Below are 57,671 nucleotides of genomic sequence, written 5' to 3'. Positions count from 1 at the left end.
ATAAGGGGCATGATGGTGACGTCTAGACGCAGGCTTTTTCTACTCACGTTTCTTTCCCTACTGCTTCCGGTTGCTCATCTCCTTGTCTCCGCCCTTCCTGCCGCCGCTGTAGCCGAACCTGGAAGCCGGACCCTCGGAGTCTATTCGCAGGCGGGCGGCGAGGCTGCCCCGCCTCCCATCGCGGTGCAGTTACAGCAGCTGGCGGAGGACAACTACGGCAGCTGCGGCATCTACCTCAACGTGCTGGAGACGGGGGAACAGGCGGGCTACGCGGAGAACGAGACCTTCTACGCGGCCAGTTGCTACAAGCTCTTCCTGGTCATGTTCATCTACGAGCAGGCCGCCCGGGGCGAGGTGGACCTGAGCCGCACCATCGCCATGCAGGGCGGCGACCTGGAGGGAGAGGAGGGGGTGATCCAGAGCGCGCCCGTGGGCACCGCCTTCACCACGCGCGACCTCTGCAGGTACGCCATCGTCAACAGCGACAACGTGGCTGCGAGGATGCTGAAGCGCACCTACGGATACCGCACCTTCCGCGACTACGCCGCCTCTATCGGCTGCCCCGTGGCCGGGACCTATAATATCAACTCCACCACCGCCCGCGAGATGGGCATCCTGCTCATGCGCGTGCTGCAATTCGCCGCGACCGACCCCCTGGGACAGGAGGTAGTAGCCTTCCTCAAGGAGAGCACCACGAAGGGCCGCATACCGGCCGGGCTACCCGCGGGAGTGGAGGTGGGCAACAAGACCGGCGACTACCAGGGCACCTTGAACGACGCCGCCATCGTTTTCCTGGACGACCTCACCTACGTGCTCTGCGTGCTCTCGAAGGGCGGCTCGGACAGCGTGCACCGGGAGGCTTCGCGCCTGGTCTACGAGGACATCTACCGCAGGCACTACGGGGGAGGGGCCAGCGCCACCCGCGTCTATCAGCCCGCGACACAGTGGTACTTCGCGCATGCGAACACGGCGGAGGGTCTCGAGACATGGCTCTGTATGACCAACGGGGGGACGGGTGAGGCGGCTGCAACCGTCAGAAACCTGGCGGGCCAGGCGGCCTCCACGGAGAGGGTGGTGAACGTCCCGCCGGGAAGCACCGTGTCGCTGCGGTTAAACCAGCTGTTCGGCGCTGGCCAGGACCTGGCCTTGTCGGTGCTGTCGAGCGGACCTCTCCTGTACGAGAGGGCCACGTATCAAGACGGCCGGCGGGGCTGGACGCTGGTGGGCACCACGGCGGGGCTGAACCAGCCCGCCGCGGAATGGTTCTTTTCCAGTGGCGTCAACGGCCAGGTGCTCGATACACGCCTGTACCTCTGCAACCCGGGGACCGCCGACGCCGGCTGCACGGTCTGCGTCATGACCGGCGGGGCCCGATCTCAGCGGTTGCCCGTGGCCGTTCCCGCGCAAGGACATCTGTCTCTGCCGGTCAGCGATCTCGTGGGCGGCAGCGGGGAGGTCGCCCTGTGCGTGCTGGCGAGCGCACCCGTCCTGGCGGAGGAAGCCGCCTATCCAAGGCAGCAAGACGGCGCCGCGGTTGTTGAGGGGGAGCAATAAGCAGGGCGCCTCCAGTGACGTCCCCGCTTGATCTCGAAACGGTTTTCAAGCCGCGGCCGGTCAGCGCCCACCGTGCCAGCGGTGTCCGCCGCGGGCGTCACTGCAGGAAGGCTGCCGCAACTTCGCGGAACGGTTGCCGCCGCGCAGCGAGACGCGCCCCGCCAGCCTGAAGAGGAGCTTCGACAGCACTGGTAGCAGGACAGCCGCAGCGGCTATCTTCTGTTGTCTTGCCAGGGGCGCACTCCTCTCCGCGGCGGTCAGCGGCGAGTGCGGGGCGCCGGCGCGTACGGCCTCACGTTTCTGCCCCTGCAGCACGGGCAACTCCTCGTATTCGTATATGGCGTCTTGCGGGCAGACCTCGGCGCAAGAGCCGCAGGCCGTGCATAGACCTTCAGAGATCTCCACCGCCCGCCCCAGCGCCTTGATGGCGCCGCTCGGGCATTCCTCCACGCAAAGACCACAACCGGTGCACAAGTCCTCGTCGACTGCATACATCTAGGTCACACCTCCAGCCCGGTCATCGTGTCAGTGGTCGCAGGCGTTCTCCCCTACTTCGAGGGTCCCGTCCACGTATTGCTTCACGACCAGCAGCGGGCCCAGGGGAGGCGCGCCGCAGACCACCTTAACGCCGCTCTCGGCGAATATCTCCTGGGCCCTGGCGCCCATTCCTCCGGCGATCACCGTCTTTACGCCCTTGTCCGCCAGCCAGCGCGGCAGCAGACCGGGCTCATGGGGCGGGGCTTCGCAGACTTCCTTCACGGCCGGGTCTCCCCCGTCTCCCGCTTCCACCAGCGTGAATTTCTCACAGCGGCCGAAGTGGGCGCAGAGAACGCCGTCCTGCGTGGGAACAGCATAGACCTCCATTCCTTCCTCCTTCTTTCTTCCTGCTTCACCGGGTACCCCGTCAGCTTCCCGTGCGCCAGCGGCCTTCCCCCCGGAACCCGCCCGCGTGTCCACGGAAGAGGTCACGGTCACGACCCTATCCACCATACCGTCAAGGATCCCCGCAACACCCGGCACATCCTGGTAGTGGCCTTTTTTTGCCCCGCCGCGGTCCGCCCACGACGCGAATTCTCCGTCCAGGGATAGGGAGGCCAGGAGTTCCACCTGCATCTTCTCGGTCATGGAGCGAGCTCCACCCTTGCCGAAGATATCGATGCTCTCTCCGCAGTGAGGGCAGACCAGGCCGCTCATGTTCTCCACTACCCCCAGAATGCGCATGCCGATACGGCGGCAGAAAACGATGGACTTGCGCACGTCCGCCATGGCCAGTTCCTGCGGGGTGGCCACGATCAGCCCCCAGGCGTCCGGTATCAGCTGCGCGACGCTTAAGGGCTCGTCGCCCGTACCCGGAGGAGAGTCTATCACCAGGTAATCCAGGTCCCCCCAGTAGATGTCCTCCATGAACTGCCTGATGGCGGTCATCTTCAGAGGCCCTCTCCAGATGACAGCGCTGTCGTTTTCGTCCGTGAACAACCCTATGGAGATGACTTTCAGGTTCCCGGCGACGGTTATGGGGAAGATGCCTTTCTCGTCGCCGGTCACCCTTTCGTCCACCAGGCCGAAAATCACCGGGATGCTGGGTCCGTGGAAATCCACGTCCATGACCCCGACCTTGTAGCCGCGCTCGGCCAGGCCCCCGCCTGGGTCTCGTCCGCGTTCCTGGTACAGTCCCCGCGGTTTACGCGTAACTCCTCCTCCAGGATCTTGCCTTTCTTGACCGTAAATACCACGAACAACGGCGCCGAACCGAAATGCGATGCCAGGATCTTGCCGTCGATCGTCGCCACCGCTACCTTATGCTCCTGCTGTAAAGAAGCCACCGCTACCTTGTTCTCCTTGGGAGATGTCATGCTCTATCCACGACCCCTCTCCTCCATTTGCGCCATTTCGGTTCCAGCCACAGATAGATCCCGATGGCGCCCGATAAAAGGCCCGAGTATATGTGCATTTTTCTCAGGGTCTTCCTTCTCGGCATATGCATCCTTCGGCCTCCATTCTTCAACCCAGCCGGATAGACTATCACAAAGCTGATTATAACCTATTTATGGCATATGTCTAGTAACTAAAACATCGTTTCCAAGCTTCTTTTAAAATGCCTCCAAGACATTACTTTACATATGCTAAATATTATTTTATTATATTTATGGGCATATGCCTAGTTATAGAAACGGCATGCAGGCCGCATCATAAAACCAGGAGGTGAGCCTGATGGCAGGATTCGGGAGAGGACGGAGAGGCGGCAGGCCCGTAGGAGGGCGCGGCACCGCCGGAAGCACGGTATGCAGCTGTCCGAAGTGCGGGCACAGCGAACCGCATACGCGCGGCATCCCCTGTTTTACCAAGAGCTGCCCCAAGTGCGGTACCCGCATGGTGGGGGCGAATTGCGGTTGATGGAATGTGCCGTGAGGCGCACCGAGCGAACAGAAAGGAGAGAAGACCATGGGATACGGACACAGGAACATGTATAACCTCACCGGGCAGCCGGGTTGGATGAGGCTGGGTTACAGCCCGGGCTGGGCGGGCCGGAGCAGCAGCGGCCTGGGACCGTGCGCGGAGTACATGCTGACAGGCAGGTGGCCGGCTGCGACGGGCCGGTTTACGCCGCCGCAGAACTGGCCCGCGGCAAGCGGGGAACTCGAGCTGCTGAAGGCCCAGGCGGAGAGGATGGAGGAGACGCTGGTCCAGCTGCGCGAGCGCATCAGCAAGCTGGAGAAAGAGGGAGAATAGAACATGAAGGTTGCGATATCATCGACGGGGCCTGACCTGAAAGGGAGCGTGGACCCACGCTTCGGCCGCTGCGCGTTCTTTATCTTCTACGACACGGATACGGAAGATTGGGAAGCGGTGCCCAACGGCAACCGGGAGGCAGCAGGAGGGGCCGGCATCCGCACCGCCCAGTCCGTGGTGGACAGAGGGGTGGAAGCGGTCGTCACCGGCAACATCGGGCCCAACGCCATGCAGGTGCTATCAGGGCAGGTAAAAGTGTACACGGGCTTCTTCGGCACCATCGAGGAAGCGCTGCAGGCGCTCAAGGCGGGCGGCCTCTCCGACACCACCTCTGCCACGGTCAAGGACTATGCCGGCATGAGCAGCGGAAGCGGCCCGGCAGGCAGCCCGGGAACAGGCGCTTCCGGAGCTACGGGCACAGGCGGTTTCTCCGGTCCAGCCAGCTTCCAGGGCCCGGGCATGATGGGCATGGGCGGAGGCATGGGTATGGGCGGAGGCATGGGTATGGGCGGCGGCCGCGGGGGCGGTATGGGCAGAGGACGTGGCTGCGGAAGAGGAGGAGGGCGTTGGTAATAGCCGTGGCCGCCGGCAAGGGCGGGACCGGCAAGACCCTGGTGGCCGTGAACCTGGCCCTTGCGCTGCACCGGGCGGGGTTGGAAACGGCGCTCACCGACGCCGACGTCGAGGAGCCGAACGGCCATCTCTTCGTCAAGCCCGCCATCTCGGAACGGGAGGACGTGACCATCTCCATCCCCCGCATCGATGAAGAACTGTGCGACCGATGCGGCGAGTGCTCTTCCTTCTGCGCGTACGGGGCGCTGGCCACGACGCCCGCGCGCGTGCTGCTCTTCGATGAGCTGTGCCACGGGTGTGGGGGATGCACGATGATATGCCCTCTCAAAGCCATCAGCGAGGAAGAACGCGTTATAGGTACTATTGAGCGGGGCCGGACCCCCGAGGGCATGGGTTTCACGCATGGAGTCCTGGAGATAGGAGAGCCCAAAGCCAGCCCGATCATCGCGGCGATGAAGGAACGCCTCGATCCCGGGGTCGTGAACGTGGTCGACTGCGGGCCGGGGACCGGCTGCGCGGCCATGACCACGGTGCAAGGTTCAGACGTCTGCCTGATGGTGACCGAGCCTACCCCCTTCGGCCTGCATGACCTGCTCATGGCGGTGAAGATGGCGGAGGAGCTGGGCGTGCCCTCGCTGGTGGTGGCGAACAAGGACATACCGGGCGACACCGAGGTCAAGAGGTTCTGCGCGGAGCACGGGCTGGAGATAGCCCTCTCCATACCCTTCTCCATGGAAACGGCACGCCTCACCTCGAGCGGGATCAACCTTGTGGATACCGGTGAGGAGTGGCAGCGCACCTTCTATTCCCTGTACGAGCGGATCACACCCATGGTCGGAAGGGGGAGCGTGTGAGATGAAACAGCTTGTAGTGTTGAGCGGTAAGGGGGGAACGGGAAAGACCACGGTCACGGCGTCCCTGGCGCAGCTGCTGAAACCCGTCGTGCTGGCAGACTGCGACGTGGAAGCGCCCAACCTCCACCTCCTGCTATCACCACAAACGGATGACTCTTTCCCGCTCAAGGTATCCCGCAAAGCACGGATAGACCCCGATCTGTGCACCGCCTGCGGGGCTTGCGCCGAGAGCTGCCGATTCGGCGCCATTACGACCGGTGACCCCTACCGGGTTGATGCCTTTCGCTGTGAGGGCTGCGGGGTATGCGGTTTTGTATGCCCGGAGGAAGCCGTCGACTTCTTCGAAACGGACGGGGCGCAGGTTTACAGGGGCATGACCCCTTATGGTCCCATGGTGGGAGCCGAACTCGCGGTGGGAGAGGAAGCCTCGGGGAAGGTGGTTACCAGGGTGAGGATGGAAGCCCAGTTGACCGCCCACGAAGCGGGGCTCCCACTGGTCATCGTGGACGGTTCGCCCGGCACGGGATGCCCCGTGATCGCCTCCCTGAGCGGCGCCGACCTGACCCTTATCATCACCGAGCCATCACTATCGGGCCTGCACGACCTGGAGAGGATCCTGCAGGTGGCAGAGCACTTCGGCATCCCCACCATCGCGGGCATAAACAAGTGCGACATCGTGCCCGAGCTGGCTGACCGCATAAGAAAAAGGTGCGGAGAACTCGGCATCGAGGTGGCGGCCGAGATTCCTTTCTCGGGGGAAGTGGTGGAAGCCTTGCGTGGTAGACGGCCCCCGGTGGGGAACGTGCCGCCCGAGGTAGAGGAGCCTTTAAGGCGCCTCGCCCTGGTAATAGAAGAACGCACGGCGGTCGCGACGGGTTGAACCGTGAGGCTGCCGGCAAGGTGATAAAACCCAGCCGGGAGCCTTGAAGGCTTAGACGAGGTGCTGGCCTGGACGGGAAGGAGCACGGGGATCGCCGACGCGGAGAGGGCCGTAACCGTGGTGTGCGAAGGCGGAGGCACACAGACAATGGGCAAGTCGCTGCGCAGGTGGGCGGCCCGCGTCCGCGACGTCTGATAGAACACGCCCTCCGAAAATGCTAAGCTGTCCCTTGAGATGTATGAGTCGAACGAGACCGGCATCAGCTTCACCGCGGGCCGCTGGCCGATGGACCCGGACCTGCCCACCATCGTGTTCATCCACGGGTCGGGCGGTACGAGCGTCCTCTGGCGCGCGCAGGTGGAGGCCCTCACGGACCACTCCAACACCATCGCCGTCGATCTGCCGGGGCACGGCGCGAGCGGCGGCGGGGGCATGGACCGCGTCGAGGACTACGCGGCGTCCCTCGAGGACTTCATCGCATCCATCGCCGCCCCTAGGGTCATCCCCTGCGGCCTGAGCATCGGAGGCGCCATCGTGCTGCAGCTCCTCCTGGACTCGCCCGGAAAGTACGAGGCCGGCATCTTGGTGAACTCGGGGGCCAGGCTGCGGGTGATGCCGCTCATCTTCGAGACCCTGGAGAAGGACTTCGAGGGTTTTATAAACGCGTCCTACGCCTTCAGCGCCTCCGAGCAGACGGACCCGTCCCTGGTGAAGCCCATCGTGGACGCCATGGCCGCGTGCCCCCCCGCCGTCACCAGGGGGGATTTCACGGCCTGCGATACTTTCGATGTCATGGAGCGCCTCGGCGAGATCGCGGTGCCCGTCCTCGTCCTGACCGGGTCCGACGATAAGATGACCCCGGTGAAGTACGGCGCGTTCCTGGCCGAGCACATAGCGGGCGCCGTCCACGTGGACATCGCCGACGCCGGACACCTCTCCCCCATGGAGAAGCCCGAGGAAGTGAGCAGGGCCATCCTGGATTTCGTGCGGTCTCTGTGACGGGGTGCCGATCTTACTCTCCCGCCGTTGTTCCATGATGCAGTGGGACGGCCCCGGAAAGCCTGCCTTAGGGTCGAGTAGGCAGGCTGTCTCTCGTAAGGACCATGTCCACAAGCCAGGTCATAATACGCATGACCAAGTGGTACAGCGGCGGGAACGTTCTCTTCAGGAGATACAGCAGCTTGATGTCCGGGGACGTGATGACCATGTACCTGTTCTTCTCGATGGCGCCGACGATCAGGCCGGCGACCTTCTCGGGGCTTATGGCGTGCCGGCTGAACAGCCTGCGCCCCCTCTCGCAGGCGTCCGCGTCCGCGTTGATGACCACCGTCTGGACCAGGCCAGTGTTGACGGCGCCGGGCAGGATGACGCTGACGCCGATGCCGTGCTTTCTCAGGTCATAGCGCAGCACCTCCGCGCTCCCCACCAGTGCGTGCTTGGTGCCGGCATACGCGACATGCCAGGGAAGCCCTATTATCCCCGCGGTAGAGGAGACGAGCAGCAGGTGGCCGCCCTTACCGGCGCGGACCATCTCGGGGACGAAGCACTCGATGGCATGGTACGGCCCCCAGAGGTTCACGTTCACTATGCGCTCCCACTGCGCGTGGGTCATGTCTTCCACCTGGGAGAACAGCGCCACCCCGGCGATGTTGGCCAGGATGTCCAGCGGGCCGAACCCGGCATGGACCTCATCCGCCATCTTCCTGACCGCGGCGTGATCCGAGATGTCCAGGGGCATTGAAAAGCACACCTCTCCGCCCCGGTCCTCGATCTGGCGCCGCGTCTCCTCGAGCCCCCGCGCGTTGATGTCGGTGATAAACAGCCTGGCGCCGCGTTCCGCCATGGCGAGGGCCGTCGCCTTGCCGATGCCGCTCGCCGCGCCGGTGATCAAGGCCTTCCTGCCCGGGATCTCCATCCGCCTCACCTTTCCTCCTCAAACGTCAGGCCAGAGACAGGGCCTTTGCCTGTGGCTTCCCCCGCCCGATATAGCCGTGTTCCCTCAAGAGCCCGTACCAGGCCTCTCCCCGGGCCCGCTTGTCCAGGTAGAGAAAATGGCCGCCCGTCACCTCCGCGTAGTCCTCGATCCCCCATCTCTTTATCCAGCGCCTCGTGTCCCGCACGTCGCAGACCCGGTCGCCCGCGTGGGCCACCACCCTGATGCGCCCCACGTCGAAACGGGGCTCGAGGTACAGCGGCGAGCACAGCTCCTGGGCGCGGCCCGTAGAGCGGGCGAGCGCATCGTCGACCGGGAACCCGAAGCGGCGCTGCCTGGGTCTCAGGTAGTTGGTGACCGCGACGGCCGGAACGGCCATGAACATGAAGTCGGGCCCGCCGCTGACCTGTGCCGCGTAGAGCGCCGCCGAGAAACCGCCCATGCTCGCCCCGATGATCCCGATGTTCCCGTAGCCCGTGTGCCTCAGGAGGATCAGGGCGGAGTGGAGGTCGTGGATGTTCTGGGCCAGGCGCTCCACCGTGAGGGGCACGTCGGCGGGGCTCAGCAGCCGCTGGAACCAGGGGTGGTTACTCCGCCGCCAGTGGCCGGGCAGGGTGTGGAGGGCCACGTCCAGGCCGAGCTGGAAGAGCGTGTCTATCCTGAACATGCGCCGCGCCTTAGCCGGCCCTCCCATCATCAGCCCGTGGATGACCAGGACGAGCGGCCGGTCCGCGGAACCGTCGTGGCGCCAGAGGTGGAGATAGCCCGAGAGGTCCTCCAGCCGGGAGTTGAAGCGGTCCCTCAACTCGGGGTTGCGGGGGGAGTAACGGCTCGGGTAGCGGAAGAGGTCGCGCCGCCCCGTGAGGAACGGCGTGGACTCGACGACCTCGCTGGCGGGAGGCCCGTCGGGCAGGCGGAAGAACGGCTTCCGCTCTGGGTCCCAGGAGTCGGGGTCGTAAAAGGCGAGCCGCCGGAGATACGTCTCGCGCTCCACCGAGGTCTTCCCGACGGTCACGTCGGGGATGCCCAGGAGCATTCGGTCCGGGATCCCTCCGATGGCGTTGAGCGCCCTTGCCTTCGCGCTCACCCGCGGCTCTCCCCGCTCGCCATGTCGACCGTGTCTTCCGTCACGCCCAGAGATTCCAGCTCTTTCTTGATGACGCGGTGCGTCTCAGTTTTCGGAAGCCCGGAAACGACCCGGTAGTACCTGGGGATGGCGAACTTCGCCAGTCTATCGGCGAGGAACTCCGCCAGGCGCCCGGGGTCGATGGTCTTTCCCTCCAGGGGCACCAGCGTAACCATGATCTCGTCCTCGGCCAGCTCGGAAGGAACGGCGTATACCGCGCATTCCAGCACGTCGGGGTGCTTCAATATCGCCTGCTCGACCTCGTATGCGGAGACGTTCTCGCCCCTGCAGCGCATCGACTCGGTGTTGCGCCCCAGAAAGTAGATGTAGCCCCCGTCGTCCCTGTAGACGAGGTCGCCGGTGTGCAGCCAGCCGCCCCGCACCTTGTCGCTCGACGCCTCCGCGTTGCGGTAATACTCGACGGCGCTGGGGCGGTTGCCCACGTAACTGATTAGCTCGCCCGGGGCCCCCGCCGGGACGTCGTTGCCCTCTCCGTCCACGATGCGACACTTGGAGCCGAGCGGTTTGCCCATGGAGCCCACCGGCCCGGTCCCCAGGTTGATGAGGACCACCCCCGCGCCGTCCACCGCGCCGTAAGCCTCGTAGATGCGGACGCCGAAACGGGACTCGAACGCCTCCCACATGCCCGCCGGGCAGCCGGCCGAGAGCACCGCGCGGACGCTGTTTTCGCCGTCGTCGGGCCTGGCGGGCTGCTTCATCAGGATGGGCATCACCGCGCCCAGCCCGTTGAAGATGGTCACGCGGTGGCGCCGCATCTCGTCCCAGAACCTGCTCGCGCTGAACCTCTCGCCCAGCGCGACCCTGCACCCGGCGTGCAGGCAGGGCGTGACGGTGAGGAAGAGGGCGTTGGCGTGGAAGAGGGGGTAGCAGGTGTAGTAGACATCGTTGCGGTCAAGGAAGAACCGGCTCATGATCGAGACCATCTTCACGCCGGAGTTACCGTAGCGGTAGACAACCCCCTTGGGAAGCCCCGTGGTGCCGGAGGTATACATGATGATCATCAAGTCGTCCGGGTCATAGCCCACGGGCGGTTTCGACGCGTCGCTTCCCGGCCCGTAAGCATCTTCCAGGTCCGCCATGCCGGCGGGCAGCGAGGGTCCCGGGGGCGCGCCCCGCGCGTTCACGATGACCCTCTCGACCTTTCCGAGCCTGTCCGCGACCGCCAGGTAGTGCGGCAGCAGGTCGTGGTCGATGACGACGAAACGGGCGTCGGAGTTGTCGATTATATACGCGAGCTGGTCGTCCCGCAGGGCCACGTTCACCGGCACGGCGTACATCCCGAGCTTCTCCAAACCGAAGAAGACGTCCAGCCAGCGGGGAGAGTTCTTCATGATCACCGCCAGCCCGTCGCCGGGGCCTCCTCCCATCCCGCGCAGGAAGTTGGCGACGCGGTTGGCGTTGCGGTCCATATCGGAATAGGTGAAGGACCAGTCCTTGAACTCGAGGAACGTCCTCTCCCCGATCTTCTCCGCCCTCTCCTCCAGGAGCTCGGCATGGGACATGTCGGCCGCTATGGAGAGGCCCCGTGCCCTTAGGATGGAGAGCAGGTTCTCGGGCAGCGTCCCCCGGCGCATCTCATCCGCGAGGAACAGCGCCCCGCTGCGCAGGCCTCGCCAGGCGATGAACAGCACCTGGCGGTATTTTCGCAGCTTCTCCCGGTTCATCTGTACTCCTGCCGCCATGCAATCGAGTATAGTCTTCACTATATTTTGCTAATTTAACAAAATATCGCTATTGTGGTCAAGTATGAAGCGTAATTGCCTGAATACCCGCTTAAATAACACATAAATGAATATTTACAACGCCTTGTGGATGTGCTATTCCTAATATAAGTAATCACTTACTTATTTATATCTGGAGGTGTGTGATGGCCGAAAAGGCGAAAAGGCCCGGAGCTGAAATCCGCCGCAAGCAGATACTCGATGCCGCCGCCGAGGTGATCGGAGGGAAATGTTACCACTGGGCCACGACCAAGGAGATCGCCCAGGCGGCGGGGGTCTCCGAGCGCACTCTCTTCCTCTACTTCGAGAACAAGAAGGAACTCTACCGCGAGGCCGTAACGCAGGCACACCACGAGCTGTTCGAGGCCCTGGGCCGGTCCGCTCCTCCCATGGATGACATCCGGACCTTCCTGAAGATGAGCGAGAGGAACTTCCTCACCTACCTCGAAGAGCACCCGCTGAAGGTCAAACTCATCTTCCAGGCCCTCGATGTCATGGGTGACGAAGACCTCCGCGAGGACATCCGGGACACCTTCCAGTCAATCTACGAACTATTTTCGGCCATCATCGAGAAGGCCAAGCAGCGTGGAGAGATAAACGAGGACGTGAGCACCCTTTCGGCGGTCGCCTGCATCCTAGGGTTTCATTTCATCCTGGCATATGTCGAGTTCCTCAAGCTTGACTGGTTCGCCGGGGAGGACGACATCTACTCGGTCGTCGACGTCTTCGCCGACTTCGTCACCGACCGCAGGCCGTGACACGTCCGATACCGCCGCCGGCTGGTCGGTGCGTTAGACGGCCGTCGGCAGGGAACTTCACCTCCGGGCCGCGCTGCGCCCACGCTTCAAGGTATTAGGCGAGCCAGTACCCCGGGATCTTTTCGTACACCTTCTCCCCGGGCCTCCGCCGGCCTTCAGGGCTTGGCGCCGAAGATCTTGTGGATGAACCCCTTCTTCCACAGGAAGCGGAAGAGGCGGTAGTAGAGCGAGGGCGAGATGCGGAAGAGGATGAACTGAGGAAGGGAATGGGAGGGGGGCGCCAGGATGATGCCCTTGTCCTTCTCCAGCCCGCGCAGGGCTGCCGCGGCCACGATGGAGGGGTCCACCCCCTGTTTCTTGTAGAACGCCACTATCTCTTCCTTGGAACTCTTCCCGCTGCTGTTGTAGAGGTATATCCTGCCGTCGCTTATGATCCTGGTATCGATGAACCCCGGGCAGAGCACGCTGACCTTGATGTTGTGGGTGATAAGCTCCATGCGCAGCGTCTCGCCCAGGCCGAAGACCGCGTGCTTACTGGTGTTGTAGGGAGACATGCAGGGGATGGAATAGAGGCCGGCGTCGCTGGCGGTGAGCAATATGGAGCCCTGCCCGCGCTCGATCATCCTGGGGACGAAGCTGTGGAGCATGTAGATGGCGCCGAAGAGGTTCACCCCCAGGACCCAGTCCCAGTCCTCGAGGGGGGTCTCCTCGAACCTGCCCCCGTGGCCGACCCCGGCATTGCTGCACAGGATGTCCACGTGGTCCCACGCGGAGAAGAAGGCGCCGGCGAAGCTCGCGACCTCCTCGCGCCGCGAGTGGTCGACGCGGTAGCCGCCGCAGTCGGCGCCCCTGGCCTTGAGTTCCTCCAGGACCGCATCGATACGCTCCTGGACGATGTCCGTTATCACCACCCTGCAGCCGGCGTCAGCTAGCGCCAGGGCCAGCGCCCTGCCGATGCCGGAACCCGCCCCGGTCACGATAGCCGTCTTCCCCTGAAAAAAACCCATGCCGCACACCTCCTGACCTTTCGTGCCGCCACCATGCTATTCGGATTCTCTCACATACGCTCCTCTTGCTGACATTATATCGGCAAGCAAGGTATCCACATTACCCACCGTTTCAGGGAACAGCACGACGAGCATGGGATGATCCTCGAGGAGTCGGTCCGGACAAAGGTCCTCGATGTGGGCCGCGCCCCGGCAGCAGGCGCGCTGACCACGGCGGGGGTATACGGGATATTGGGTCTCTCCAACGTGGTCTTTCCGAGGCATCTCGGCTGGATGACCGCGGTTGGCCTTCTTGCCGCGCCGATAGGCTCCATCTTAGTGCTTCCCAGTCTGCTGATCATACGGCAGAAGATATCCGGCAGGAAAAGGGCCGGGGAGGTCTGTGAGGTCGAGGCTAAGTAAAGGTATCATCGGCCGTAGGGGCTGACTTTCGTCAGCCCCTACGGCCGATGATCGGACCGGAATTATAAGACCTGTCTCTTGGTCCCGGTAGAATACTTCAAGAACCGGCTTGGTACCGTGAAGGGGAGAGGAAGCAATGGCGGCGAGGACCGCGTTCGGGCGCACCTGGTGGGGCGAGGCCTGGGTGGAGGCGATGGAAAGGATCGACTACGATACCAATCGCCTGCCACGGGGGAGGCGCTATGCGCGCAACGGCAGCGTGCTGGAGATCCATCTCGAAGGGGACGGGACGTTGCGAGCGCGGGTGCAGGGCACTCGGCGGCAACCCTATAAGGTGAGCATCAAGCTGAAGGACTTCACACGGGCGCAGGCGTCCAAGGTGAAGCTCCTGGTGGCCTCCAGTTCCGCCATCGCCTCGGAGCTGAGCCTGGGGAAGCTACCCGAGCGCATGCTGGGCCTGCTGGAGAACACGGGCGTCTCCCTCTTTCCCCGGTCCTGGAGGGATATCGAGGCCTCCTGCTCCTGCCCCGACTGGGCGAATCCCTGTAAGCACTTGGCGGCCGTCTACTACATAGTGGCCAACGAAATCGATAAGGATCCCTTCATCGCCTTCAACCTGCGGGGCGTATCCACCGTGTCGCTCCGGGATGCGGCGGGGATGGCGCCGGAGGATGAGGGGGAGGAAGGTTGGGGCGGGACAGAGGCCTGGCCGTTCATCGCCTACCGGGAGGCGGAGGCGGCGGATCGCGCCGAGGCAACTTCGCAACCACCGGACCTGGACCTCTCGTTTCCCGGCCTGGACCTGAACGGCGTGTTCTCCCTGCTGCAGGACGCCCCCCTCTTTTAGGAGGGGGGCGACTTCAAGAAGGTGTTGTTCGAGGCCTGCGGGAGGGTGTCCGCCGCGGCGAGAGCCCCCGAGATAATCGAGGACTTCCCTTCCCTGCGCGGCGCGGATTTCTACCTCGTCCACGACGAACCCGGGCCCTTCTTCTTCGTCGCACTCGATCGCGACGATTCCCCGCCTCCCCGCGTGCTTATGGAGGCGATAAGGGCCGCGGAAACAGGGGAGGACGAACCGCCGCGCGAGAAAGCACGGGCGTCCAGCCGGCGTGGGCGGCCCGTCCGGGACGGCGCGACCCATGAAGGCGTGGCCACCACCACCTCGCCTTCCAACGCCCCGCCCCACCCCGGGGATGGCCCCGCCCCGGGGGATCGCCGGGCGCACGCCCCGAGGCCTTCGCGCCGGAAGCTGCCGGTGATCGACGGCGGCGGGCTGCGACAGGCCTCCCGCGAGGGAATCAGGCTCGAGTGCGCCCCGGTGCTCGACTTCTTCCTGGCCCTGCCACTGGAGACGGACCTGGCCCGCCATTCCGTGTCCTCACGCGCCCTGTGCGCGGCGGGTGCGATCGCCCTCTCCCTGGCGATGACCTCGTCCTTCATCCCCGAGGTCGTCCCGGGCTGGGATGGCGCGTTCACCGTGCGGTACCTCCCCCTCGCCCAGGGGGAGAAGGTCTGGCGGGCACTGGCTTGGCTCGAGGAGGTGTTGCCCGCCAACCTCGGGTACCGCCGCCGGGGGCAGGCGGTCTACGCCCCGGGCGCGGCGTCCCGCCTGGTGGCACTCTTCCTGGACCGCATCGTGGCCCGCTTCGCCCACGCCCCCGCGGACCTCGTAAGGGACAAGCTCACAAACGCCTTCTTCGCGGGCGGGACCTACGAGCCCACCAGGTTCGAGGAGAGGCGCACGGTGGCGAGCATCTCCAACTGGCTGGAAAGGCTTGCCATGCGGGGTAAGGCCGTCTCCCCGGTGGTCAGGATAGAGACCCCCGCAAAGGACCTCTTCGGCCTGCACCTGGACGTGGAGGACCGCGACGACCCGCTGGCGCCGATACTCTCCCTCTCCGAGGTCTTCGCCTCCGAGGACGAGGTGTTCTCCCGCCCCGCCCGGCGCGTGCGGCACGACCTGGCGCGGCAGATAGCCGTCGCCGGGGAATACCTGCCCCAGCTTCTGGATATCCTCGACTCGCGCGGGGTGATGAGCGCCGCCGTGAGCCCGGTCGAGATGGCCGACCTGCTCACCCGGCACGCCACCGTCCTGGGCATCCTGGGCATCAGAATGGTCCTCCCCAGGGAGCTGGCTAAGCTCCTCTCCCCCAAGCTGGCGCTGCGGGCGTCTCTGTCCGGAAGCGCCAGGACCAAGAACTACCTGTCCCTCGCGGAGATGCTCGAGTTCGACTGGGAGATCTCCCTGGGCGAAACGGTGATGACCAGGGAGGAGTTCCTGGAGCTCGTCCGCTCGGCGCAGGGCGTGGTGAGGTTCCGGGATGGCTACGTCATGCTGAGCCCCGACGAGGCCGAGAGGATGCTGCGGCAGATGTCCAAGCCCCCGCCGACCCCGTCCTCCATGGAGCTGCTGCGCTGGGCTCTGGCGGGCGAGGAGCGAGGCATGGAGCTTCACACCGACGCCGCCCTCGCGCGCTGGCTGAAGCGGATGGCCAAGCCGGAGAGGATAGATGTCCCGGCCACCCTGACAGGGAGCCTCCGCCCCTACCAGGAGCGCGGCCTGGGGTGGCTCTACACCAATGCAGCGCGGGGCATCGGGTCGTGCCTCGCCGACGACATGGGCCTGGGAAAGACCATCCAGGCCATCGCGCTCGTCCTGGCGCTGAAGGAAAGGAAGGCAGGCAAGCACCCGGCCCTGGTGGTGTGCCCAACGACGGTGGTGGGCAACTGGCGGAAGGAGGTAGAACGCTTCACGCCCTCCCTGCGCGTGTCCATCTACCACGGAGCGGAGAGGCGCCTGGCCACCAAGGACCGGGACCTTGTGATCACCTCCTACGGCATTCTCCGGCGGGACCTGGACAAGTTCAAGGCCCGCGCCTGGGGGCCACTGATCATAGACGAGGCCCAGAACATCAAGAATCCGCGCACCGACCAAGCCCGAGCGGTGAAGGAGGTCAAGGCCGACTTCCGGGTCGCCCTGAGTGGGACCCCGGTGGAGAACCACCTCGGTGAGTTGTGGAGCATCTTCGACTTCCTCAATCCGGGATACCTCGGGTCGCTGGAATCGTTCCGCCAGGACTACGCGGCGCCTATCGAGAAGTTCCGGGACGCGGCAAGCATCGACCGGCTGCGCCGTATAACCGCCCCCTTCATCATGCGCCGCCTCAAGTCGGATAGGAGGATTATATCGGCGATACGCCGGACAGCGCGCCGCAGGGATTCCGGGAACTGGCAAGAACCGCCGGCGAGTGCGATGATCTGCTGCGGGCCCGCAACTACGTCGAGAAGTGTGAGGATCACCTGTTGGACCATGTGCTGGCCGAGGAGATCCTGAGAAGCTGCTTGGAAATAGAGGAGGAAGTGCTCACGCTCGCGCTGGAGAGGGGCGAGCGGCTGATACCCATCGCCATCGCCATGTGCGCGGACCTGCTGGCGGAGATAGAACCGGACTTACTCCCGGACGGGTTCGTCTTCCTGCTGCGCCTCATCGGCTGCCACAAGCCGCGTCAGGCGCTCCCCGTCCTCATGCTGGCGCTGGAGGGTTGTTGCGGCGAGGAACTGCACGAAACGGTGCTGGCCCTGGCCAAGCTGGGCTCACTCTACCCCGACGAGGTCTCGGCCGGGCTGCGCCGCGTGGCGGGAGATCCCGCATACGGCGAGGCCAGGTTGGCGGCCGTCGAAGCTCTCGGCCTGTTGGGCAGGGAGGCGGGCAATGGCGGGTTCCTGCGGGAGATGCTGCTGGGGCTGGACCCGGAAGACCCCTTCTACAACGATATGTTCATCTTCATCGTGCAGGCCCTGGTGTCGTCCGGTGGCGAGGAGGTGGGGGAGGTTATCGGCGCCGCGCTGTCGGAACACCACTCCTTCCTAGACGAGGCCGCCGCGGCTTTCGCGCGCGAATCCCTCGCGGGCCGCGACAGCACGGGCCTGGGTTGCCGGCTCGAGGGCTTCGTGGATGAGGATATGGCCGACCTCAGGGAGTTCGAACTCGATTTTGAGATCGACCGACTGCGTTCCACCATGACGCGGGAGAGGGAGGAAGATCTTGAGCTCATCCCGGAGGAGGACGAAGAGTGGCTGCCGGACCTCGGCTGGGTCGAGGAGCAGCTGAGGACGGGAAGAAACGATCCCTGTCCCTGCGGCAGCGGCAGCAAGTTCAAGAAGTGCTGCCTGCCGCGGCTGGAGGAGCTGCGCGATATCCTGCTGTACGGGGGGTTCGATGAAGGTGAACCCTGGCTGGGAGCATTGCTCATGTCTTCGCTGGCGGATTTCGCGCGCGAGCATTCCAAGGCGGCGGAAAGGAAAGCGGCCAGGGACGAATACCTGGGGTCGCTCGGCCGCACCCGCTTCGGGGAAGGCGGCACGGAGGGAGTGGAGATACTCGAGGAGGCACTCTTCAATGACTGGTTCCTCATAAGATGGCCCCTTGGTGAAAGCGGAAGAACCGTGGCCGAGGAATTCGCGGCGGCGCACGGCTCGGACCTGAAGGATGAGCAGGCCCGGCTGCTGCGCGGATTGGTGTCCGCCCGTTTCTCCGTCTACGAGATCGAGAGCATGGACGACGGCGGGACATCGCTGCGCGACGTATTCCGGAACGAACGGTACCGCGTGTCCGGCGACTTTCTCGGGCCGGACACAGCGGAGGGCGATCTCGTCGGAGGGTTCCTGGGCGATACGGGAGGACGGCACGAACTCTTGAGCAACGTCATCTATGCACCCGGGGATTTCCTGGGGGAGCTGGAGAGGTTCGTCAGCGTGGAGAGCGGAAAGGCCATCGAGAGGGGAGAAGCCGGAGACCTGGACGAATTCCTCCAACGCTCGGGATACCGTGTTCTCTACGAGATGATGCGCCTCTACGGGATCCATTCCTTATAACGGGGTAGTCAGGCAGAGAGAGCCTGAGCCGCTTCTCGCTGATAAGTTCAAGGTAACAGAGATGTATGGGAGCACCATCGCAGTGGTGCCTCTATCCATAAATGCAATAAAGGAGTCGGCCGGCATGTTGAAAGGGGCTGTAGACAGGCGCCTAGCTCTCGCCGCCGCTCACCTCAAGGCTCAATACCCTATCGCATACGCTGATTGTTTCTCTGCCGCACTCGCTTAAATCAAGGACGCCGCTCTCGTCACCGGTGATCCCGAGTTCAAGAATGCTGGGGTTGGTGCAGTGATTCCAATCGTCTGGCTCGCCATGTAGATCCGACACCGACACTTTATCCCGGTCCGAGCTTGCGGCTCAGATGCTTGGCGACGAAACGATCCGACGACTTCTCTCCAGCAACGATCTCGCAGATACGCCTGTGGACTTCTTCCGCGCATCCTGCGCTGTTGGCGGCTTGCATGGCGTAGTCGAAGGCGCTGATCACATCCATTCCGGTTATCTCGTACCCATAACCCTCCACCAGCCAATGTATGGCCGCTATGCCCGCCTCGACGGCGAAACGCGGCTGGGTTTGCGCCATGTCCCTCGCGGCTCTAGTAAGGGTTTTCGGGTCGCAGGGGCTGGTATTGGCCAGCTCGATAGCCCGGTCGTAAAGTCCCGCCCACTTCGCCGCGGCGAACCACTTGCCTTCGTTCCCGGGAGTTGATGCCACGAGATCCTCGAGTATCCGCGACTTGTCGATGTCGGGGAACTTCCTCGCCACCTCGCGGAAGGTGGCGAGATAGGTCGTTTTCCAGTTGGCATCAAGCGCGTAGCGATCATAGGCTTCCTCGGAAAGACCGCTCGACAGGAGGATCTCCTGGCATTGCCTGGAGATATAGGAAGAGCTGGTATATCCATCACGCGATTCCTCCGCGTACCGCAGGGCACGAGCCTTCTTCCCCGTGGCCAGGAGCGCCTTCACGCCCCATTCGCGATAGAACCGGAAGCTCTTTGGCCCTCTATCGATAAGCTCGAGTATCTCTTCATTTCTCCCGGCTTTGAGCAGGGAGCTGAAGCAGGCTACCTCCGCCGGAACGCGTACATCGGTGAAGATGACCTCGGCGTTCTGCAGGGCACGCTGGCCCATCTTATCCTCTACCCTGCCAACCACCGCTCTGTTAATCCTATCGCCTCATCTCGAAGATCAGCTCGCATACGTCGTCCCCTCCGGAGAGATAGCTGGTATGGATGTGCTCGAGGTCGGGGTTTATGGCCTCGCACAGACCCCGGAAAGCGGGCCCGCTGAGGATATCCCGGCAGAACCCCTTATTCAGGAACCCGGCCGCAGGACAGTGGCTTTCCCTGCGTACGCATCTGTGGGTGGTCATCTCGACGATCTCCCCTTTGGTGGTTAGATTATGCATATAGGTAAGGGCTTTCATGGCGGCGGTAGCGTCCCTCTCCACGACCCCCAGCCTTTCCAGGATCATCTCCGCCTCGTAGTCCCGGATGTATTTGCGCATTATATCCCCGGGTTCACGCATGTCCGTTGGTATGAGGCCTCTCAGCCAGTAGCGCAGGATGAGATAGGGGATGGTGACCAGGCGCCTGGCGAGGATTGTCACCTTCTCCTGTGTGGATATAAGGTAGGCCTGATTGTCGTTCAGCCGTCTCTCCTTTCCACCGGCTGCCCTTGCGCTACGCCCGATGTTTCCCTCCGCCATCCCGGATGCCAGGGCGTGGATGCGTCCCACCTGTTCCTCGGAAAGGCCGAACGGCGGATAGAACCTTCCCAGCAGCCGATACAGAGGCGGCTCCTTCAGGGCCAGACGGGCGGTGATGGCCAGGAATCTCAGGGGCTCCCGGCCCTGATGTTCCAGGGCCAGATAACCGGCGACCTTCAGCCCCGAGCGCGCCAGGTACTCCCTCAATATCTTGAGGTGCCTGCGCCAGTAAGAGCGGCAGGTTATCACAACCGCCGTCTTTACCGTAGGAGATAAACGTATACCAGGCAGTACCTCCCTGGCGAAATAAGCCATGGGAGGGGCGGGATGGAAGCCCCAGGAAGGACCCACCAGGACCACCATGTCGTAGTCACCCTCGTATACGGACTGCGGCAGCGGTTTCAACTTGCGTCCCATTCCCATCCCGCCGTAGGCGGTCAGTATCAGCGTCTCCAGGAACTTGACCGGCAGTTCGAAGGGTGGGTCGGGCTCCAGGGCGGTCACCGTCACCTCTATGCCGGCCTCCTTCAAATCTTCCTCCAGGATCCCGGCTACGTCCTTCCCTCTTCCGGTCAACGAGTAGTAGACCACGAGGGCCTTGTCTGTCCTGTCCTTCTCTTCCACGTTTTCCCTCCTACTGCCATAAGCACGTCACCACTTGCAGATCACAGGATATGCATCCGAGCCAGCAGGCGCCCAGGCCTGGCCACCACCCAGTTCAGGGCTCCGGGGGACAACTTGAAGACGCTCTTCAACCTCACGAACTCCACCACGTTTCCCTCCGGATCACCTATATAAACCAGGGTGCCACGAGGGCCGAAGCCCCAATCAAAGTCGGTGGGCGGAACCACTTCCCTGCCACCTGCACCTGTGGCCCTTTCCGACGCCGCGGCTGCGTCGTCGACGTCGAGGCCGATCTCCACCAGGCCCGGATCGCCGAAACGTCTTCCCTCGAACACCCGCTCACCGCTACGTCCCCCGCAATGGAAAAGCTTGACCATGCCGCCGGTAAAGGAGACCAGCCGCGCCGTGGAGCCGGCGCTCCGGCCTAGGTAAACGACTTCCAACCCGTCCGGGCCGGGCATGACCGGCTCCAGTTCCCCGGCAACATCCTGTCCATGGCATAGCTCCTCATCGAAGCCCAGGACACCGTAGAAAGCCTGGGCCCTCTCCAGGTCCGAAACGCCCAGGCCGACGTGGACGATGCCGCATACGAGGCCAGGCCCCTGGTCCGACCTTGCGTCGTCGAGGTCGATCAACTGTATGGGCAGACCGTCCGGGTCCTTGAGGTAGGCGTAACGCCAGGTGGCCCCGGTCGCGGTTTTCAGCTCATGGATGTCGGTCAGCATGTCTACTCCCGCCTTTTCCATGACTCCAAACACCTTCTCGAGACCTTTCACCTCGACGCCCAGTTCCAGGTAGCCGGTATCGCCCCAGCTGGGCGGAGACGGCTTTGTCCTGGGAGGTGTATCGACATGCTGAAAAAGCTCGAGCGTCGCTCCTCCGTAAGCGTTCAGGGCGTTCAAGATACGCATGCGCGGCCTGCGCCCGAACATGGGTACCAGTTCCTCGATATCGTCCTCCAGTTCGCTCAGTTTCATCTTGAAGCGCAGATGGCGGTGGTAGAACTCATACGAGCGGTCGACATCCGTCACGCCAACCCCTACGTGCTGTAGAGAGTTAATCATCCAGGTTCCTTCCCGCCGTCCTCCGGGAGATGTTAGAGGCTATGACGACTCCGCGACCATCCCCGATTTGAGGACGCTCTCTTGATGTTTGGGCTGTTGCTCTCACTTCCCGGAGTAGTTCACGCGGCCGACATAGAACTCCTCATCGGGCTCCCTTGGGGTGATGCCGATCTTGCGCAGCCCTTCCTTGTACCTCTCCTTCTCGTGCTCGTAGATGCGGGGCGTGGAGAGATACATAGGGCCGCCGTTCATACCCGTCAGCCAGCCCACGTATTTCCAGTGCATGAAATTGTAGCTTCCCTCCGCCACCTGGGGCATCTGGAACTCTTCCCAGACATCCCGCGCGGGCTTGAGTTCCCAGAATATCTCCATGGCCTCGTCCATCTTTCCGTCCAGCAAGAGGTTGAAATGTTCCACCAGGCGCGGATTTTCCGGGGTCTGCAGGTACTCGTAAGGGGCCGACCCCGCCCACTTGAGCCCCAGCTCCATCACGCACACGGGCCACCACGAGATCATGGGCTGATTGAGCATGACCACGTCGCCGAAGCGGCGGACGCACTCCATGGTATGGGCCATGTCCACTACCCCCAGCTTCATGGCCACCACGTTTTCTATATGGGCGATCCTCTCGATCGTCCTGGGGTTGAAGCCACTGGGATGGAACCTCTCGAAGTTGTACTTGTGGGAGGGGTAGGCCACCACAGCCAGGTTGGTGGAATCGCATATGGTCTTGAAATACTCGTAGATATCGTCCTCGCTCTTGGGATAGAAGCTGGGAGGAAAGGCTACCATGACACAGTCAATGCCCGTCTCCTCGGCGATCTTCACGTTGTTGATCTGCTCCTCGATGGTGTTGTTGCAGATATACGCATCGAGGATCACCCTCCCTTTGTTCTCGTCGACAACCCACTCGTAATAAGGCCTCAAGATCATCTCCTGCAGCATGAAATGGATGCCCTCGCATGCTACGGTAGTCATAAAGAACCCGTGCCTGGCTACCATGTTGACGTCGTACCTGATGCCCGCCTCGTCCATGAGCAGCATCTTTCCCTCCCCCATCTCCGTGGGTTTGAGGGAGGGTATGAGTACGTTCTCGATTCCGCGGAACTTCTCCCGCGCCCAGTCCTTGGCCTCTGACTTGGTGTATTCCGGCACACCGACCACCTCCTAAATAGTCCCTGAAGATATCTATAGATAGCAGGATATATCCAGCCGGTTGATGTCGTTGGTCCCTTCGTAAATCTGGGTGAGCTTGACGTCCCGCATGAACTTCTCCACCGGGTAGTCCTTCATATAGCCGTAGCCGCCGAAGATCTGCACCGCGTCGATGGTCACGCGCATGGCCATATCCGTGCAGAAGACCTTGGCCATACAGGAGAGCTCGGGGCTCGCACCAAAGGTGGTTATGTTGGCCCAGGCGGATTTCCAGGCCAGGGCCCTGCCCGCCTCTATATTGGTCAGCATGTCCACCAGTTTGAACGCCACCGCCTGATGCTCGATTATCCGCTTCCCGCCCTGCTTCCTCTCCCGTGCGTAAGCCAGGGCTTCATCGTACGCCGCCTGCGCAATGCCTACGGAAAGGGCCCCGACGGCTCCCCGGGAGATGGGGAAGAGACAGTTCTCTACGTACCATACGCCCTTGCCCGGTTCCCCGAAGACGTTCTCCTGCGGTACGCGCACGTCGCTGAGGACCACATCCGCCGTGGGAGACGTGCGCTGGCCCATCTTGTCCTCGACCTTTCCTATGGACAGCCCGGGTGCGTCTCCGGGCACGTAGAAGAAGGCGGTGCTGTCACGCCCCTCGTAGCCCTCCAGCGATGCCAGGATGAGGTATAGATCCGCCACGCCTGCGTTGGTGATGAAGGTCTTGGTGCCATTGAGCACGTAATCGCTGCCGTCCTTCCTGGCCATCGTCTTGTGGGTGCCTGGGATATAACGCGAGTAGGTGGCGCAATCCGATCCTCCCGAGGCCTCCGTGCAGGCGTTGCAGCTCAACATGCCTTCCCGAGAGGCCAACAAGGGGAGGTACTTGCTATAATTTTCCGGCTTTCCCTCAATGAGGATGAGGGCAATATTGGCCCAGTTTATCCCTATGGTTGTAGCGATGCCCGCGTCACCGTAGGCGATCTCCTCTATGGCCAGCACCAGTGAGAAGAGCGGCATTCCAGCCCCGCCATATGCCTCCGGTATGGGCATGCCGAGTATGTCAAGCTCAGCGGCCTTCCTGATGATCTCCCAGTCGAACTTATGTTCAGGATCCTTGTCAACCTCTATCGCCCTGGGCCTGATCTCGTTCAACGCGAACTCCCTGAGCATGCGCCTCGTGTCCTGTTCCTCCTCGGTGAGCGCGAAATCTACCATCCGTTACCCCTTTCCTCAAACCAAATATATCTGGCAAGATGGTCTTATTCATACATTCCTTATATGATAATCGAATGATGGTTCATTCATACTAGAACGAGGCAACCCGGCTTGTCAAGCTCCAGATAATCCATTATCCTGGTTATCCAAAGAATCGCATAGCCATCTATCTCATATCTTCAGCAGCATCATAGAATGGGGTTTAATGGATGGTGAACCATATTCATCGAATCCCACTCCTTTAGATGGAGGCATCGAGGTGATGAGGGGTGATCTGTATTAGTTTTACAATATGTTATATAATATACTATATAAGAACAGCTGGCATTCCGAGTGGTCGTTATGCAGGCGGAGTCACGAAGTTAAAGAGCTGGCATAGGTGGTGATGTTTAATTGATAGAATACCAGATGGGATATCGTATATCTCTTGGAGGATAAGCGAATGAAGCTGAAGGAAATCTGCAGGTCTGTAGAGGAGAGGACCGGGGAGCGCTGTACGCCGGCGATGATAAACAACTACGAGCGGATCGGGCTTATACCCCCGCCACCCCGGACCAAGGGAGGCACACGCATTTTTTCCGAGGACTACACGCGCCTCATATCCCGTATTGTGGAACTCAAGTCGAGGTACTTGAGGCTGGAGGCGGTAAAAGAAATCCTGGAAAAGGAAGGTCCGTTGGCATCTGGAACGCAAGGTGTTCCCGATGTTAAAGCCCCCGTTAACACGGAGGGAAAGCCAGAAGGCCGGCGCGCGGAGATAGTCGATGCGGCGATTCTGTCCTTCTCCCACAAGGGATACCACGAGACCAAGATCAGCGATATCGCGGAGAGGATCGGCTGCGGAGTCGGCACGATCTACAACTACTTCCCAGGTAAAAAGAACCTGCTCCTTGCCGCCGTGGACGGCATCATAGACATCGTACTGGAGAAGATGGACCGCATCAACGAGACCGAGGATAACCCCATCGCAAGGATAAGAAAAAAGGGCCTGGCTTTCCTCGGCAACTACAACCAGATCAAGGACATCATGTTCATCCTGGAGGGAGAGGCTGTGGGTGAGGATGCCGACTTCTCCAGCAAGGCCGCGACCCTGATCGCCAAATACACCGGCGCAATGATCGAGGACCTTGATGATGCCGTAAGCATGGGCCTTATCAGGGATATAGACCCCAAGGCCGCTTCCTACGAGCTCTTCGGGATGGTCCTCATGATGGGTTACCTGATATCCCAGGACGACAGTTATTCGCCGGAGACCCTGATCGACAATTTCGCCGACGCGCTGTTGAACGGCATACTGATCAGGGAATGACCCCTCCGCCGGAATCCAATCTCCGCATCTATTAATATCGCATATTATATATTATATATTGATATTCGTCCATGGATTTTCGCCGGAGACCCCGTTAAAAACAACTGATCCTTATGAGGCGCATTATTCCTGTATTTATGGCTTTTTTCCGAGATGTTCCGCTGTCTTGACAGTACGGACATCTGATTATAAAATGAATGAATTATCATTCCACAATCGATGTACGGCGAGGGAGTCATCGTCATGTTACTTAGGGATGTAAACCCAGCTTTAAGTGTAAAGGTTTTAGGCGGAACGGCCTGCCCGCCGCCGGGGTACAGCAGAAGCCCGATCCCCCTGGCCGAGTGCCTGCAAGCCCCCTATCCCCCTCCCTACATCTTCAGGTCCAGGGCGGCGGCAGCGGCGCTCTACCTCGTGCCACCCCAACGGCTGGAGGTGCACCTCCCTCCGGATTACAAGCCGTTGAAGATCCTGGGGCGTTCGGTGGTAGGAGTGATCGCCATGCATTTTCACTACGTCGGCCGCGCCGACGGCTTTAAGCCGGTGGTGGACAAGCCCTTCAACGAGATATGTTATTTCTCGCCGGTCAACGTCAACGGCCTGGTGGGAATGCACGCCTACCGCATGGAACTCAACCATCCCGAAGCCACGCGCCTGGGGATCGAACAGGCGGGCTGGCCCAAGCTGCTGCAGAACCCGACTACGGAGATCGGCGTGGGCTACCTGAAGGTGGAGAACCAGAGCGATCACCCGCTGCGGATCGAGTTCGAGGCCATGTCGGCCATGAGAGGTTCCCCCCGAGCTCTCCTGGGTCGGCTGCTGATAAAGCCGGCCCTGTTCAACGCCGCGCCTTTCCTCTTTCCGTGGCCGCGGGAGGGGGTGCTTACCATGCCCGACCAGCGGTTCAAGGTGATCAGACCGCTTCCCGCTCGGGCCAAGGTCGGCCGCATAGATTACCTCACGGACCTGGGGATAATGATGCCGGAAGAGATCTCGCGACCTGCCTTGAGTTTCCTCTTCCGGAAGATAGAATTCGTCATCGATGACTCCATCTTCTTCGTGAAAAGCTAGGCGGTGATCATCATCAGCGGATTATGGAAAAGATACACCACCCTCGATGACCAGACCATATCAAGGAAGATAGAGGCACCGGCATCGAACGTGTTCGGGCTTTTCGGTAACCACGCCGACCTGTTCGCCCTCTTCGGGGAGCTGGGGTTGAAGGTGTCCTGCAACCGGCCTCGACTGGAGTGGGGAAACCTCTATGACTTCTCCCCCGGGCGCGGCGTGCATATAAAGGTCTATGCCCGGGAGGTCGTCGAGGACCGCGGCGCCGATCTCCTCTTCCTTACCGGGCCGGTCAGGGGGAGCTGGCAGATATCCATCGATCCTTTGGAGCCCGATAGCTGCCGTTTGAGCATAGGGTTCGACATGAAGACCTATAACCCGCTGTTTCGCCTTGTTTGGTGGCTCTACCTTTACAAACGGCATGCAGATTCGGGCCACAGGATCCTTCAGTGGGCGGGCGAAAACGCGCGTAAAAAGGCGCTATTACCTGGCGGTTGAACGGACAGCTGCAGTAGCAACGGCGGGAATGCAGCGTGAAGAGACAAGGGGGTTGTAAATGCTCGGCGAGGAACTGATGGAGGCCATCATCGAGGGCCGGATAGACGATACCCCGGACATCACCCAGGCCCTTCTGGATGACAGTATCTCCCCCAAAGAGATCATGGACAAATACATGATCCCGGCCATGCAGGCGGTAGGGGAGAAATTCGAGGAGCAGGAGTACTTCGTCCCGGAGGTGCTGGTGGCGGCCCACGCCATGCAGGCCTCCCTGGCTTTGCTCGAACCCGTGTTAGCCCAGAGCGATGAGAGGCCGGCCGCCAAGGTGGTCATCGGGACGGTCAAGGGGGACCTGCACGAGATCGGAAAGAACATCGTGGCCATGATGCTGCAGGGTGCCGGTTTCCAGGTGAACAACCTGGGAGTGGATGTGAGTTCCGAGGACTTCGTCGCGGCGGTGGAGGAGATGGACGCCGATATCCTGGGCATGTCCTCCCTTCTCACCACGGCCATGCGCAGCATGCAGGACACCATGGATATGCTCGTGGAGGCGGGGATCAGGGAGCACACCAAGGTGATGGTGGGGGGAGCCGCCATCACCCCCGAGTTCGCCCGGCGTATCGGGGCAGATGTCTACTGCGAGGATGCCAACGAGGCGGTAAAAGCCGCGAGGGAGCTGTGTCCATGAGGTTGCCGGACTGGGCCGCCTCCCTGGGCAGGGTGCCCGTCGTGCCCCTGATGGGGTATCCGGGAGTGCGGTTGAACGGGTTTTCGGTAAGGGAGGCCCTCAGCGATGCCGCGGCCCACGTGAGCACGATAGAGGCGCTGGCTGAGAAGTTTATGCCCGATGCGGTCTTCGCCCTCATGGACTTGACGGTGGAGGCGGAGGCCGCAGGCATCCCCGTGACCATGCCCGAGGACGGGCCCCCCAGCACCTCGTTGCATCCCATCAAGTCCATCGCATCCTTCAGCTCCCTGAAGAGGCCCGACCCATCACGAGACGGCAGGATGCCGTCGTTTACGGCTGCCGTATCGATGCTGAAGGCAAGGCTGGACATCCCGGTGGGCGCCTATGTCATCGGGCCTTTCACCCTGGCGGGAGAGCTGGCCGGGGCCGAACACCTGGCCACCTCCACCATCCGGGACAGGGCATTTGTGGAAGGCCTGCTCTCATTCACAACCGTGGTGATCAAGGACTATGCTTATGCTCTGTGTGAAGCAGGTGCGGACCTCGTGATCATTCTGGAGCCCACCCCGGTGATCCTTTCTCCCGCATCATTCGAGCGATACTCTTTTCCTTATATATGTGAAATCGCCGAGTTGATACGCAGGGGCGGTGCCTCCCCCATCCTGCATATCTGTGGAGAATCGACCCATCTCATCCCGGAAATGATCAGGACGGGTGTAGAAGGTCTTTCCCTGGACAGCCCGATAGACATGGCCGCGGTGGCCGAAGCCGTTCCTCCCGACCTCTTCCTCATAGGCAACATCGCCCCCGTCGAGGTGATGCTGGAGAAGGGCCCGGAGGCGGTTAGAGCGGGGGTAGACGCCCTGCGTTCGGCCATGGGCTGCTGGGACAACTTTATATTCAGTTCGGGCTGCGACCTGCCTCTGGACACACCCTTCGAGAACATCGAGGCACTGGTTGAAGGGGGCAGTGGAACAAGCTGAGATGTTGACTTCATCAATGGAGGGAATCCCGTGAACATAAGACCCCTGGACCTGGAGGTTTTCTTCAACCGCGAGGCTTGCGACCTCTGCGGCATCTGCTTTTCGGAGTGCCCGGAGATGGGTCTTCCACTGCGTATAGCCAGAGAGGAGATCGACCTGGCCATCAAGGGGAGGCCCAGGTACGTCCTGGGCCGGTGTACCTCCTGCCGGGTGTGCAACGCCCTCTGCCCCAACGGATGCAACCCCTGGGGGCTGGTCAGCGCCTTGCGCAATTATCGCTGCGAGGGCCGGGGGATAAGCAGCATATTCGGGCTGCTCGCACCCCACTTCCCTCCTAACGTCTTCACGGCGTTGAGGGGGAAGCTCACCGAACGGGAGCGCGAGGTGATGAAAAGATGGGACTCCCCGCAGAAGGGCGAAGAGGTCTTCCTGCCAGGAAACAACTCTTTGCTTGTCCCCTATCTCTATGACTCACCCCTGCTGGGGGATATGGCCGTACTCTGCGGCGAGAGACTGGACGCCGGGGCTTTCTACGCCGTGCCGGGGTACATGGACCCCGCTAGCCAGGCCCTTGGCTTCATCATCAAGACCCTCGCGAAGCTGGGGGTGAAGAGGGTGGTCTGCGAGACCGACGGTTACGATATGCTCATGAAGCATGACCTCTTCGGGTTCAGGATGGATCTTGAGGTTACCCACATCTCCGAGTGGCTGCGGCAGCGTATAGCCGACGGGAAGATCTTAGCGACCAAGCATCTGGGAAAGAGACTTACCGTACACGACAACTGTATGTCACGTGACTTCCGACCAATGATGGATAGAGTGAGGGAGATCGTCTCCCTTCTGGGTGGCGGACTTGTGGAAATGGAGCGCACCCGGGAGAGGGCGGCCTGTTGTGGCCTGGGTGGAGGTTCGCGCGCCTTCAGCCTCACCGACATGCTTACCCAGATGGTGGCCAGGTTGAGGGAAGCGGAGGCCACGGGGGCCGAGGGCCTGGTGGTCTACTGCACCGGCTGCCTGTGGGCTCTCTGCGTGGCCCGGGTGCTGAGCGGCTCGAGTCTGCCCATCCATCACGTCTTCGAGCTGGTGCGCATGGCAGCGGGGGAAGAACCCCTGCAGGACATACACGACGAGAGGGCCTGGCAGATCATGGGGGTAATGGCCGACGGGGTCATCGACCACCTGAAGTCCGGGGAGAAGAGGATGTTCATAGATGAGATCCCCTCCGGGGAGAAGACGGAGCTTGCCCTCGGCTCCCTGCCATTCCCGCCCACTTTCCTCTCCAGCTTGCTGGCCAAGCCGGCCGCGCGCGAAGTGGCGTCGCGGGCCGCGGCCTTGCTGACTCCGACCCTCACCTCTGCATACCTGGGCGGAAAGAGGCTCCTGTTCGACGCCCGCATACGGGCGGAAGCGGCGGCGCGGGCCGTGGTCTCGTCTCCGCCAGTCCAGGCCCTAAAAGGTGCGCTTCCCGCACCGACCGACATCTCTTACTGGGCCGGAACCAGGGAGAACAGCCGTATCATGTGTACCATCAAGAGATCACTCCTGCGCAGGATGCCGCTGAGATACGTCGTAAGGCTGGGGGGGAGGCCTATCGTTAGCGTGCCCTGCGCCGCCCCGGTAAACAAGCACCTGGGGAGGACTTTCGAGCAGGCCACCAAGGACGCCATGGTGAATTTCGACACCGTCAACGAAATGGTCAGGATGTTCAAATCGGATATGCTGTTGGGGATCGTCGACGGTTCCATCGAGCCCCAGGCCTGCGGCTGCGAAGTCGCATATCCCGAGATCGGGGTCCCCTGCGTAATCACCCATCCCGCGCCTACTCTCGAGGAGCTGGAGAAACTCGTGATCCCCGACCCCCACCGGGACGGCCGCCTGCCCCAGATGATGGAGGCCATCCGACTCATCAGCGCCAGGTACGGCATATCCTGCGGGTGCGCAGTCGGCGGCCCTCTGACTATCGCATGCGAGCTGGGCGGAGCTGAGAACGTGGCTTCGAGCATCATCACCGATCCCGAATACGTGGCGAGGTTGTTGGAATATTCGACCGAGGTGTGCAGGACGGTCGCCCTGGCCTACGTGGCCGCGGGTGCGGACGCCGTGCTGATCGGCGAGCCCACCGGGAGCATGCTGTCCAGAAAACACGCCTGGGAGTTCATGGGGAAATACGTCAAGGAGGTCATCGACGCCTGCCCCGTGCCGACCATCCTGCACATCTGCGGCAACGCCAACCACCTGATCGAACTCATGGTCCGCACCGGGTGTGACGCCATCAGCGTGGACAAGGGTGACCTGCCTTCCCTGGTCCCGAGGATACCCGAGGACGTCATCATAGTCGGCAACATCGACCCCATCGCGGTGCTGGAGGAGGGGACCCCGGAGGGGATAAGGCGGGAGGTCGCGGAGCTATGTTCCAGGATGAGCCACGTTCCATGTTTCATATGCGCGCCGGGTTGTGACATCTCGCCCAACACCCCCCTGGAAAACCTTACCGCCATGATCGAAGCTGTACGCGAGCTCGGCTAAAGGATGCTGTGTCTATGACTATCGCCGACAATACAGAAGATTCTGGTCCCGAAAGTCCGTGGAAAGGAGATCGACCTGAATATGAAAGTCTTAAGCATCAACACCAGCTCGCGTAATAATGGAAACACCGCCTTTGCCTGCAAGCTGTTGGCGAATGCCATTAATGGCGGACATGGAGAGTCAGTGCATTTTGATATCTGCAAGATGGACATCGCTCCCTGCAAGTCATGTTATGCATGTGAGGTGAAAGGCAGGTGTGTGGTCAAAGACGACTGGCAGAAAATACATGATGCGCTGTGGGAAGCCGATGCGCTGGTTTTCGGCACCCCCGTCTACGTACTCAGGGAATCCGCATGGGCACGGATATTCATCGAGAGGAGCGTTTCTCTTATCTCACACGTTGAGGGGTTGGGGAAGAAGGGCAAATCCATGTACGAGGCTATGCGCGAGTTCAAGGAGGAGCACCCGGGCGAGGACTACGGTATGCCATCTATACGTCTTCCCCGAGGCAAACACCTCTATTTAATCGTAACGCAGAACAGTCCCGTCACCTATCCCGCCGAACAGATCATGAACTACCTCTCGTTCATTTTCGCTATCGTCGGCTGTGACATAAAAAGGCAATGGATAATCACCGACACCCTGGAATCCCACGATCTTAAGAAGCGCATAGAAAAGAATGGTCTCCCGCCAGAGGTATTCGCGAACCTGCAAAGTGTTTAACAGGCATTATAGTGGCGGAGGGGGGCGGGATTCGAACCCGCGAGCCGTTGCCGGCCAATGGTTTTCAAGTTCTCCCTTCCGAATTCATAGTAATACCTGGTAATTCTGCAAGTTGTTATCTTGCATATTTATAAAAATTACCATTTAGCCTTAGCGATATTTCGCGATACTCAGCGGTGAAATAGGCCTAAAATGGGCACAGCTCGATTGGTCTCTTATCTACATGTGTCTGCATAGGTTCTTTGCCGACATTTGTTGATATAGATTCTTTCTTATAGACTGCAATTAACCGATTACGGCATCGCCTTCATCCCGCCAGGAGATAATAACGTAATCGCCGTGATCGTAGTAAGCAAGGCTTCCGCCCTCCTCAACCAGAACCTCCATTAAATACTTTGCCAGCGTGTTGCGTTCTACCGCGTCCGGTATACATATTTCCGCTGCGAAATGGGCCGCGGCCTCCTCTATGCTGGAGAAACGGTACATGGTGTTTGAGCCATGGATAGAGACATCGGGAGCGATTCCCATCTGGCGCAAAACCCCCAGAAGTATATCGTCCCCCGGCATAGTTACGTAATCCCTGCCGTGAATGGAAGGCCATAGGTCCATGTACATCCTCTCCCATCCCTGTATACCATGGTTCCAGATCAGGAATACGTAACCGCGGCAGACATCTGTCATGCGCGCGATCGCATCCCGCAAGTCCAACATGCCGAGGGAAAAAGAGGCGATCACTACGTCGTAGGGAGCCTTGAGGTCACGTGCCGGGTCCACATCCTCCCATCTTTTATTAAGGCACGTGACGTTGGCGATACCGCTCGAGGCGAGATTCTGCTTGAGGCGGGAGAGCATGGCCCCGGAGGGCTCCACGGCGGTAACGAGAGATGCCGTATCGGCAAGCGGTATCACGTGGGTCCCGGTTCCCGCCCCGATGTCCAGAATGCGCGCATGCCGGCCCAGGCCGAGGTTGTTTATCGCCGCAATCAGGGTCTCGCCCCAATCACTTGTCCGGGCCACATCGTCGTAGCTGCGTACCAGTAGCTCACTCTCCCAGAAGCGCACGCAGTCACCGTCGGCCGATTCGCGATGCTCGAGCATCCGCCTGCGCCATACGTCGCTGTAGTCACATCCCTTATCCATCACCGGCAAGGCCTTCCGGATACACGAACTTGCCGAGTCCGAACTCCGCCACCTCGCAGAGATCGCCGTAGAGCTCCTGAAGGACAACGGCGTTGATAACATCGGCCGCTTTTCCCGCGGCCACGAGGCGGTTGTCTCCGAGCACGACTGCCTCGTCGCAGAACCATGCCACGTGATTGGGATCGTGGGTGCAGGCTATCACCGTTGACCCGCCCGCGGCTATCTCCTCGAGAAGCTTCCACACCTTGATCTGGTTGCTGAAATCCAGCGCTGAGGTGGGCTCGTCCAACAACAGCAGCTTGGGGTCCTGGGCCAGGGCACGGGCGATTATCGCCAGCTGGCGCTGGCCGCCGCTCAGCTCGTTGTAGCGCTTCAGGGCCAGGTCCTCGATGCCTACCGTGCTCATCGCCCTCATGGCCGCCAGCTTGTCTTCCCGGGAAGCGCCGAAGGGGCTGCGGAGATGTGGCGTCCGGCCCATCAGTATTACGTCCCTGACCGGGAAGGGAAAGGTCACCTTGTGTTCCTGGGGGACATAGGCGATGAGACGCGCGAGGCTCCTGATCTTCAACTTTTTCAAGTCGCTCCCCTCTATGGTGATGGTGCCGTGGTGGTAATCCAGAAACCTCATCATGCACCTGAACAGGGTGGTCTTACCGCTGCCGTTCGGGCCGAAGAGACCGCATAGACTGCCGCTCTCTACCCCGAAGGTGATCCCCTTCAGAACCTGCGGCCCCCGGGGATAGGAGAAGGTGAGGTCGCTTACCTCGATCATGGGCTTCCCCCGAAAACCGCGCCGGCTTTGCTGCGCAGAAGAATGATGAGGAAGGGCGCACCCACCAGTGAAGTCAGAATCCCCACCGGTATCTCCGCCGAGGTGAGGGTCTTGGCGAGGGTATCACATACGACCATGTAGGTGGCCCCGAGGAGGGCGGCTCCCGGAAGCATGTAGCGGTGGTCGGGCCCCAGCAGCATCCTCGCCGCGTGGGGCATGAGCAGTCCCACCCAGGCTATTATCCCGACCAGGGAGACCGCGACAGCTGTAGCCAGCGTGGCGACGGCGATGAGCACGGCCTTGAGGCGTTCGGTCTGGATGCCGAGGGCTTTGGCCTCCTCGTCACCCATGGACAGGATGTTCAGCTTCCAACCCATGCCCCAGAGGAAAAGCGTGCTCGCGATGGTGAAAGGCGCCAGCATGAGTACGTCCTTCCAGGTGGAATAGTAGAATCCTCCCATGAGCCAGAAGACGATCTCGCGCAGGGCAGCGTCCCGGGCGAAGTACTGCAGCATGGCCACGAGGGCGTCGAACACCGAGCCGATGATCACCCCGGCCAGGATGAGAGTGACGACCGGCGTCTCGCCGCGCACCCTCGCCGTAAAGTAGGCGGCGGCAACCGCGAGAGCCCCGAAGAGGAAGGCGGACAGTTGCAGGGAGAGAAAGAAGCTCGGTATCACGATGGCCAGAGCGGCACCGAAGGCCGAGCCCGATGCCACGCCCAGTATGAAGGTATCCACCAGGGGATTGCGAAAACACCCCTGAAAGACCCCGCCCGCCACCGCCAGGGTCATGCCCACCAGGGCCGCCAGAATGATCCTGGGGAGGCGCACCTCCCATACTATTATGTTCTGCATGGCGTCGGCTTCGGCCGCGCCGTCGAAGAGGTCCAGGTGGCGAAGGAGGATCCTTAAGACGTCCATTAACGATACGTTGTAGGCCCCAAGCACCAGAGCGATCAGGCAGGTGAGCAGCAGCAGGACCAGGAGACCGCCGAGCACGAGAAGCTTACGGCGCTCGGCGAAGATGCCGGCCGGAAGCTTCTCGAACTCGTCCTCCAACATCGTGTTCAAACCGTTTCCGGAACTAGAGATCGGCCTGCACCGTCCAGTCCATCCACTGCACGCTGCGGAGCTCTTCAGCCGTCTCCTCGTCCACGTTATAAACGTTCTCGTAGAACTCCAGCACCCACTCATTTACCTTAATGTCCTCGAAGAGCTCGGGGTAAGCGGCCTTCGCGATGACCATGACCTCTATGGGGTATTCGAGACGCTTGGCGCAGTTGTAGGGGGTCCAGGGCAGCGCCCATACCCGCTGGTTCTTCACCGCATCGAGCTCGCGCAGGTTCTGGTAGTAAGAAGCCCCGTACAGCTCCTCGGGAGGGTGGTAGCCCCAGTCCGTAGGCAGCACTAAGACATCGGGGTTGAGCGCGAGGATCTGCTCGGTGCTGACGATCTTCCAGCCTCCCGATTCCTCGTAGGCGTTGTGTGCGTTGACGATGTCGGTGACGAAATAGGATTCGATGGTGTCGGTGCACAGCACGTCGCCCGCTCCCCCGCTGTCCCTGGCATTGGGCGAGAGGCCGAAGAGAAGGACGCGCGGCTTGTCCTCCTCGGCCACGCCCGCGGTGCGCTCCGAGACCATGTCCACGATGCCCTCCAGGTACACGTTGAGCCGCGCGGCCTCGTCCTGTTTCTCGAAGACCTCCCCCAGGATCTCGATTTCCTCGGAGATCTTGCTTACGTCGGGCTGCTCGAAGGCCGGCGGTCCGTAGAGGACCACCGTCGGTATGCCCAAGTTTTCGATGAGTGCGATGCTCTTCTCGATATCCTCCTCTGTGCCGTACTCCATGGTATTCATGGAGCCGAAACCCTTGCGGATGATGATGACGTCGGGGTCTAGGGCAGCGATCTCCTCGATGTTCACCGCCTCTTCGTACTTCGCGACGGCGGGCAGATCCATGATCCATGGGCAGAGATATGAAACCGGATTCATGCCGTTCTCATATGTGGTGGTCTCGCCGGATACCAGTTCGAAAGCATAGGAGTCCACCTCCTTGAGGTTGTCCGAGCCGAGCCCGACGACTTTATCCTCCACACCGAATGAATACATCACGCTGGGTATGAAGCCGTCGCTCAATTCCACTACCCTATCGATCTGCAAGGGCACCACCACGGTCTTTCCCCGCATGTCGACTATCGTCCTGGTATCCTCCTGGCTCTCCTGGCTACTGCCGCCGCATCCCGCCAGCAGCACCGCCAGGACAATCGATACCATGACAACGACCATCAGCTTTCTCATGATACCCTCCTTACTACCCTTTAATACCGGGCCTATATAAGGCCGCTGATCGTCAAGGCGGCCCTAACATCTCGGACCGTTATGAAACAGACAGGAATCGATCGCAACCAGGATCCGGCGGAGCTCCTCCTGCAGGGATGCATCCTCGAGGGGCTTCCCCTCCAGGTTTGCTTCGGCGATAAGGGCGGAATAATGGATCGCGCCCAGCGGACTTATCCCCCTCCCGGCCAGCCTCTCCCTCAAGACTCTTTCCGCTCGAGCGTCAACCTTGCTCAACACTACGCCGCATGGCTTCTCCGCCTCCTCGGCCAGCCTGCAGGTTTTTTCCGCGAGGATCACCGCTTCGTGGGAGGGGTCGACGGTCACTAGGACGAAATCCGCGCCCTCCAGCAATCCGCGGCCGAAATGTTCCACCCCCGCTTCGGTATCCACCAGGACCCACTGCCCCTCGTCCAGGGACAAAGCATTGAGGAAGGACCGGGCTACCGCCCCCATGGGACAGGCGCAACCCTCCATGCTGTGCTCGATCTTGCCTATCCTCGCCAGTCTGACACTGCCGTTGCCGGCGGAATACTCGGCCGGAAGTCTCCCAGTATGTAGGCCCGCTTCGAAGAGGCTCAATTCCTCGTCTCCCTCACCCCTCAACCTGGCGAGCCACTTTCCGCTCACGATGGGTTTCCCCCCCAGGTGTTCCATGACCGTAAGTTCCGGAGGCTCCAGCCCCAGCATGAGGTTAAGGCCGAGATTGGACTCGTCCGCGTCCACGACGAGGCAGCCGGCGACGCCCTTCAACTCCCCCGCCAGCAGAGATACGAGCGTGCTCTTGCCGCTGCCCCCTCTGCCGCACACTATAACCTTCGGCATTGTTTCACCTTTCTCTACGTTTCAGCCCGCTTTAGGGTGGAGGCCATCCTGGTTGCCATGGAGCGACACCCGTCATGCATGAGAAATCCCAGCCCAGCCTGCCGTCTGGGCATGAAGGCCTACTCAACCATCAATATCCGGAATGAACAAGACCATGTCTGTCGATCGCACAGGAACCTTCCTGGCTCTGAAATCCGTAAGTGCCGCACTGATCGCCAGCGCCTTTCATTTACCGCCCTTTACATTATCCGGTCTGCGGGCCTGCATCATATATCCACCATCTTTGTCCACTATGGATATCTCATTGAAGTCAGCTATTTCAAAGATGCCCCTCATGCCGCGCTCGTCCGGGAGCATGTCCCCGCCCACTTCCCCCCCGATCCTGCGGTGCAGGGCGTTGATCGCCTCCCGGCTCTCGTTGTGACAGACGGTTACCCTTCCTCCCGGTTTGAGGATGCGGAACATCTCCCGCGCCGCCTCCTCCTTGTCCACCACGTGGGGGAAACAGTTATGGCATACGACCTCGTCGAAGGAGAAGTCGAGAAAGGGGGTATGTGCAACGTCAGCATTGATGTACTCTACATTCCATGCCTCGTACTTGTCCCGGGCGATCCGGAGCATCCTCTCCGCTATATCCAGGGCTATCACCTTTCCCTCGCCGCCCACCGCCTCCAGGAGCCAGGGGATGATGAGTCCGGTACCGCAACCCACGTCTAGCACCCTGCTCCCGGGCTTTATCCCAAGTCCACAGATGAGGCGTTCGCTTGCAGCCGCACCGTGCGCGTCGTACCTTTCGTCCCAGGCATCCGCCCTCTCGTTGAAAAAGGTCCTGATGGCAGTAGTCATATTCGTACATCTCCTCCGCTTCGCGGGCCCGGCGCTCCGGGTTCTGGCGGGCGCGTTGGACCGGAAAAAGAAAACCACGAAGGTCTGCGACCTTCGTGGTCACTTACTCAGTCCTGCTCAATGGTCTACCTACAGCGGCTTCCCACCGCTTCCCTTCTTCGTACGCCCATTATAATAAGGCAACTCCTCTGTCCTCCGCAACCTGGGTAGCCCCACACATCTCGGATCACAAGAACACCCTCCCAACTGGCCATTATGCCTGGAGGAAAGCACACGATTCCTGAGCAGATCTATTTATGCCGGAATTTGGCCGTGAGGGATATGTCTATTCCGCTGCGTGTTCCATTGGTGTTAGAAATCCATTAGATTAAAAGTCACTGCATGGCTTGATTTCATTGGTCTGCTAGAAGCGATGGAGGGGGCGGGATTCGAACCCGCGAGTCGTTGCCGGCCAATGGTTTTCGTAACCAATGCACGCCTCTCCATGAAAGTCTATGCTGGATTACTTAAGTCGTTGACCTGGAGGTTTGCAATTCCCATTATCTATGCATCTGCTTATTTAACGATACTTACTACTTCATAATGGACCCATTTTGGGCACAGTCCGTGAAACCCGGATTTCGCGGTCTTTTAGGATACACGAACTGTTGATGCAAAAGAGCACATCAGATGGCTTTTTAGATGGCGGAGGGGGCGGGATTCGAACCCGCGAGCCGTTGCCGGCCAATGGTTTTCAAGACCACCGCATTCGTCCGCTCTGCCACCCCTCCGGGTCTAATTCTAATCGGGGGTGGCGGTTGAGTAAATCACACGGCTAGCGCGTGGCTTTCGGGTTGGCAACCGGCCAGCTCCCAGCCTACACCAGGCCCTTGCGCGCCATCCACAACTCCAGCGGGTTCAGCCACCCGCGCCGCGCGAGAAAAGCCAAACTGCCGTAGTAGAGCTGGGGGCTGATGCGTTTGATCGCCCAGTGCACCTTGCCCGAGAGCATGGGGACGCAGTAGAGCTTCCCTTTCTCCACCGCCTTGATGGCCGCGGCGGCCACCTCGTCCGTGGTCATCCTGGAATAGTTGAAGGCGGCGTAGGCGATCTCGCGTTCCGTATCGTTCCCGAAGCGCGAGTGCTCGAACAGGTTGGTGTTGAAGAACATGGGGCAGAGTGCGGTGACGCCGATTCTGTCCGGGGCAAGCTCGCTGTAGAGGGTCTCCGAGAGGGAGATGATGGCCGCTTTGGAGGTGTTGTAGGGGGCCATCTCCCCCATGCAGGTTATGCCCATGGCCGAGGCCACGTTGAGGATGTAGCCGCCGCCCTGCTTTTTCATGCGGGGAATGAAGAAATGGCAACCGTAGACCATGCCCCAGAAGTTCACGCTGATCAGCCACTCCCAGTCCTCCAGGGGGATATCGCCGGTGAAGCCGCCCATGCCCACCCCGGCGTTGTTGACCAGGAGGTCGACGCCCCCCCACGACGAGAAGAAGTGGTCGGCCATGGCGCCCACCTCATCGGCCACCCTGGCGTTCATCTCCCAGGTCTCGCCGCTGCCACCGTTGCGCACGACCATCTCCAGGGTCTCTTCCGCCCCCGCCATGTCGATGTCCGCGATGCCGATGCGGCATCCCTTGCGCGCCAGCGCCAGCGCCAGCGACCTCCCCAGGCCGGACCCGGCGCCGGTGATCACCACGCTCTTACCTTCGAGGACAGCCATCTTCAGCTCCTTCCCCCTGCGAGTCAACGTGTCTGCGAGTCACATGCCTATAGGATACGGCCGCACGGCCGCGTCAGGAGCCGGTTATCTCTTCCATACCCCGCATGTAGGGGCGCAGGGCCTCGGGTACCTCCACGCTGCCGTCCTCGCGCTGGTAGTTCTCGAGGATGGCGGCCACCGTCCTGCCGATGGCCACCCCGGAGCCGTTGAGGGTATGCACCAGGCGCGACTTGCCTCCCCCCGCGGGCTTGAACCTGATGTCACCGCGGCGGGCCTGGAAGTCGGTGAAGTTGGAGCAGGACGATATCTCCTTGTACTCGGCGCCGGAGGGCAACCACACCTCCAGGTCGTAGCACTTGGAGGCGGCAAAGGAGAGGTCGCCGGTGGAGAGGATGACCACGCGGTATGGCAGCCCCAGGCGCCGGAGCACCTCCTCGGCGTTGTCGGTGAGCTTCTCCAGTTCCTCGAAGGAGGAGTCGGGGTGCACGAACTTGACCATCTCCACCTTGTTGAACTGGTGCTGGCGGATGAGCCCGCGCACGTCGCGCCCGTAGGAGCCGGCCTCGCGGCGGAAGCACGGGGTGTAGGCGCAGTAGTAGATGGGCAGGTCCTCCTCGGCCAGGATCTCGCCGCGGTAGATGTTGGTCACCGGCACCTCGGCGGTGGGGATGAGATATAGAACGTCGTCCTGGCAGCGGTACATCTCCCCCTCCAGCTTGGGGAGCTGCCCGGTCGCGAACATGCTCTCCTCATTGACCAGGATGGGCGGGAAGACCTCCGTGTAGCCGTGCTCGCGCGTGTGCAGGTCGAGCATGAAGTTGATGAGGGCTCGTTCCAGCAGCGCGCCGTTTCCCTTCAGCAGGGTGAAACGCGATTCGGCGATCTTCACCCCCCGCTGGAAGTCGAGGATGTCCAGGCCCTCGCCCACCTCCCAGTGGGGGCGCGGTTCGAAATCGAACTGCCGGGGCTCGCCCCAGCGCCGCACCTCCTGGTTGAAGCTCTCGTCCATGCCCACAGGGACGGTCTCGTGGGGCACGTTGGGGATGCGGATGAGGATCTCGCGCATGCGCGCGTCGAGCCCGTCCACCTCCGTCTCCAGTGTCTTGATCTCGTCGCTGAGGGCGCCCATCTCCTTTCTTAGTACGGAGTCGTCCTCGCCGGCGCGCACCTTCTCGCCGATCTCCCTGTTGCCGCGCTTGTGGCGAGCGCGCTTCTCCTCGAGCTCGGTCTGGAGGGCGCGGCGTCGGCGGTCGAACTCCAGCAGGTCCTCCAGGGGTACCTCCAGGCCGCGGTCCCGCGCCGCCTTGGAGACGGCGTCGGTGTTCTCCCGCACGAACTTCAGCTCAAGCATCGCCGCCCTCCTCGTGGAATACGGGGTAGGACCCCAGGAGCTTGACCCGGGGCAGCTTGCATTCCAGGCACTTCAGGGCCGAGGCCACCACCTCGTCCTGTTCATGCCCCTCGCAGTCGATGAAGAAGCAGTACTCGCCCAGCACCTGCTTGGTGGGGCGCGACTCTATCTTGCTCAGGTTGATGTAGCGGAAGGCGAACTCCTGCAGGATCTGCAGCAGCATACCCGGCCGGTCCTGGTAGATAAAACAGACCATGGAGGTCTTGTCGTCGCCGCTCGGCGGCTGCTTCTCCTTGCCTAGCAGCACGAAGCGGGTGCGGTTGTCGGGGTGGTCCTCCATGCCCTCGCGCAGCACCGCCAGGCCGTACAGTTCCGCCGCCAGCCTGCTCCCGATGGCGGCCAGGGGTTCGCTGGATCCCGCCACGCGCTGCGCCGCCTCGGAGGTGCTGTTCGCCGCCTCCACCTCCACCCCCGGAAGCAACTCCACCAGGTGCCTGCGGCACTGCGCCGCGGCCTGGGGGTGGGAGACCACGCGCTTCACGCCGGCCAGGCCAACGCCCGCGCGCGCCAGGAGGTGATGGCTCACCCCGCAGACCTTCTCTCCCTGAATGAACACGTCGGCCTCGAAGACCAGGGTGTCCAGGGTGGCGTTGACGGAACCCTCGATGGAGTTCTCGATGGGGACCACCGCCTTCTCGGTGACGTTGTCCTCCACGGCCAGGATGGCCTCCTCCACGGTGGGGAAAGGGATGGCCTGTTCGTATTCGAGGCCGCGCCAGTTCTGGAGGGCCTCCTCGGTGAAGGTGCCCGACGGGCCGAGGTAAGACACGCTGCGGCAGCTCCGCGGGGAGGTCAGATCACCCACGAGCCGTCCTCCTCCCTGGAGGATGCGCCGCCCTCGTCCGGAGCGGCCTGGACGTCGAAGGGCTTGGGCGCGCGCCCTTTCTTGGTGCGTATCAGCGGCGGCTTGGTGCTCAGCGCCCGGCGCAGCGACTCGCTCTCTTCGTCGGAGAGTACATGGGAAGCCTGTCCCGCTCGCACCGCCTTGGCATAGGTCCGGTTCTCGTTGCGGCCGTAGATGGAGGTGAAGATGACGCCGTCACCGTTCTCGTCGAGCATGGTGGCTGAGTAGCTGAGTTTGCCGCCCATGTCCTCGAAGGCGTCGTAGCGCACCACGGCGACGCGCTGGATCGTGCCGGCCAGGACGTCGGTGAGATAGTCCTTCTGTTTCGCCTGTTCGTCCAGGAGAGCGAAGAGGTCCTCTATCTGCAGAGCCTGGTTGGCGACCTTGTCCACCAGGCTGGTGCCCTCCACCCCCCGCTTGAGGATGGTCACGCTGCGGCGCATGAGCGAGAGCTGGCGGAAGAGCACGAAGATGCCCACGATGAGCAGCACATCCACCAGGAAGAGCAGGGCGATGAGTATGCCCGCGTTGTCTTTTATGGTGTCCATTATTATGTGGTCCTCCTTCCATCCAAGAGGATATCATACCCAAGCCCCAGGAGGAGAGGCGGGGTGGCACACATGAGGTCAACCCCGGCCTGTGCCTATCCGATCATATTCATATTCCCATCACGCGCGTATTGAGATGCGGGCACCCCGAGGTCGCCACGGCGCCTGCGGCGCCTCGCGATGACACTGTACGGTGGCACGGACCCCAAACGTGCCGGCGTCTCGCGATGACACTGTACGGTGGCACGGACCGGGGACCCCATGTGTGCTTGCGGCTGGTGGGGTATAGTGTGGCTATGGACGGTGCGTTGGAGGAAAAGCTGCAAAGACTGCGGCGGGTCGTCGCGTCGTATGCTTCTGCCCTGGTGGCTTATTCCGGCGGCGTGGACTCGACCCTGCTGGCCCTCGTCGCCCGCCAGGAACTCGGGGAGCGCATGAAGGCGGTGGTGGTGGACTCGCCGCTGCTGCCACCGCGTGAATTGGAGCGCGCACTGCGCATCGCCGCTTCCCTGGGGATGCCTCTCGCGGCGGTGGAGGCAGACGAGCTGTCCCTCCCCGGTTTCGACCGCAACCCCCCAGACCGCTGCTATCTCTGCAAGGGATACCGCCTGGGCATCCTGCGCGACCTGGCGGCGCGGGAGGGGTGGGAGATGGTGCTCGAGGGCTCCAACCTGGACGATGCCGGGACCCACCGTCCCGGGCGGCGCGCCACGCGGGAAGCGGGCGCGGCGAGCCCGCTCGAGGAGGCGGGGCTGACCAAGTCCGACGTGCGCGCCCTGGCGAGGGAGCTTGGCCTGCCCAACTGGGACGCCCCGTCCCGTCCCTGCCTGGCCACGCGTTTTCCCTATCGCACGGAACTGCGCCGCGAGCTCATGGCCGCGGTGGACGCCGCGGAGGCGGAACTGGAAGGCATGGGAGCGCGCGAGCTGAGGGTGAGGACGGATGCCCCCGGTGAAGCCCGCATCGAGTTGGGTGCGGAAGACACGGCTGTACTTGACGTGAAAGACAACCGTGATAGGCTGGTAAAAAAGTTGCAGGCCCTCGGTTTCCGGCGCATAACGCTGGACCTGGAGGGGTTCCGCAGCGGCAGCATGGACGAGAGCCACGCGCACGGGAACTGCGAGGTCCTGTATGATGGGGATAACGGCACCGGCACCACGGGCGGCTGAGCCGTGAAGCAGCACGGTCGGAACGGAGCACAAGGGAGAGATGAAGACCCTTTACCTTGACGCCTTCGCGGGTATAAGCGGTGACATGATGCTCGGCGCCCTCGTCGACCTCGGCGTGCCCCTGGAGGTCTTCCGCTCCACCGCCTCCAAGCTCGGCCTGAGCGAGGTGGAGATAAGCGCGGCCCGGACCGAGCGCAAGAGCATCGGCGCCGCCAAGGTGCACGTGCATGCAGCGGAACGCGGAGTGGTAAGGACCTACGCCCACATCAAGGGCCTCATCGAGACGAGTTCTCTCTCCGCCGGGGTGAAGGACAAGAGCCAGCGCATCTTCGCACTCATCGCCGAGGCCGAGAGCCGTATCCATTCGCGCAGTATCGACCAGGTGCACTTCCACGAACTGGGCAGCGCCGACACCCTCGTCGACGTGGCGGGCACGGCGGCGGGGCTGGAGCACCTGGGGGTGGAGGAGCTGTTGTGCTCTCCCTTGCCCATGGGCACGGGCATGGTCAAAACCCACCACGGCATCCTGCCCATACCCGCGCCGGCGGTGGTGGAGATCCTCAAGGACGTGCCGGTCTATTCCAGCGGCATACCCACGGAGATAGTGACGCCCACCGGGGCGGCCATCGCCGCCGCCCTGGCCGCGGACTTCTGCCTGCTGCCACCCATGCGCGTGCAGGCCGTGGGCTACGGCGCTGGCGACCGCGACCTGGAGATCCCCAACCTGCTCCGCGCCTTCCTGGGCGAGCGCGAGGGTGCCTCCCGCGGCCGCGCGCGGGAGAGGAGGCTGGTGTTCTCGGCCAACATAGACGACATGAACCCGGAACTCTACCCATACGTCGGCGAGAAGCTCTTCGAGGCCGGAGCGGAGGACGTCTGGCTCTACCCCATCCAGATGAAAAAGTCGCGCCCCGCCGTCACCCTCAACGTGCTGGTGCCCCCGGCGCGGGAGGAGGAAATCAAGGAGGTGCTGTTCGCGGAAACCAAGACCCTGGGCATACGCATGGCGGAGGTGGACAAGGAATACCTGGACCGCGAGATCATCCAGGTGGAGACCCCCTACGGGCGGCTTCGCGTGAAGTTGGCGCGGCAACAAGGCCGGCCGGTGAACATCGCCCCGGAATACGAGGACTGCCGCAAGGCCGCGGCTGCTTCCGGCGTCCCCCTGAAGGACGTCTACGCCGCGGCGGAGGAGGCGGCACGGACGCTGCTGTCGGCGGAGGAAGAGGAGAAGGAATAAGGGTACGGGAGGTACTCGACGCATGTATATCGGAGTCATAGGCGGCCAGTTCTGTAGCGAGGAAGAGGAGCGCGTGGCCTACGAGTTGGGGGGCCTGCTCGCCAGGGAAGGCGCGATCATCGTCTGCGGCGGGCTCGGCGGGGTGATGGAGGCCGCGTGCCGCGGCGCCAGGGAGCAGGGGGGGACCACCATCGGCGTCCTGCCCGGCCCCTTCCGTGGCGACGCCAATCCCTACGTCGACTTCGCCATCGCCACCGACATGGGGCAGGCGCGCAACGCCATCATCGTGCGTTCCGCCGACGCCGTGGTGGCGGTGGGCGGGGAATACGGCACCCTCTCCGAGATCGCCATGGCCCTGAAGATGGGCAAGAAAGTGGTGGCCCTCTCCAGTTGGGAGATCGCGAGCAAGGGCACCGCGGACGACAAGATCGTCCGCGCCGACACCCCCGCGGCGGCGGTGGAGGCCTTGATGGGAGCGGGCCGCTAGCGACCGGCCCGTGTATAGGCGAGGCCTGCCGGAAACAGGGCGCCCGGCGCGGCTTCAGCAGGCCAGGTAGGGTATGGTCTGCGAGGCATGGGGCAGGAGTAGCACCTTGCCGCCTGGAACGGTCTCCATGGCTTCCTCGAGGGCGTCCGCTATGCTCGTATGGGGAATGATGCCGATACGGCTCACCACATCGGGATCCAGGCAGGATACCAGCATCACCTTCCTGGCCTGGCGGTGGAGCAAGGCCGCCCGGAAGACCACGAAACCGGCGACGGTGAAGTCGCGCCGCAGCTCGGCCTCTATCTCGTCCTCGCCCCCCAGGTCGAACCAGCGGTTGAACTCGTACGGCCCCAGGCCGTCCGTGCACTCCCCCACCATGATTAGTACTCCCTCACCGTCATCGCGCAGGGCGGCGCGCGCATTGGCGTTGGACTGGAAGGCCTGGTAGAAGGTATGGTCCATGGGGTGCCCTCCCCGGGAAGCCACCACGATGTCCCCTTTCGCGGGTATCTTTACCCGGAAGGCCTCGGAGACGAAGGCGCATCCCCGCTCGTGGGCGGCGGCGAGTTCGCCCGCGAACACTCCCAGGAACGAGCCCTCTTCGCTGAGGGCGAAGTTGACGATGAAACGCGGCCCCAGCATGCGCGCCGCGGCCAGCATGTCCTCGTGCACCGGGTTGCCCGCGAGCATGCCCGGAACTGCCATGGGGTTGGTGCCGCTGCCGGGGGTGTCGCCGAGGGCACGGCCGTGGTTTGCAAGGATGGTCGCCATGCCTGACATGCCCGGCAGCACCGCCTTGCGCCCGCCTCCGAAACCGGCAAAGGCGTGGGGGACGACGGCCCCGGTACAGATGACGTGGTCCGCTTCGGCGGCGTGGCGGTTCACCCACACCGGCGTGCCGTAGGGCGTCTTCCCCAGGTACCGCAGCATGGAGGGGTCGCGAGCGTCGTGGTTGACCACCCTCACCCCGGGGGGAAAGCCCTCGCCGAGGATGTCGATCATCCCCTGGTATGATGGTTTGGCGTGGGTGCCGTTGGCGATGATCACGGTGATGTCGCGATCGGGGACGCCTGCCCGGTTGAGGGCGCGCACCACCAGGGGCATCCAGCGCCGCGCCTGCACCCACAGGCGGTGGTGATCGGGGCAGGCGACGGCCACCTTGTCCCCGGGCCGCACCAGCTCCGCCAGTGGGGGTGAGGCGATGGGATGCGCGAGGGCTTCCTCCAAGGCCCTTTCCAGGTCGGGCAGGGGCTCCACCGCGACGCCCTCCACCGTGCCCAGGTACAGGTGGTCGGGCACCTCGAAGGCCTGCTCTCCTCTTCCGAATCCCCACGTGAACTTCATAGCCATTACTCTATCAGATTGCCACATATCGAGGTTTGCTCTTCACCACGGTGCCCTTTGGCACGGGCCGGGGTTACCCTGGACGTACCGACCCCGCATGTGCCGTGCGCAGGCCGCCTAGTCCCCCAGGTTCGCGAGCATGAAGTCGATGGTGGGGCGGATGACCTCGTTTTCCCGCCGCGCGGAGCAGTTCGCCGCGGCCACGCAGACGTCCAGGTGGTTGTAGCCCTTGAGCGTCTCGGTTGTTTCCGGGGGGATAAAAGGGCCCTTCTCCGCCACGAAGGTGACCTGCGGCATGCCTCCCACCGCGTCCGGGTGCAGGTAGGGCAGGCCGCAATCGGGGCCGAAGGAGGTGGCGGCGACCTCCATGTCCAGGTTGACCCGCAGCGCGAAGTACCACTCCAGGGCGTTGGTGGGCCCGTAGTACAGGAACCTGGCCACGTCCTGGATGTCCGAGACCTCTTCTTCCGCTGTAGTGTAGGTCAGCGTACCTCCCGTGTCCGTATAGTCCGGGTCGGCAGCGTCCGCGACCTCGTCGAAGTCGGCCCAGGAATAGAGGGGTCCCTGCCCCAGGTGGAAATAATCGGGGCCAGCGTCGTTGGCGATGAACATCCCCTTGATGCTGATGAGCGAGCGCAGCGCCTCGGTGAGTTCCGGTATCTCCTGCAGGTCCTCGGGCAGGGGGAACTCCTTCACGACCACCGCGCCACCGTTCAGGAACCCGCAGCTCGCCTGGAGCGCGACCACGGGCTGGTAGTTGTCGTCGACGATGATCCCGAGCTGGGCCTCGTTGGTGAAGCGGAAATCGGTCATGTAGGGCACCGGCAACAGGAACTGGTCCATCGCCCGCGATTGCAGCATCCTCAGGACCATGTCCACCTCGGGCGACTTGGGGATGCGCCGCAACACGGTCGATTCCGCGTCCGGGTGCCAGGCCGCCTCCATGGCCAATGTCTCCTGCAGGGACAGGAACTCCGGGAACACCAGTGGAAGCGGCACCCTGCGGGCATAGGTGCCATCGCGCATGCCCTCCACCACCTGGCCGTAATCCTCCGCGTCCGCGATGGTCGGGAGGCCGAAGAACATGGAGAGCGAAAGGTCCTCGGTGGGGAGCGTCGGCACCAGCGCGGTGTCCAGCCCCACCAGGCCGGCGCAGTTCATGTAGCCGGCGTCGTCCAGCGTGGCGGGGTCGCCGTCAAAGTCCCATCCCGCGAAGTAGGCGGTGAGGGGACCGCCCAGCGAGTGCCCCCCCACGAAGACCTTGGAGCGGCGCATGGCGGGGTCGGGCACCATGGTGGTGATGACCTCGTACACGTCCTCCATGGCCAGCTTCAGTCCGAACTCGGAGAGGAAGGGCATGTCCCCATCGTCCAGGAAACCCTGGAAGGTGCGCCCGCCGATCTCGGCGCCGTGGTAGTAGTAATCGAGGGCCACCTGGACGTCGCCCGCCGCCTCGGCGGCGTTGGAGCCGGTGAGGTCCTCGAGGTTGTTAGGCCTGCGGTCCATCACCCAGACCTCCATATATTTGCTGTCCTGGGTGAGCGCCATGTACACCAGTTGGCGCCCCGTGTACTCCAGGCTGTTCGCTCCCCCCATAAAACCGGGCATGAGCACCAGGATGGCATCTGCATCGGCTGGATCTCCGCTCGAACCCTTGGGGCGGAAGCGCAGGAAGTTGATGTAGTCGCACGCCTCCGGGGGCACACCGTTTTCGCGCGGGGCCGGGGAATAGATGCTCTCCATCTCCATGCTCACCAGGGCGTCCACGTCCTGCGCCGTCCAGTCGCGCACGGCGGGCGGGTGTTTTCCCTCCGGGACGGGTCCCCCGGGCATGTAGCATCCCGCGGTCAGCAGGACGCAGGCGAAACCCAGGATGAACAGGTACAGCGGCGTGCTCTTACGCATCAAATACCCCCCTCATGCCAGCTCTTTGATAGTAGCCCAAGTATACTATTTTCATCCTAAGTATACTAGTGGGTAATATGGCGGCCAAGCCTTTAAAGCCCTCAGGAGCCCAGCCACCACCAGGGAACCGCGATCACATTGCTGTGGAGATGGCGGAGGGCGCTCCCCGCATGCACCAGCAGTCCCCGCATCGCCCGGGGGTGTTCCTCGAGGAAAGCAAGGAGGTTCTTGATATCGTTGTAGGAAGGCCGGGTGGTCATCTTGACCTCAACCGCCACCAGGTCCCTGCCTTGCTCCAGGACGAAATCCACCTCCCGCCCGCCGGAGGTCCGCCAGAAGTAGATACTTATGCGTGGGACCTGCAATTCCGCGTCCGCACGCAATTGCAGATGGACCAGGCACTCGAAGAGGCCGCCCAGCTCGCGCGCGTTACGCAGGGAATCCATGTCGTGATAGCCGGCGAGAAAGGTGTTCAGCCCCGGATCGATATAATACAGCTTGGGGGACTTGACGATGCGTTTGCTGCGGCTGGCTGTGAAGGGGGGTACCCTCACCAGCAGGTTCGAGACCTCGAGCAGCTTGATATAGCGGTATACGGTAGGCTGGCTTATGCCGGTATCCCGCGCCAGGGCGCTCTGGTTCAGGACGCTGCCTGCCCTCAAGGCCAGCGCGCCCAGGAGCCGCCGGAAATCGACCAGGTTATCTATCTGCGAGAGCTCCCTCAGGTCCCTCTCCAGGTAGGTCCTCACGTAGCTCTCCCACCACAGCAAAACGTCACCGAGCTCGCTCAGCTCCAAAAGAGGTGGCAATGAACCTCTCAGAATATACGGCAGCGGATCCTCTTTCTTTGCGCTCTTCTCATCCAGCTGGAAGTCCTTGCGCATGATCTCTGCAAGTCTGGATGGTCCCCCGCCCCTACCCTTCATCTCCCGATAGGTGAAGGGCAGCATCTCCAGGTATATAGCCCTGCCCGCCAGGGATTCCGTCACCTTGCTCATAAGCAGCAGGTTGGATGAGCCCGAGAGCAGGAAGCGCTTCTTGCGCTTGCTGCGGTCCACCTCCAGTTTGACCGCCTCGAGCGTCCGAGGCGCTTTCTGTACCTCGTCGATTATTATTTCATCGTGTCCCTCCCAGAGGGATCCAGGGTCCTCCTGTGCCTGCCCTAGCAGCGAGAAGTCATCCAGGTTTATATAGTGAAATCCCCTGAATTCGTTCCTTACGAAGGTGCTCTTCCCTACCTGGCGAGGTCCGGTTATCGCCACAACCGGAAAGGAGCCCAGTGCCGATTCGACCTTGGGCCCCAGATCTCTTTTCCTATATTCTATTTCATGCTCTGAATACTTATTATTCATACTATGAATAATAAGTCTATTCCGCTTTTCTGTAAAATGCAGCTCCTTGGCATCCTGCAAAGCCTCCGTGAAAACCCTTGTAGCGCCGTCCTGATATAAAGGGGTGTTGACCATATGTTGATCGGATTCTCAAAGGATTCTTCGTTTGCAGAAAGGTTACAGGCAGAATGGCAAATCATGCTTGGGTTTTCGCATTTCGCAGGCAAGAAATCGGATAGATGCTAACGGATAGGAAATACTTTTCCCTTTATTCATGCACTCTCCAACAAACCTAGCAGGCCAGAAAATAGCGGTGATCGAATGCCGGCGCATTTATGAATCGGGGCACTACGGCTGCGCCAACGGATTTACAGTCCGGGAAACACGGTTGCCCAGGGTTTGCGACAGGTGCTAACAGTTGCACTGAATTACGTTTTACATGGGATTTTTCAGGAACCGAGTTGTTCTCAGTTGAACTCGGTTTTCCTCAGTTGCGCACAGCTATATTGACTATTTGTTGACTGAAACTAGTAAATTTTGGCATTTTATTTGCTGGATATAGAGCTCGCGTCCTTGAATTCATCTGCAGATAACTCTATCTACCAGTGTTGCCTATACGCAATCATCAAATAATCGGGAGTCGCCTACGCCTAATCCTTTGTTGCTCTATCACTATGATACTGCTTACAAGCTCATCGATGGGGATCAGCTCAAAGACCCTACTCAGTAACAGTAGGGTCTGCTTTTCGCTGTAATTGCCGCCCCGAAACAGGATAACACCCGGGCCTTCTTCTTGGGTGAGGGCCAATATGCGCGGATAATCCAGGTCTGCTGTGATCACCAGCATTTTATTGGATTTGGCATAACCCAAGAGAGTTTCATCCGTGGCCTTGGACATCTCTATTTCAGTGGCATGTACGGCCGTGAATCCTTGATCTCGCAGCCATGCAACAAGCCCCGGCGAGAGGGGCATATCGACGAGAAAGCTCACTTGGCGATCTCCAAGGTCTCCTCTTCTGCAAGAAAGGCTGCGTAGCGCAAGGTTTCATCGATGTCCTCGGGTTCCAGGTAGGGATATTCTTTCAGGATCTCCTCCCTGCTTTCTCCCGAGGCGAGCAAACCCAACAGGCGGGAAACTGGGAACCTCAGCCCCCTTATGCACGGCTTCCCTGTACATATCTCCGGGTCTATTGTTATCCGCTCGAATTTCATCGATACCACCTTCTCTCTTCACCAATAATACCCCTCCGCTGTAGTTGGTGTCATCAAAACGATTGCTCTGTTTCGTAACTCTATGAAGCCGCTCAGACTGTCCGGGATCGACCCCTACGGACTCTTTAATCTCCTCCAGGGACTCGCCTTCAGTAAATATGGGGTGCCCGAGAGCCTCGGCTTCATAACCGCCATCCATCGATTCCTCAATAAGGAAAACGACTTCTTTATCCAACCCTGTTCCTCCCACTTCCTGTCCAATAGTGGCAGATAGATTGTATCACCATGAGACGACTCAACTGTACTCGTAGCCAAAAAGGTGGTTGATGGGGCAGTTGAACGTCCTTCCCCACACGGCGATCTTCTCATCTATCTCGTCCGGGCAGTAGGCGCGATCCAGGAAAGCCGCGAGTTCCTCGTAGCTGTCGAGACCGAAGATGCTCCTCAGTGCGTCGTCGTCGTTGTGGTTTCTGTCCAGCAGGACGTTGCCCCTCTCGCTTATGACCAGCGTGGAGGGCTCCGCGAACTCCGCCTTGTAGCGCTCGATGTTCTCGAACAGCTCGTCCAGGTAGCAGAAAAAGAGGTCCTTAGAGACCTCCTTCAGCCTCTCCACCGTCATGGTCCCGTCCAGGTAGTCACGGAACTCGTCGTTGTTGAAATATGCGTAGGTGAACTTGATGTCTATGCCTGCCTCGTCGGCGAAGCTTTTCGCGGCATGGACCTCATCGATATTGAACTGGTAGACGTGGAAGTGGATGTAGGCCTTGCTCCGGAAACCCTTCTCACGCAACACTTTTATGATGGTCCGGATGTTCTCCTTGATGCGCTTGAGCTGAAAGCCGTGCATGCGATCGTACGAATCCTGGCTGAAACCCGGCATGGAGAAGATGAGTTCCGTGAGGTGTTCGCATGTTTTCAAGGGCGAGAAGTCGGGACATTCGGAAGCGTTGGTGCTGATCCCCAGCAGCAGCCCTCTCTCCGCGGCATAATCCATGATCTGGGGCAGCTCGGGGTTCAGGAGCGGCTCGTACCAGTTGTACAGGCCTACCCAGGCATCGTCCTTGATGATGTGGCGGTCCAGCAGGTGCTCGAATATCCTTCGGAACTCCTCGCAACTCATATGCGTTTTGGGCTTGTGGGCATTGAGCCCCGCACGGTTGGCCCGTCCCGTTAGGCAGTAGGGGCACCTGCCGTTGCAGTAGTTAACGATATCGATATAGACGTCTTCGTACATACCAGCCACCCAGGCCTTTCTATCCTTTTACGCCGCCCATTGCCAATCCTTCCCGGAAGTACCTCTGGATCAGCAGGAAGAAGACGATCACCGGGACCGCCATGATCACGGAGGCCGCGGTCAACAAGCCGTAATCGGTGCTGTGGCTCCCGATAAGGGTCTGCAGACCGATGGATGCCGTCCGCGTGGCATCGGAACTGATGAGGATGTTGGCGAACATATACTCGTTCCAGGCGGCAATGAAGGCGAAGGTCAGAACCGTCGCCATAGCGGGCAGAGAGATCGGGAATATTACCTTCACCATGCACTGGAAGTAGTTACAGCCGTCGGTCAGGGCCGCGTCCACCAGGTCGCTGGAGATGGAGAGGAAGTAGTTCCTCTGCATCCAGATACCGAAGGGAAGGACGAAGGAGAGGTAGGTCAACACCAGGGCGAATCTCGTATCAAGCAGGTGCAGCCTGAAGCACATCACGAACAGGGGGATCACCAGCAGTATCTGCGGGAACATGTAGACGAACAGGGTCATGCCCAGGAACATCCTCTTTCCCCTGAACCTGAGCCAGACCAGTGAATACGCCGCCAGGGACGTTACCAGCAGGCAGATGACGGACGTGCAGCCCGCGACGACCAAACTGTTCTTCAGATACACCTCGTAATCCATCACCCTGAAGAGCCTGAAGTAGTTACTCAGGGTGAACTCGTCCGGGATCAGGGACGGACTGGCGCTGGCAATCTCCGCCCTCGGCTTGAAGGATGTGAATACGGCGACGATGAGGGGAAGCCAGACGATGGCGGTGACCACGACCAGGACCGTGATCCTCAGCGCATGACCGAGCCAGGCGCGCCGCCTGCCTCTTCCACGTGCCGGACCCGTACCGGATGGCTGCTCATGCCTCATCCCGCTCACCTCTGTTTACTATCCTGAAATACAGGATCGTGAAGGCCGCAAGCACCAGGAAGAGGATCACCGCCAGCGCGCTGGCATAACCCAGGCGTTTGTGCTGGAAGGCCTGCTTGTAGACATAGAGGCTCAGGGTGAGGGTGGCGTTGGCCGGTCCCCCCTTGGTCAGCAGGTAAACGAGGTCGAAGGCCGCGAATTCCCAGATGATCTGGAGGATGGTCACCATGATGAAGGTGGGCTTCAAAGCAGGCAGGGTGATGAACCTGAACTGCTGCCACCTACCCGCCCCGTCGATCCTGGCCGCCTCGTACAGGTTGCCGTCAATTGATTTCAAGGCCGCGGAGAAGACGAGGAGGATGAAGGGATAGGAGAACCAGATGGCGGGCACCAGTATTGCCATCCACACCAGATCCGTCCTGGCCAGAGGGTTCACGGGCGAGCCGATGAGGTGGAACTTAGTCAGTAGGTGGTTCAGGTAGCCGTAAGAATCACTGTACAGCCAGCGGAACGAGAAGGCCACCACCACGGACGGCAGCACCCAGGGCAGGAAGAGCAGGGTGCGAAAATATTTCGCATACCATGCCCTGACGTTCAGCAGCATGGCCAAAGCGAACCCGATGATGGTGTTGAAGACGATGGTGAAGAAAACCAGCTTGCACGAGTTGGCCAGCGATTTCCAGAATACCGGGTCCCGGTAGATCTCCTTGAAGTTGTCCAGGAAGACGAAGGAATAGCCTTCGTAGGAGAGCGTGCGGTCGGTGAAACCCATATAGATGCCGCTGATGATTGGATACACGAGCACGCATACGATTATTAGGGTCGCCGGCGACATGAACAGTATGGCCGTCCGGTTCAGTCGGGCGTAGTACTTGCTCATGGTCTTACCGCGGCACCTCTTGCATCAAGGTTCACGCAGGCCGGCCCGCGCGGCGCCGGCCTGCACAAACCCCAAGCCTTCCGCCCTACTGGGCGTTGGCTTCCTCTATGGTCCGGGCGACGTTTTCCTGCAGGATCTTCAAGGCATCCTGGGGAGCCATCTTATTGATGGTGACGTTCACCATGGCCTCCGTGAAGAACGGGTCGCACATGTAGGCGCCCAGGATTATCTCGTGGTCCCAACCCAGGGTTATCTGGGTGGGGGACTGCTCCTGCATGGCACGGTACCAGTCGAATTCCGTGAGCTCCGGGTCGTCGGTGATGTCCACGAAGGGAGAGACGTTGCCGGAGATCAGGGCCCATTCCTTGCTGAGCTCGGGGGCGCTCATGAACTCGATGAACTTCTTAGCCTCCTCGGGATGTTCCGCGTCCCGGAAGAGGAAGAAACCTCCCGTACCGGACCAGCTGCCGGAATGGCCGGAAGGCCCATCGGGGAGCACCGAGAAGCCGATGTTGCCGTAGGTCTCCGGGAACATGTCCGCGAGCAGAGTGCCGTAGCCGCCCCAAGTGATGGCCATGGCCACATTCCCTAGGCCGATGGCGTTGGCAGGGTCGCTGTGCTCCCAGGTGACGGTGCTCTCGGGTACGACCTTCAGCTCGTTATAGAGGGTGTTCACCAGCTCGAGAGCCTCGAGGTTCTCCGGGCTGTCGAGGGTGACGTTGCCTTCATCGTCGATCATCACCCCGCCAGCCGCCTTCATCAGGCCGGTGAGGATCTGGCTGGACTGGTAGGTGTCCCCGGTGAAGAACCCGAACCCGTACACGCCGTCCCTGGTGGTCGCCTGGGCGATCTCGACCAGCTCTTCCCAGTCGGAGGGCGGCTCGTCGTAACCGGCCGCCTTCAGGATGTCTTTGCGGTACAGCAGCACCTGCGAGGCGTCGCCGTGGGGTACGCCGTACCATTCGCCGTCAAGCTGGAAGTCCTGTACGCCCTCGTTGAAGGCATCGCCGCCTCCTAGTTTGTCCACCAGGTCGGTGACGGGCAGCACCTTGCCTTGCAGGGCATAGTCCACCGCGGTAATCGGGCAATCGTAGCCGATGTCGGGAGTCACGCCGGTCTCCAGCGCCTGCTCCCACTTGGTGTAGATGTCGTCCCAACTCTCGATGGTGAAATCGACGTCGATGTACGGGTACTCGGCCTCGAACTCGGCGATATGGGTGTTCCAGAACTCGGTCTCCTTCTCCAAATCGTACCCGTAAGGCGGATACGAGAACTTGATGGTCACGTCCTCCTTTAACTCTTCCTCGCCGCCCGAACCACAACCGGCAAGAGCGACCATCACTACCATGACCAACAGCAGCATCCAGACCAGGCCCTTCTTCAATGCGATCACTTCTCCTTTCTTGGCACCGATACTTGCTCTACGTCTAGGGTCAGGGGCTTTTGGTGACGGCAGCGGCCAGGATGTTCTCCTCGCTCTCCACGTCAAAGATGAAAACCCTCTCGGGCGGCAGTTCGATCTTGAGCAGCTCTCCGACGGTGAAGGCGGCCGTGGCGGTGGTCCTGGCGATGATGTCCGCGGGGCCCAGCCTCAGATGCAGGTGCGTCTCGGAGCCCATCCGCTCCACTACGTCCAACTCCATCTCGAAGCCATTGCTTTCCATTACCGAAGGGTTGATGAGGATATGTTCCGGACGTATCCCCAGGATGACCTCCCCACCCACAAAAGCGCGGACTAGGGGTGATGGGATCATTGAGTCCGGCAGGCGGATGAGGTGTCCCGATCCGCTGAGGTGAGCGTAAATACATCCTGCTTCCTCAACCAGCATCGCCGGAAGAAAGTTCATGGGTGGCGAGCCGATGAACTCGGCCACGTACTTGTTGATGGGGTTGACGTAGATATCCTCCGGGTTCCCCACCTGCTGGATCAGGCCATCCCTCATGACTACGATGCGGTCACCGAGGGTCATGGCCTCGACCTGGTCGTGGGTGACGTAGATTATGGTGGCCTTTATCCGCCGGTGCAATTTAAGGATCTCCGCCCGCATGGTGTTGCGCAGCTTGGCGTCAAGGTTGGAGAGGGGCTCGTCCATGAGAAAGACCTTGGGCTTTCTCACCAGGGCCCTCCCGATGGCCACCCTCTGCCGCTCGCCACCGGACAGCTTGGCGGGTTTGCGGTCGAGGTAACGCTCTATGTCCAGCAGTTGTGCGATATCCATTACTCTTTGCCTGATGGCTGGCTTTGCTTCCTTGCGCAGTTTCAGCCCGAAGGCCAGATTATCGTAAACGGTCATATTGGGATAAAGCGCGTAATTCTGAAAGACCATGGCGATATCGCGGTCCTTGGGCGGCACCTCGTTGACCAGACGGCCATCGATATAGATCTCGCCTGCGGTGATGTCCTCCAATCCGGCGATCATACGCAGCGTCGTGGTCTTGCCGCAACCCGAGGGTCCGACCAGCACCACCAGTTCATTGTCCTCTATCTCGAGGCTGAAATCCCGGACCGCTTCCTGCTCCCGGTATTCCTTGCGCACGTTTTTCAAAACAACCGCAGCCAACCCTTTTTCTCCTGTTCACGTGATGCTTCTTGAGTTCAGCGGTTCAATATTAGCTGCCTTTATTAAGCCATTAGCATAGTATATACTTCCTCTCATACGTGCAACCTCGCCAGGTTGTTCGTGGCGTGGGGCGATCATTCCCGTGGCCACCGCTTTCAACATCCATGCCGCGATCCGTCCGTCACTCAGGAAACTGAGTGACTGTTGAGTTGTTCCCGTTTCATCGGTTATGCTCTAAATTGAAATGGACCGGGTTTCCCCGGCCCACTTCGTACCAATTCCGGGAGAAAGTGGCTCCATATCTCCCGAAAGTGGGGGGCTTGGTTTTTTACTGGATTCAGTGCTTGCGCTCTGCCCGCGCAAGCACGGAATCCAGCGTCTATATCTCTACGCCGCGGCCACCTCTCCGAACCGCTTCGGCTTGAACACCTTGTCCCACAGGGGCACAAGGCAGTTGGCGATGATGATGGAGTAGGCCACGGCGCCGGTGGGCGCTCCGTAGACCCGGATGAGCACGATAAGCACCCCGATCATCAATCCGAAGATCACCTGCCCCCAGGTGTACATGGGGCTGGTCACCCAGTCCGTGGCCATGAAGAAGGCGCCGAGCATGACGCCGCCGGCCAGGATCTGGTAGAGGCCGTCCGAGCCCACGATGTAGCCGAGGATGAGCACGGTGGCCAGGATGGTCACCGGTATCACCCAGCTGATGACCTTGCGGTAGATCAGGTAGGCGCCGCCCAGAAGGATCCAGAACGCGCCGACCTCGCACAGGGCACCGCCGTAGTTGGCGAAGAGCAGGGCGCCATAACTGGGACCGAGGCTCTCCAGGCCCGGCTTGATGTAGGCCAGGGGGGTGGCGGTCATGACGCCGTCGAACCCTCCCGCGAGCATGCCCAGGTTGCCGGTCCAGCTGGCCAGCAGGCCCGAGACGGTGATGATGAACACGTAGCCGAAGAGCGCCGGGTTGAAGATATTGCGCCCCAGGCCG

Annotated in this window: 55 protein-coding genes and 1 tRNA gene; 22 read left to right on the top strand and 34 right to left on the bottom strand. The window is 61.5% G+C overall.

The genetic code is table 11. The annotated features are described in order from the left end of the window. Positions 1 to 12 precede the first annotated feature (12 nt). Positions 13 to 1,554, top strand: a complete 1,542-nt coding sequence (locus AB1384_05650; GenBank protein ID MEW6553752.1) for a DUF5719 family protein — start codon at positions 13 to 15, stop codon at positions 1,552 to 1,554. Positions 1,555 to 1,614: 60 nt separating this feature from the next. Here AB1384_05650 and AB1384_05645 read toward each other — a convergent pair whose 3' ends face one another. Genes AB1384_05645 through AB1384_05635 form a run of 3 tightly spaced genes read right to left on the bottom strand, consistent with a single transcriptional unit; the run spans position 1,615 to position 3,407 of the window. Further along, positions 1,615 to 2,049, bottom strand: coding sequence for a 4Fe-4S binding protein (locus tag AB1384_05645; protein ID MEW6553751.1), 435 nt, complete (start codon positions 2,047 to 2,049; stop codon positions 1,615 to 1,617). Positions 2,050 to 2,079: 30 nt separating this feature from the next. After that, positions 2,080 to 3,159 (bottom strand): P-loop NTPase, encoded by a 1,080-nt coding sequence (locus AB1384_05640; GenBank protein MEW6553750.1) that lies wholly within the window; start codon positions 3,157 to 3,159, stop codon positions 2,080 to 2,082. After that, a complete protein-coding gene (locus tag AB1384_05635; protein ID MEW6553749.1) occupies positions 3,123 to 3,407 on the bottom strand; it encodes a hypothetical protein in 285 nt (94 codons plus the stop codon). Before AB1384_05635 ends, AB1384_05640 begins: the two co-directional genes overlap by 37 nt. 589 nt (positions 3,408 to 3,996) lie before the next feature. Between AB1384_05635 and AB1384_05630 the strand changes: the two genes are divergently transcribed. The 6 genes from AB1384_05630 to AB1384_05605 are packed head-to-tail and all read left to right on the top strand — an operon-like array spanning position 3,997 to position 7,590. Further along, entirely contained in the window at positions 3,997 to 4,284 is a 288-nt protein-coding gene (locus AB1384_05630) for a hypothetical protein (protein ID MEW6553748.1), read from the top strand. A gap of 3 nt (positions 4,285 to 4,287) precedes the next feature. Beyond that, a complete protein-coding gene (locus tag AB1384_05625; GenBank protein ID MEW6553747.1) occupies positions 4,288 to 4,857 on the top strand; it encodes a NifB/NifX family molybdenum-iron cluster-binding protein in 570 nt (189 codons plus the stop codon). After that, positions 4,851 to 5,711 carry an ATP-binding protein gene (locus tag AB1384_05620; GenBank protein ID MEW6553746.1) on the top strand — a complete coding sequence of 287 codons (861 nt, stop codon included), beginning with the start codon at positions 4,851 to 4,853 and terminating at the stop codon, positions 5,709 to 5,711. Before AB1384_05625 ends, AB1384_05620 begins: the two co-directional genes overlap by 7 nt. A 1-nt stretch (position 5,712) precedes the next feature. Further along, entirely contained in the window at positions 5,713 to 6,591 is an 879-nt protein-coding gene (locus AB1384_05615) for an ATP-binding protein (GenBank protein MEW6553745.1), read from the top strand. A gap of 60 nt (positions 6,592 to 6,651) precedes the next feature. Continuing rightward, positions 6,652 to 6,786, top strand: coding sequence for a hypothetical protein (locus AB1384_05610; protein ID MEW6553744.1), 135 nt, complete (start codon positions 6,652 to 6,654; stop codon positions 6,784 to 6,786). 39 nt (positions 6,787 to 6,825) lie between these two features. Further along, entirely contained in the window at positions 6,826 to 7,590 is a 765-nt protein-coding gene (locus AB1384_05605; protein MEW6553743.1) for an alpha/beta hydrolase, read from the top strand. 67 nt (positions 7,591 to 7,657) lie between these two features. Here the strand turns inward: AB1384_05605 and AB1384_05600 are convergent, their stop codons facing one another. From AB1384_05600 to AB1384_05590, 3 genes are read right to left on the bottom strand one after another with little or no spacing between them, the layout of a single operon-like run. Further along, positions 7,658 to 8,506 carry an SDR family oxidoreductase gene (locus tag AB1384_05600; GenBank protein MEW6553742.1) on the bottom strand — a complete coding sequence of 283 codons (849 nt, stop codon included), beginning with the start codon at positions 8,504 to 8,506 and terminating at the stop codon, positions 7,658 to 7,660. A 25-nt stretch (positions 8,507 to 8,531) separates the two neighbouring features. Further along, positions 8,532 to 9,611: an alpha/beta hydrolase gene (locus AB1384_05595; protein MEW6553741.1), complete on the bottom strand. Its 1,080-nt coding sequence runs from the start codon at positions 9,609 to 9,611 to the stop codon at positions 8,532 to 8,534. Further along, positions 9,608 to 11,335: an AMP-binding protein gene (locus AB1384_05590; protein MEW6553740.1), complete on the bottom strand. Its 1,728-nt coding sequence runs from the start codon at positions 11,333 to 11,335 to the stop codon at positions 9,608 to 9,610. The genes AB1384_05595 and AB1384_05590 overlap by 4 nt, the downstream gene beginning before the upstream one ends. A gap of 203 nt (positions 11,336 to 11,538) precedes the next feature. On the opposite strand from AB1384_05590, the gene AB1384_05585 reads away from it, so the two are divergent. Then, a complete protein-coding gene (locus AB1384_05585; protein MEW6553739.1) occupies positions 11,539 to 12,150 on the top strand; it encodes a TetR/AcrR family transcriptional regulator in 612 nt (203 codons plus the stop codon). 155 nt (positions 12,151 to 12,305) lie between these two features. Here AB1384_05585 and AB1384_05580 read toward each other — a convergent pair whose 3' ends face one another. Further along, positions 12,306 to 13,157 (bottom strand): SDR family NAD(P)-dependent oxidoreductase, encoded by an 852-nt coding sequence (locus AB1384_05580; protein MEW6553738.1) that lies wholly within the window; start codon positions 13,155 to 13,157, stop codon positions 12,306 to 12,308. A gap of 138 nt (positions 13,158 to 13,295) precedes the next feature. Between AB1384_05580 and AB1384_05575 the strand changes: the two genes are divergently transcribed. The 4 genes from AB1384_05575 to AB1384_05560 all read left to right on the top strand — a co-directional run bounded on the left by AB1384_05575 (position 13,296) and on the right by AB1384_05560 (position 18,434). Further along, positions 13,296 to 13,559 (top strand): hypothetical protein, encoded by a 264-nt coding sequence (locus AB1384_05575; protein ID MEW6553737.1) that lies wholly within the window; start codon positions 13,296 to 13,298, stop codon positions 13,557 to 13,559. A gap of 136 nt (positions 13,560 to 13,695) precedes the next feature. After that, entirely contained in the window at positions 13,696 to 14,406 is a 711-nt protein-coding gene (locus tag AB1384_05570) for an SWIM zinc finger family protein (protein ID MEW6553736.1), read from the top strand. 24 nt (positions 14,407 to 14,430) lie between these two features. Next, complete coding sequence (locus AB1384_05565) at positions 14,431 to 16,893, top strand: DEAD/DEAH box helicase (GenBank protein MEW6553735.1); 2,463 nt, start codon at positions 14,431 to 14,433, stop codon at positions 16,891 to 16,893. Next, on the top strand, positions 16,872 to 18,434 hold the full coding sequence (locus tag AB1384_05560; GenBank protein MEW6553734.1) for an SEC-C metal-binding domain-containing protein: 1,563 nt from the start codon (positions 16,872 to 16,874) through the stop codon (positions 18,432 to 18,434). The genes AB1384_05565 and AB1384_05560 overlap by 22 nt, the downstream gene beginning before the upstream one ends. 335 nt (positions 18,435 to 18,769) lie before the next feature. Here AB1384_05560 and AB1384_05555 read toward each other — a convergent pair whose 3' ends face one another. The 5 genes from AB1384_05555 to AB1384_05535 form a co-directional block, all read right to left on the bottom strand. Next, entirely contained in the window at positions 18,770 to 19,567 is a 798-nt protein-coding gene (locus tag AB1384_05555; GenBank protein ID MEW6553733.1) for a hypothetical protein, read from the bottom strand. Between the two features lie 37 nt (positions 19,568 to 19,604). After that, positions 19,605 to 20,768, bottom strand: a complete 1,164-nt coding sequence (locus AB1384_05550; protein MEW6553732.1) for a hypothetical protein — start codon at positions 20,766 to 20,768, stop codon at positions 19,605 to 19,607. Positions 20,769 to 20,809: 41 nt separating this feature from the next. Continuing rightward, positions 20,810 to 21,832 (bottom strand): VOC family protein, encoded by a 1,023-nt coding sequence (locus AB1384_05545; protein ID MEW6553731.1) that lies wholly within the window; start codon positions 21,830 to 21,832, stop codon positions 20,810 to 20,812. A 102-nt stretch (positions 21,833 to 21,934) separates the two neighbouring features. After that, complete coding sequence (locus AB1384_05540) at positions 21,935 to 22,987, bottom strand: dihydrodipicolinate synthase family protein (GenBank protein ID MEW6553730.1); 1,053 nt, start codon at positions 22,985 to 22,987, stop codon at positions 21,935 to 21,937. Between the two features lie 33 nt (positions 22,988 to 23,020). After that, positions 23,021 to 24,193, bottom strand: a complete 1,173-nt coding sequence (locus tag AB1384_05535; GenBank protein ID MEW6553729.1) for an acyl-CoA dehydrogenase family protein — start codon at positions 24,191 to 24,193, stop codon at positions 23,021 to 23,023. A gap of 442 nt (positions 24,194 to 24,635) precedes the next feature. Here AB1384_05535 and AB1384_05530 point away from each other — a divergent pair, with 442 nt between their 5' ends. The 7 genes from AB1384_05530 to AB1384_05500 all read left to right on the top strand — a co-directional run bounded on the left by AB1384_05530 (position 24,636) and on the right by AB1384_05500 (position 31,988). Continuing rightward, positions 24,636 to 25,502, top strand: a complete 867-nt coding sequence (locus AB1384_05530) for a TetR family transcriptional regulator (protein ID MEW6553728.1) — start codon at positions 24,636 to 24,638, stop codon at positions 25,500 to 25,502. Positions 25,503 to 25,745: 243 nt separating this feature from the next. Then, positions 25,746 to 26,573, top strand: coding sequence for a hypothetical protein (locus AB1384_05525; protein ID MEW6553727.1), 828 nt, complete (start codon positions 25,746 to 25,748; stop codon positions 26,571 to 26,573). A gap of 3 nt (positions 26,574 to 26,576) precedes the next feature. Then, the gene (locus AB1384_05520) at positions 26,577 to 27,068 is read left to right on the top strand and encodes a hypothetical protein (protein MEW6553726.1); all 492 of its coding nucleotides are present in this window, start codon (positions 26,577 to 26,579) and stop codon (positions 27,066 to 27,068) included. 58 nt (positions 27,069 to 27,126) lie between these two features. Beyond that, positions 27,127 to 27,756, top strand: a complete 630-nt coding sequence (locus AB1384_05515) for a corrinoid protein (protein MEW6553725.1) — start codon at positions 27,127 to 27,129, stop codon at positions 27,754 to 27,756. Continuing rightward, positions 27,753 to 28,739, top strand: a complete 987-nt coding sequence (locus AB1384_05510) for a uroporphyrinogen decarboxylase family protein (protein MEW6553724.1) — start codon at positions 27,753 to 27,755, stop codon at positions 28,737 to 28,739. The genes AB1384_05515 and AB1384_05510 overlap by 4 nt, the downstream gene beginning before the upstream one ends. 30 nt (positions 28,740 to 28,769) lie before the next feature. Beyond that, a complete protein-coding gene (locus AB1384_05505; GenBank protein ID MEW6553723.1) occupies positions 28,770 to 31,265 on the top strand; it encodes a uroporphyrinogen decarboxylase family protein in 2,496 nt (831 codons plus the stop codon). An 81-nt stretch (positions 31,266 to 31,346) separates the two neighbouring features. After that, on the top strand, positions 31,347 to 31,988 hold the full coding sequence (locus tag AB1384_05500; protein MEW6553722.1) for a flavodoxin family protein: 642 nt from the start codon (positions 31,347 to 31,349) through the stop codon (positions 31,986 to 31,988). A gap of 285 nt (positions 31,989 to 32,273) precedes the next feature. Here the strand turns inward: AB1384_05500 and AB1384_05495 are convergent, their stop codons facing one another. From AB1384_05495 to AB1384_05445, 11 genes are all read right to left on the bottom strand, one after another. Continuing rightward, positions 32,274 to 33,050, bottom strand: coding sequence for a class I SAM-dependent methyltransferase (locus AB1384_05495; GenBank protein MEW6553721.1), 777 nt, complete (start codon positions 33,048 to 33,050; stop codon positions 32,274 to 32,276). A gap of 70 nt (positions 33,051 to 33,120) precedes the next feature. Further along, positions 33,121 to 33,900, bottom strand: coding sequence for an ABC transporter ATP-binding protein (locus tag AB1384_05490; protein ID MEW6553720.1), 780 nt, complete (start codon positions 33,898 to 33,900; stop codon positions 33,121 to 33,123). Next, positions 33,897 to 34,964 (bottom strand): iron ABC transporter permease, encoded by a 1,068-nt coding sequence (locus AB1384_05485; protein MEW6553719.1) that lies wholly within the window; start codon positions 34,962 to 34,964, stop codon positions 33,897 to 33,899. The genes AB1384_05490 and AB1384_05485 overlap by 4 nt, the downstream gene beginning before the upstream one ends. Positions 34,965 to 34,986: 22 nt before the next feature. After that, complete coding sequence (locus tag AB1384_05480) at positions 34,987 to 36,201, bottom strand: ABC transporter substrate-binding protein (protein MEW6553718.1); 1,215 nt, start codon at positions 36,199 to 36,201, stop codon at positions 34,987 to 34,989. Between the two features lie 63 nt (positions 36,202 to 36,264). Then, the gene (locus AB1384_05475; GenBank protein ID MEW6553717.1) at positions 36,265 to 37,065 is read right to left on the bottom strand and encodes a nitrogenase reductase; all 801 of its coding nucleotides are present in this window, start codon (positions 37,063 to 37,065) and stop codon (positions 36,265 to 36,267) included. A 225-nt stretch (positions 37,066 to 37,290) separates the two neighbouring features. Further along, positions 37,291 to 37,911: a methyltransferase domain-containing protein gene (locus AB1384_05470; protein MEW6553716.1), complete on the bottom strand. Its 621-nt coding sequence runs from the start codon at positions 37,909 to 37,911 to the stop codon at positions 37,291 to 37,293. Positions 37,912 to 38,593: 682 nt separating this feature from the next. Further along, positions 38,594 to 38,681 (bottom strand) — tRNA-Ser (locus AB1384_05465). 86 nt (positions 38,682 to 38,767) lie between these two features. Beyond that, positions 38,768 to 39,616, bottom strand: coding sequence for an SDR family NAD(P)-dependent oxidoreductase (locus AB1384_05460; protein MEW6553715.1), 849 nt, complete (start codon positions 39,614 to 39,616; stop codon positions 38,768 to 38,770). Positions 39,617 to 39,689: 73 nt separating this feature from the next. Next, on the bottom strand, positions 39,690 to 40,967 hold the full coding sequence (gene serS, locus AB1384_05455) for a serine--tRNA ligase (protein MEW6553714.1): 1,278 nt from the start codon (positions 40,965 to 40,967) through the stop codon (positions 39,690 to 39,692). Further along, positions 40,960 to 41,832: a prephenate dehydratase gene (gene pheA, locus AB1384_05450; protein ID MEW6553713.1), complete on the bottom strand. Its 873-nt coding sequence runs from the start codon at positions 41,830 to 41,832 to the stop codon at positions 40,960 to 40,962. Before pheA ends, serS begins: the two co-directional genes overlap by 8 nt. After that, the gene (locus AB1384_05445) at positions 41,820 to 42,419 is read right to left on the bottom strand and encodes a DUF4446 family protein (protein ID MEW6553712.1); all 600 of its coding nucleotides are present in this window, start codon (positions 42,417 to 42,419) and stop codon (positions 41,820 to 41,822) included. The genes pheA and AB1384_05445 overlap by 13 nt, the downstream gene beginning before the upstream one ends. A gap of 296 nt (positions 42,420 to 42,715) precedes the next feature. Here AB1384_05445 and larE point away from each other — a divergent pair, with 296 nt between their 5' ends. Genes larE through AB1384_05430 form a run of 3 tightly spaced genes read left to right on the top strand, consistent with a single transcriptional unit; the run spans position 42,716 to position 45,315 of the window. Then, positions 42,716 to 43,588, top strand: coding sequence for an ATP-dependent sacrificial sulfur transferase LarE (larE, locus tag AB1384_05440; protein ID MEW6553711.1), 873 nt, complete (start codon positions 42,716 to 42,718; stop codon positions 43,586 to 43,588). 40 nt (positions 43,589 to 43,628) lie between these two features. After that, positions 43,629 to 44,828 (top strand): nickel pincer cofactor biosynthesis protein LarC, encoded by a 1,200-nt coding sequence (larC, locus tag AB1384_05435; GenBank protein MEW6553710.1) that lies wholly within the window; start codon positions 43,629 to 43,631, stop codon positions 44,826 to 44,828. 22 nt (positions 44,829 to 44,850) lie between these two features. Then, positions 44,851 to 45,315: a TIGR00725 family protein gene (locus tag AB1384_05430; protein ID MEW6553709.1), complete on the top strand. Its 465-nt coding sequence runs from the start codon at positions 44,851 to 44,853 to the stop codon at positions 45,313 to 45,315. Between the two features lie 54 nt (positions 45,316 to 45,369). Here AB1384_05430 and larA read toward each other — a convergent pair whose 3' ends face one another. The 11 genes from larA to AB1384_05375 all read right to left on the bottom strand — a co-directional run. Next, positions 45,370 to 46,659, bottom strand: coding sequence for a nickel-dependent lactate racemase (gene larA / locus AB1384_05425; protein MEW6553708.1), 1,290 nt, complete (start codon positions 46,657 to 46,659; stop codon positions 45,370 to 45,372). 117 nt (positions 46,660 to 46,776) lie between these two features. Further along, the gene (locus AB1384_05420; protein ID MEW6553707.1) at positions 46,777 to 48,564 is read right to left on the bottom strand and encodes a hypothetical protein; all 1,788 of its coding nucleotides are present in this window, start codon (positions 48,562 to 48,564) and stop codon (positions 46,777 to 46,779) included. A gap of 101 nt (positions 48,565 to 48,665) precedes the next feature. Next, positions 48,666 to 49,826, bottom strand: a complete 1,161-nt coding sequence (locus AB1384_05415) for an ATP-binding protein (GenBank protein MEW6553706.1) — start codon at positions 49,824 to 49,826, stop codon at positions 48,666 to 48,668. Between the two features lie 694 nt (positions 49,827 to 50,520). Then, positions 50,521 to 50,886, bottom strand: a complete 366-nt coding sequence (locus AB1384_05410; protein ID MEW6553705.1) for a DUF5615 family PIN-like protein — start codon at positions 50,884 to 50,886, stop codon at positions 50,521 to 50,523. Beyond that, positions 50,883 to 51,107 carry a DUF433 domain-containing protein gene (locus tag AB1384_05405; GenBank protein MEW6553704.1) on the bottom strand — a complete coding sequence of 75 codons (225 nt, stop codon included), beginning with the start codon at positions 51,105 to 51,107 and terminating at the stop codon, positions 50,883 to 50,885. Before AB1384_05405 ends, AB1384_05410 begins: the two co-directional genes overlap by 4 nt. A 295-nt stretch (positions 51,108 to 51,402) precedes the next feature. Then, positions 51,403 to 52,341 (bottom strand): radical SAM protein, encoded by a 939-nt coding sequence (locus AB1384_05400; protein MEW6553703.1) that lies wholly within the window; start codon positions 52,339 to 52,341, stop codon positions 51,403 to 51,405. A gap of 19 nt (positions 52,342 to 52,360) precedes the next feature. Continuing rightward, on the bottom strand, positions 52,361 to 53,239 hold the full coding sequence (locus AB1384_05395) for a carbohydrate ABC transporter permease (protein MEW6553702.1): 879 nt from the start codon (positions 53,237 to 53,239) through the stop codon (positions 52,361 to 52,363). Further along, positions 53,229 to 54,119, bottom strand: coding sequence for a sugar ABC transporter permease (locus tag AB1384_05390; GenBank protein ID MEW6553701.1), 891 nt, complete (start codon positions 54,117 to 54,119; stop codon positions 53,229 to 53,231). The genes AB1384_05395 and AB1384_05390 overlap by 11 nt, the downstream gene beginning before the upstream one ends. Positions 54,120 to 54,204: 85 nt before the next feature. Then, positions 54,205 to 55,503 carry a sugar ABC transporter substrate-binding protein gene (locus AB1384_05385; protein ID MEW6553700.1) on the bottom strand — a complete coding sequence of 433 codons (1,299 nt, stop codon included), beginning with the start codon at positions 55,501 to 55,503 and terminating at the stop codon, positions 54,205 to 54,207. A gap of 49 nt (positions 55,504 to 55,552) precedes the next feature. Next, the gene (ugpC, locus tag AB1384_05380; GenBank protein ID MEW6553699.1) at positions 55,553 to 56,680 is read right to left on the bottom strand and encodes a sn-glycerol-3-phosphate ABC transporter ATP-binding protein UgpC; all 1,128 of its coding nucleotides are present in this window, start codon (positions 56,678 to 56,680) and stop codon (positions 55,553 to 55,555) included. 387 nt (positions 56,681 to 57,067) lie between these two features. Then, on the bottom strand, positions 57,068 to 57,671 hold a 604-nt coding region (locus tag AB1384_05375; protein MEW6553698.1), incomplete at its 5' end, for an RnfABCDGE type electron transport complex subunit D.

The sequence above is a fragment of the Actinomycetota bacterium genome, from assembly GCA_040757835.1.
GTDB lineage: Bacteria > Actinomycetota > Geothermincolia > Geothermincolales > RBG-13-55-18 > SURF-21.
Note: the sequence above shows the minus strand (reverse complement) of the source record. Positions and strands in the feature narration are given on the sequence as shown.

Bases quoted from the DNA above. Each gene is read 5' to 3' on its own strand.
- AB1384_05525 (MEW6553727.1), top strand. From the start codon at position 25,746: ATGTTACTTAGGGATGTAAACCCAGCTTTAAGTGTAAAGGTTTTAGGC.
- AB1384_05420 (MEW6553707.1), bottom strand. From the start codon at position 48,564: ATGCGTAAGAGCACGCCGCTGTACCTGTTCATCCTGGGTTTCGCCTGC.
- AB1384_05405 (MEW6553704.1), bottom strand. From the start codon at position 51,107: ATGAAATTCGAGCGGATAACAATAGACCCGGAGATATGTACAGGGAAG.
- larC (MEW6553710.1), top strand. From the start codon at position 43,629: ATGAAGACCCTTTACCTTGACGCCTTCGCGGGTATAAGCGGTGACATG.
- AB1384_05590 (MEW6553740.1), bottom strand. From the start codon at position 11,335: ATGAACCGGGAGAAGCTGCGAAAATACCGCCAGGTGCTGTTCATCGCC.
- AB1384_05630 (MEW6553748.1), top strand. From the start codon at position 3,997: ATGGGATACGGACACAGGAACATGTATAACCTCACCGGGCAGCCGGGT.
- AB1384_05480 (MEW6553718.1), bottom strand. From the start codon at position 36,201: ATGAGAAAGCTGATGGTCGTTGTCATGGTATCGATTGTCCTGGCGGTG.
- AB1384_05645 (MEW6553751.1), bottom strand. From the start codon at position 2,049: ATGTATGCAGTCGACGAGGACTTGTGCACCGGTTGTGGTCTTTGCGTG.
- AB1384_05490 (MEW6553720.1), bottom strand. From the start codon at position 33,900: ATGATCGAGGTAAGCGACCTCACCTTCTCCTATCCCCGGGGGCCGCAG.
- AB1384_05475 (MEW6553717.1), bottom strand. From the start codon at position 37,065: ATGCCGAAGGTTATAGTGTGCGGCAGAGGGGGCAGCGGCAAGAGCACG.
- AB1384_05640 (MEW6553750.1), bottom strand. From the start codon at position 3,159: ATGGACGTGGATTTCCACGGACCCAGCATCCCGGTGATTTTCGGCCTG.
- AB1384_05395 (MEW6553702.1), bottom strand. From the start codon at position 53,239: ATGAGGCATGAGCAGCCATCCGGTACGGGTCCGGCACGTGGAAGAGGC.
- AB1384_05625 (MEW6553747.1), top strand. From the start codon at position 4,288: ATGAAGGTTGCGATATCATCGACGGGGCCTGACCTGAAAGGGAGCGTG.
- AB1384_05390 (MEW6553701.1), bottom strand. From the start codon at position 54,119: ATGAGCAAGTACTACGCCCGACTGAACCGGACGGCCATACTGTTCATG.
- AB1384_05470 (MEW6553716.1), bottom strand. From the start codon at position 37,911: ATGACTACTGCCATCAGGACCTTTTTCAACGAGAGGGCGGATGCCTGG.
- larE (MEW6553711.1), top strand. From the start codon at position 42,716: ATGGACGGTGCGTTGGAGGAAAAGCTGCAAAGACTGCGGCGGGTCGTC.
- AB1384_05600 (MEW6553742.1), bottom strand. From the start codon at position 8,506: ATGGAGATCCCGGGCAGGAAGGCCTTGATCACCGGCGCGGCGAGCGGC.
- AB1384_05545 (MEW6553731.1), bottom strand. From the start codon at position 21,832: ATGATTAACTCTCTACAGCACGTAGGGGTTGGCGTGACGGATGTCGAC.
- AB1384_05500 (MEW6553722.1), top strand. From the start codon at position 31,347: ATGAAAGTCTTAAGCATCAACACCAGCTCGCGTAATAATGGAAACACC.
- AB1384_05555 (MEW6553733.1), bottom strand. From the start codon at position 19,567: ATGGGCCAGCGTGCCCTGCAGAACGCCGAGGTCATCTTCACCGATGTA.
- serS (MEW6553714.1), bottom strand. From the start codon at position 40,967: ATGCTTGAGCTGAAGTTCGTGCGGGAGAACACCGACGCCGTCTCCAAG.
- AB1384_05515 (MEW6553725.1), top strand. From the start codon at position 27,127: ATGCTCGGCGAGGAACTGATGGAGGCCATCATCGAGGGCCGGATAGAC.
- AB1384_05650 (MEW6553752.1), top strand. From the start codon at position 13: ATGGTGACGTCTAGACGCAGGCTTTTTCTACTCACGTTTCTTTCCCTA.
- AB1384_05580 (MEW6553738.1), bottom strand. From the start codon at position 13,157: ATGGGTTTTTTTCAGGGGAAGACGGCTATCGTGACCGGGGCGGGTTCC.
- AB1384_05445 (MEW6553712.1), bottom strand. From the start codon at position 42,419: ATGGACACCATAAAAGACAACGCGGGCATACTCATCGCCCTGCTCTTC.
- AB1384_05575 (MEW6553737.1), top strand. From the start codon at position 13,296: ATGATCCTCGAGGAGTCGGTCCGGACAAAGGTCCTCGATGTGGGCCGC.
- AB1384_05585 (MEW6553739.1), top strand. From the start codon at position 11,539: ATGGCCGAAAAGGCGAAAAGGCCCGGAGCTGAAATCCGCCGCAAGCAG.
- AB1384_05570 (MEW6553736.1), top strand. From the start codon at position 13,696: ATGGCGGCGAGGACCGCGTTCGGGCGCACCTGGTGGGGCGAGGCCTGG.
- AB1384_05430 (MEW6553709.1), top strand. From the start codon at position 44,851: ATGTATATCGGAGTCATAGGCGGCCAGTTCTGTAGCGAGGAAGAGGAG.
- AB1384_05485 (MEW6553719.1), bottom strand. From the start codon at position 34,964: ATGTTGGAGGACGAGTTCGAGAAGCTTCCGGCCGGCATCTTCGCCGAG.
- AB1384_05535 (MEW6553729.1), bottom strand. From the start codon at position 24,193: ATGGTAGATTTCGCGCTCACCGAGGAGGAACAGGACACGAGGCGCATG.
- larA (MEW6553708.1), bottom strand. From the start codon at position 46,659: ATGAAGTTCACGTGGGGATTCGGAAGAGGAGAGCAGGCCTTCGAGGTG.
- AB1384_05635 (MEW6553749.1), bottom strand. From the start codon at position 3,407: ATGACATCTCCCAAGGAGAACAAGGTAGCGGTGGCTTCTTTACAGCAG.
- AB1384_05460 (MEW6553715.1), bottom strand. From the start codon at position 39,616: ATGGCTGTCCTCGAAGGTAAGAGCGTGGTGATCACCGGCGCCGGGTCC.
- AB1384_05510 (MEW6553724.1), top strand. From the start codon at position 27,753: ATGAGGTTGCCGGACTGGGCCGCCTCCCTGGGCAGGGTGCCCGTCGTG.
- AB1384_05615 (MEW6553745.1), top strand. From the start codon at position 5,713: ATGAAACAGCTTGTAGTGTTGAGCGGTAAGGGGGGAACGGGAAAGACC.
- AB1384_05530 (MEW6553728.1), top strand. From the start codon at position 24,636: ATGAAGCTGAAGGAAATCTGCAGGTCTGTAGAGGAGAGGACCGGGGAG.
- AB1384_05400 (MEW6553703.1), bottom strand. From the start codon at position 52,341: ATGTACGAAGACGTCTATATCGATATCGTTAACTACTGCAACGGCAGG.
- AB1384_05605 (MEW6553743.1), top strand. From the start codon at position 6,826: ATGTATGAGTCGAACGAGACCGGCATCAGCTTCACCGCGGGCCGCTGG.